A 56,512-nucleotide genomic window follows, 5' to 3' on the forward strand; every position below is an offset into this window, starting at 1 on the left:
GAACGAAATGGACAAGATCGCCGAGTTCGTGACCCCGCAACTGCTGGAGTTCCTCAAGCGCGAGCGAGCCGAGCTGGGCGATGGCTTCCAGTCCACCTACATCGATAACCTGCAGGTGCAACTGGATGGTGTCGACGATCGCGCCGACAAGACCATCGCCACCCTGACCTTCATCGGTGTGTCGAAGGATTCCCGCTTCGACAAGGGCGAAGCGTTCAGCGAAAGCTGGAACATGGAACGCGCCCAGGGCGATGACCAGCCTTGGCTGGTGGCAGGTATCCGCCAGAACGGTTGAACCTTTGCCCGTTTTGCATGTTGAAATAAAAGAACCCCGGCCCAGGCCGGGGTTTTCTATTTCGCGGTTGCATCTATAGCGAGCTACTGTATAAACCGCTTCATATGAAACCGCGCCATCGAGAAAGAGGATCCCCGGACGTGGAAGAAATCATCGAACAATTGCGTGAAGCCAACGAGCCCGTACCGGTCCCGCTGGAATTGCCCGACGAAGACTTGCTGGTAGAGATCGAAGAGCAGCTGTTCATCGATATCCCATTCGTCTTCAGGGAGTTTTTGCTGACCGTCAGCGATGTCGTCTACGGCAGCCTGGAGCCGGTGACCGTCACCGATCCACAATCCCACACCTATCTGCCGGACGTGGCCGCCAACGCCTGGGATGCCGGTGTCGACCGCAGCCTGATCCCGATCTGCCAGGACGGCGACGATTATTACTGCGTCGAAGAGGACGGCACGGTGGTGCTGTGGCAGGCCGAAGAAGAACTGATCGCCGAAGAAACCTGGGAATCGGTCTGGCATTGGGCCCGGGACGTCTGGCTGGAAAGCTGAGCCCCGCCGCCGGTCAATGCCCGGACGACTCCTTGTGGTTGTCCAGGGTTTCAAGCAGGGCCACCTGCATCCGCGTATGCAGGCGGATGAACCAGCGCCAAAGCAGTGCCGCCACGGCAGTCGCCACCACGGCGATCAGTACGAGCAACTTGTTGGTCGGCAGGATGCTGGCCGACAAGGCCGCCAATAGCAGGAAAATCACCAGCAGCGAGAGAATCGGGATCACTTCGGCGATCACCCGACGCACACGCTGGGTGTGGCGGCCAGCCATCTCCGGCTTCACGCCCATTTCCGCCAGCAGCATCGACAGCGCCTTGAGCTTGCGGTACGCGGCGATCAGGAACGGTAGCGACAGCAGCAACGCCCCGCCCCAGATCAATGCTTTCTGCCAGCTCGGGTCGCTGATCCATGCTTGCAGGTAAGCCGACATCCGCTCGGCGAAAAAACCACCCGAAACAAAAATCGCAATCACCAGCGCCAGATTGACGCCGACCTGCAGCAAAATCCGCCGGATCATCGACGCCACCATCGCCCCTTCTCCGTGGGGTTGGATGCTACGCAGCCATTCGCCATACATCCCCAGCACTCGCGTCAGCCGTTTCGGCATGACCGTCGCCAACTTGACGGACAGCGGGTCGGCAGCCCGGATCAAGTACGGTGTCAGCAGCGTGGTCAACACCGAGACGGCGACCGCGACCGGATAGAGGAAATCGCTGGTAACCTGCAGGGTCATCCCCAGCGACGCGATGATGAAGGAAAACTCGCCGATCTGCGAAAGACCCATCCCTACGCGCAGCGAGGTGCGTCCATCGTTGCCGGCAATAAAGGCACCGAGGCCGCAGGACAACATCTTGCCGAGCACCACTGCGCCCGTGATCACGGCAATCGGCCAGGCGTACTGCAGCAGTATCGCCGGATCGAGCATCAACCCGATGGCGACGAAGAAGATCGCGCTGAACAGATCACGCACCGGCTCCACCAGGCGCTCGATCTTCAGCAGTTGCCGGGACTCGGCCATGATCGCACCGATCAGGAACGCCCCGAGCACCATGCTGTATTCCAGTTTCACCACCAGCAGGCAGAAGCCGAAACACAAGCCCAGTACGGTAATCAGCAGCATTTCGTTGCTGTCGAACTTCGCCACGTAGGCCAGCACCCTCGGCACCAGCAGAATACCGATGACCAACGCGACGATCATGAACAGCGACAACTTGCCGACGGTGGAAAACACCTCGCCGGAGCTCACGGTGCCGCTGACGGCAATGCTCGACAGCAAGGCGATAATGCCAATGCCCAGGATGTCCTCGACGATCAACACCCCGAAAATCAACTGGGCGAAGCGCTCGTTTTTCATCTTCAGGTCGTTGAGCGCCTTGACGATGATCGTGGTGGAGGAAATGGCCAGGATGGCACCGAGGAACAGCGAGTCCATGGTGCTCCAGTCGAACCAGCGGCCGATTTCGTAGCCGATCCAGATCATCAGCACAATTTCGAGGAACGCCGCGATGAAGGCCGTGGCGCCGACCTTGAACAGTTTGCGCAGGCTGAATTCCAGGCCGAGGCAAAACATCAGGAAGATCACCCCGAGCTCGGCCAGGGTCTTGATCGTGTCTTCGTCATGGATAAAACCGAACGGTGGCGTATGCGGGCCAATGATGAAGCCGGCCACGATGTAGCCCAAGACCACCGGTTGTTTGAAACGATGAAAGAGTACGGTCACCAACCCCGCCGCCATCATGATGATCGCCAAATCCTGGATGAAACTGATGGCATGCATGTCGGGGCTCCCTGTTCAAAATGACTCACTGCAGAGCTGGAGAAATCCGTTTCCTCTGTAGGAATTGCCCTCGCAACGGGCTTTTGAAGGGTAACACCGCGACTTCCGACAAAAAGACGGTGCAATATATGGAAACAGATCCATCGGCGCGTGACGGCAACCACAGGCGCAGCGTCCCGATATCGGTGGTTTTTAAAACCTGGTGACCTGTTCGCAGGCCACTCCCCAGCGCCCGCAGAGGTGCACTCCCGAATGACTGCCTTGAACCGTGAGTACGTTATGGAACCTGGAAACGCCCAGCTGTCGATGACGGTGTTGATGACCCCCGATATGGCCAACTTCTCTGGCAATGTCCATGGCGGCACCTTGCTCAAATACCTCGACGAAGTCGCCTATGCCTGCGCCAGCCGCTACGCCGGACGCTACGTGGTGACCCTGTCGGTCGACCAGGTCATCTTTCGTGAGCCGATTCATGTCGGCGAACTGGTGACCTTCCTGGCCTCGGTGAACTACACCGGCAACACGTCGATGGAAGTGGGCATCAAAGTCGTGACCGAAAATATTCGCGAACGCTCGGTGCGCCACACCAACAGTTGCTTCTTCACCATGGTTGCGGTGGATGACCAACGCAAACCCGCGACCGTGCCGCCCTTGCAGCCGCAAAACAGCGAAGAAAAACGCCGCTACGAACAAGCCCAGCAACGCCGACAGATCCGCCAGGAACTGGAGAGGCGCTACCAGGAGATCAAGGCGGACGGGCCTTAGGCGGGCGCCGAAAAGCAACGGTGGGAGCGCTTGCTCGCGATGGCGGTGTCACAGCCAGCATCGATGTTGAATGTGATGGCCTCATCGCGAGCAAGCTCGCTCACACAGGGATTTGCAGCATTTTTCACGGAGGCGATCAGAGGCTGATTGGCACAGCCTCGAACCGCACCCGTGGATGGGCGATCCGGTCCTGGGCGCGGACCAGTTCCAGCTCATAGCTGGTGCAGGCCTGGGTCTCCAGCAGCACTTCGTGCACCGCCGCGGCGGTGAATTCGAATGCCGCGACCAAACTGTCCCCCAGCAGAATCCTCGCCAGGAACAAGCCCGACGTCAGGTCGCCCACGCCCACCGGCTGGCGCGGGAAAGCCAACAGGGGACGACGCAGGTGCCAGCTATCATTGGCGGTCACCAGCAGCATTTCGAAACTGTCATCGGGTTTGCCGGGGTAGGCCAGATGTTTGACCAGCACCGCCTTCGGGCCACGGGCCAGCAACGCGCGGGCCATGGCCAGGCAGTCCAGCAACGACTGCGCCTTGCGCCCCGAAAAACTGTCCAGCTCCAGTTGGTTCGGGCACATGAGGTCCGCCACGGCAGCGGCTTCTTCCAGGAGAAATTCGCTCACCTCGGGCGCCACGATGCAGCCCTTCTCAGGGTGCCCCATGACCGGGTCGCACAGGTACAGCGCCTTGGGATTGGCAGCCTTGATCCGCGCCACGCCCGTCAGGATCGCTCGCCCCTGAGCCGCGCTGCCCAAGTAACCGGACAACACCGCATCGCAATGCCCCAGCTCACCGATAGCGGCAATGCCTTCTACCAATGCCGGTATCTGCTCTGGCGCCAGCACCTCACCGGTCCATTGGCCGTACTGGGTGTGATTGGAAAACTGCACGGTATTGAGCGGCCAGACGTTCACGCCGACCCGCTGCATCGGAAACACTGCGGCGCTATTGCCAGCGTGACCGAACACCACGTGGGACTGAATGGCAAGCAGATGAGGCGTACGTTTCATGCGGGAAGTTTCCGTAAAACGATTGAAATTCAAGCCGCGCAGTATGCGACTAAACGCAGCCTGTACGACAGACCGGCGAGACAGTTAAGCTGACAGCAACTTGTTGGAGCACTTCGTTCATGCTGACCCTTGGAAACATCTTCGTGCTGATGCTGCTGGCTACCGGCGGCGCCTGGCTGTGGCACAACCATGGCTTGCGCGAACGGGCGTTGGCGAGGGTCATGCAGCATTGCGCCAACCTCAAGATCGAGCTGCTGGACGGCAACGTGGCGCTGAAAAAAATCGGCTTCGTGAGGGACGCCAATGGTCGACGACGCCTGGCTCGCGTCTACAATTTCGAGTTCACCGTCACCGGCGAAAGCCGCCATTCGGGCACCATCACCCAATTTGGTGCCCACAGCGCGCACATCGAGCTGGCGCCCTACCCGATGCCCTTCGAAGAAACACCGCCAGCGCCCATCGAACCGGTCCAGAGCAGGCCCAGGGCTGAAGTCATCGAATTGAGCCAGTGGCGCCAGGAACATAACAAGTGGAAGCCTTGAGACAAGGCTGATTCAGGAACATCGACAACTCTCCAGACCGGTCTTCAGGCGATCGACGTCTTGCGGTTGATCGAAAATCAGCTCGACCCGAGAATCCTGGCGCCACTCGCTGGCTTGCCAGCCCAGCGGCGCCCCCTCCAACGCATTGGCTGAAACCCACCCGTCGCGGCTGTGGATAACCATCTTCGCCCGTTTCCAGCCCTGGTCTTGTAGCCATCGCGTCAGCGCCGGCGCGTCGAATCGTTGGCTTGGGTGCCAGCGCCAGCCGATACTCCAGCCTCCGTCCTGCTGCTGATACAGGCAGATGGGTTGCGTCGGGTCGGTCCAGATCGCCGGGATCTGCCCCAGACTCTTGGGCAGGTTCACGTTATGCACGGCCCCGCTGCCCTGGGCCGCAAGGCCTGGTAATCGATCAATCGGTAATGCCGCGTGTTGCGTCCAGTACAACGCAGACCCTGGCAGTTGCGCCGTCAGCCGTTCGCGATCAGCTTGCGTGAGGCTCTCGGATTTGTTCAGCACCAGCAGTCCGGCTTCCGCCAGGGTTTGTCGCTGCGCTTCGGGCAAGGGTTTGCCGTCCGCCATCGCCCGGGCATCCAGCACCAGCACACAGGGTTGTACCGCGAGCACGCCGAGCCAGGGCGCTTCACTCAGTTGCCGCATCAACTGTGCCGGGTGCCCCAGGCCCGAGGGTTCGATGAACAGCCGATCCGGCCGGGCCTTGCGCAGCAAACGCCCAAGACCGATCTGAAACGGCGCGCCATTGACGCAGCACAAGCAGCCGCCGGCCACTTCGCCCAGTGCGATACCATCGCCAGCCTGGGTCAGCAGCGCGGCATCCAGGCCGATCTGGCCGAACTCGTTGATCAGCACCGCCCAGCGCTCATTGGCCGGGCGCTGGGCCAGCAGATGCCTGATCAGGCTGGTCTTGCCGGCACCCAAAGGGCCGGCGATGACATGGGTAGGAATGTGCTGCAACATAATCGACGGCTTTCGATGGAGGTGAACATGCGATTGATCGGCTGGTTGTTACTGGCATTGACGTCAGACCAGGCGCTGGCGCAGGCCTGCGTGGTCCACAGCCAGGCGGAGCGACTCGATGTGAAAGTCTGCCAACAGAACCGCAGCATTCCGCAGAAACTGTTTGCCGATGGCTTCTGCCAGCCAAACCTTGCCGGCCAGAAGGTCGAGGTGCAATACGTCGATCAATGCCCCGGCGGCGCGTTCGGCGTTTGCAGCAACGCCCAGGTCGCCAATATGCCTTACCGCCAGGATATTCACTATTACGGCGTGGCGACCGATGCCGCGTACCTGCAGCCATTTTGCGAAGGACAGAGCCAAGGCACTTGGCTCAAGCCTTAAGCCAGCCAATCCAGTGTGAGCATCAGGCGACGCTTTCCCGGCGCAGGCGCAGGCGAGCGATGGATCAGGCCGAACCCCTCATTACCGTGCCATTTCTCGCCTTTAAGCAAGCCGACATCACCGCAACCAAACTGCTGGATCACGCGCGGATCAACCGGCTCTGCCTCAGGCTGTGCCAGATGCCGGCGGTCCATGGCCTCTTCCTTGAGCCACTGGCTGCCGACGCCCGCATAGGTGGTCAGCAGCCGTACCGGTACGTGGTCAACGTGGAAGCGTGGGCACATGGCCTTGTCCAGCGTGCGCAGACGCAGACCGACACGTTGCGCGCCCAACAGGCAGGCAAACGCACAGACCAGCCAGGAAACATCGGCGATAAAGCCTTCATAGCCCTGCAGGTCGCTGAAACCCGCGGCCAGACCGTGCAGCGCTGGCTGGGTGTCTTCCTCTGGCAAGTCGAGCACCCGTGATTCAGCCAGGGGCTGATCCATCGCCAGCACCATAGCCGCAAAATCGCTGATGTGTGCGGGAAGCTGACGCTGCCAGACCGCCAGGTTGGTGCCGTCGTCCAGGATCTGCGTGAATACCCCTGGCGTATCACCCTGGACCTGTCGTATCTGCGTCGCTCGTTTCAGACTGGGCGCCAGCATCACGCTGCAACCTCTTCATGCCACGGTCCGAACGGATCCGGCAACCAGCGCCAATTTTCGACCCCGAGGGCCATTTCCGCATCGGTGAGCAGGCAGGCGTCCAGTTCAGCGGCGAGTTGGCCGAAATCAATGTCCTGACCAATGAAGACCAGCTCCTGACGGCAATCGCCTGTGGCAGCCAACCAGTTCTTCATGATCGCCGCGGTGCTTTCTTCATCCTGCGGCCATTGGTTTTTCGGCACGAACCGCCACCAGCGCCCGGCGAAACCATGTCGCATCAAGCCGCCAGCCTGAGACCAGCTACCCGCCTCCTCAGGCTTGCTGGCCAGCCAGAAGAACCCTTTGGAGCGCAGGAGTTTGCCATTGGGCCACGGCCGGTCGATGAAGTTGAAGAACCGCTGGGGATGAAACGGCCGGCGAGCCCGATAAGCGGTCGAGGCGATGCCATATTCCTCGGTTTCTGGCACATGCTCACCCCGCAGTTCCTGTAGCCAGCCAGGTGCCTGGGCGGCGCGTTCGAAGTCGAAAAGACCTGTGTCGAGGATTCTGCCCAGTGGCACCTGCCCCATGACCATAGGGATGATCTGCGCCTGGGCGTTGAGACGCCGCAGAATCGCGGTCAACTCTTCCCGCTCATGCTGGCTGATCAGGTCGATCTTGCTGATCAGAATCACGTCGGCAAACTCGACTTGTTCGACCAGCAGATCGGTGATCGAGCGCTCATCCTCCTCACCCAGGGTTTCGCCTCGTGACGCCAGGCTTTCGGCGGCCTGGTAATCCAGCAGGAAATTCACCCCATCGACCACCGTGACCAGGGTGTCGAGTCGCGCCACATCGGCCAGGCTTCGGCCCTCTTCATCACGAAATGTAAAGGTTTCCGCCACTGGCAGCGGTTCGGAGATACCGGTGGACTCGATGAGCAAGTAGTCGAAACGCCCTTCCCTGGCGAGTTGCCCGACTTCTTCGAGCAAGTCCTCACGCAACGTGCAGCAGATACATCCGTTGCTCATTTCCACCAGTTTCTCTTCGGAACGATTCAGGGTGACATCTCGCTGGACTTCGCTGCCATCGATGTTGATCTCGCTCATATCGTTGACGATCACAGCAACCCGCAGGTTGTCGCGATTACGCAGGACGTGATTGAGCAGCGTGCTTTTACCGGCACCGAGGAATCCGGAAAGTACGGTGACGGGAAGACGATTGGGCATCAGGTATATCCTCATCGGGCGGCCGCTTCGATGACGGCTCGTTTTCAGGGTTTGGTTGTTTTTATGTTATAGTATAACAACACAGTTCAACCAGCCCCGCCGCTCCTCATTCGTCTGAGATCCATCCATGCGTACTCCTCTGAAATTTGTTCTTGCGGGCCCGCTGTTGCTGTGGGCGTTAGGCGCTGCTGGGCAGAGTCCACTCTTGGCAAACTGCACCCGTAGCGCGAATTTGCTGGCGTGCATGGATATGCAAGGTAATGCCTATAGCGTTGCGACGGCTGGAAACACTCTTTATTTGCGCGGTTTTGAAGCCGCCAGTCGCCGCTATTGGGCGCAAACGAACAGCCGTTACGGTCAGCTCACGTTCTTTACCGGACTGGCGTCGGACGGAGAAAGTTGGGTTGGATACAGCCGGCGTGTGGGCTGGACAACCCTCAATCGTTTTTCCAGCTCGGGCGGTAGCACCGGTGCATTTACATGCGGCCGCATGAACGGGTGCCAGGATTCATCGCGTTAATGTTTCACGTGGAACGTGAACATTCAGGGAGATGAAACTCCTTTCATGGAAAAGGCTTCTTAAAATTAACTGTTATACTATAACATCTAATTTTAATCTTCGATGGGCCTTGCCATGAATGCGTTAACGTTGCCCGACGTGGCTGCGCAGGTTTCACGTCACACCCTGCCCCTTGATTGGGTGGGCATGTGTGGCATCGCAACGCCGGTGTTGATTGAGGGCCAGCGCCTCAGCGCAACGGTCGACGCCGGGGTGAGCCTCGATGACGGTGAGGCGCGCGGCATTCACATGTCGCGCTTATACCTGGCGCTGGGGTTGCTGGAAGAGACGCCCCTTTCGCCCGCGCTATTGCGCCGAATCCTGGAACAATTTCTCGATAGCCATGAAGGCTTATCCCGTGCGGCTTCGCTCACTGTGCATACCGATCTGCTGCTCAAACGTCCGGCGCTAACCAGCCCGTTGGCAGGCTGGAAAGGTTATCCGGTGAGCATCGAAGCTCAGTTGAAAAACACAATGTTCCACGTGGAACTGAAAATTCAGATCCCCTATTCCTCGACTTGCCCTTGTTCGGCAGCCCTTGCCCGGCAGTTGATCCAACAGCAATTTGTCGACGACTTCGCTAACAAGAGACTTGAGCACGCCGAAATTCTCACGTGGTTGGGCTCATCGAACGGCATTGTCGCCACCCCCCATAGCCAGCGCAGCACGGCGACCTTGACGCTACGTCTGGACGCCGCTGTCGACGAATTGCCGCTGCAGTCGTTCATCAACCAAGCCGAAGCAGCCCTCGGCACCGCCGTGCAGACCGCCGTGAAACGCGCCGATGAACAAGCCTTCGCCCTGGCCAACGGCCAAAACCTGATGTTCTGCGAAGACGCCGCGCGGCGATTGAGCACGGCCCTGGCTCGCTCATCGGAGATCACCGCCCTGGATGTGCGCGTCGTCCATGCCGAAAGCCTTCATGCCCATGACGCCGTGGCGCGAAGCCGCTGGACCCGGGAGCCCTCATGATCGACTGCCAAGCACTGCGCTGGGGTGCACCCGGACAGCCCCTCACGCCGCCCCTCACCATGGCGCGACCGGCAGGCAGCCTCACCGCCATCATCGGTGCCAACGGCTCGGGCAAGAGCAGCCTGTTGAAAGTGCTCGCGGGGCTGCAGAAGCCGCTAGCCGGCAAAGTCACCTTGAAGGTTCCACGGCGTGGTGGCGTCTCATTCATGCCCCAGCAGCAACATCTGGATCGACAATTTCCCATCAACTTGCAAGACCTGGTGGCCGCCGGCGCTTGGGGCAATCGCCACACGCCAGCCATGCGTAGACAGTTGCTGCAGACCGTACTGGACGATTGGGCATTGACCGGCCTTGAGCAACGTCCGCTAATGGCGCTGTCGGGAGGCGAGCTGCAACGCGCCCTGCTCGCTCGCCTGAGCCTGGCCGAAGCGCCGTTGCTGTTGCTCGACGAACCCCACGCCGCCCTCGACGAACAAGGCCAGGCGCTACTGTGGAAACACATTCATCGCTGGCACGCGGCGGGCAGGACCCTCGTGGTGGTGTGTCATGATCTGGCAGCGGTACGCCAACACGTCCCCTATACGCTGCTGATCAAGAACACCGGCTGCGTGCTAGGTCGCAGTGTCGATTTGATCGCCCAACAACCCCATGCGTGGGTGGCCTGATGCTCGCGGCCACACATTTCTGGCAACCCTTCCAAGAGTTTGTCTTCATGCGTCGGGCCCTGCTGGGTGGCCTGGTGTTGGCGTGCAGCACGGCGCCGCTGGGTGTGTTCCTGATCCTTCGGCGCATGAGCCTGATCGGTGACGCCGTGGCACACGGCATCCTGCCTGGCGCCGCCCTGGGCTTCTGGTTCGCCGGGCTGAGCCTGCCGGCCTTGACCCTGGGCGGCCTGGGGGCGGGCTTGAGCATGGCCGGGCTCGCCGCCTGGGTTACCCGGCGCACGGGCCTACGAGAGGACGCCAGCCTCGCGGCGATTTATCCCATTTCCCTGGCGGCCGGGGTGTTGATCCTCGGCATGGCCGGCAAACGCTTGGACTTGTTGCACCTGCTGTTTGGCTCGGCCTTGGCGGTGGACGGCCCCACACTCAACGGCATGCTGTGGGTTTGCGGCGTTAGCCTGGTGGCGATGGCGTTGATTTATCGACCGCTGCTGCTCGATACCCTCGACCCACTGTTCCTGCAAACCGTCAGTCGTCTCGGCCCGTTGGCCCACGGCGTGTTCCTGACCCTGGTGGTGCTGAACCTGGTGATCGGTTTCCAGGCCATCGGCGCGTTGATGGTCGTCGGCCTGATGATGCTGCCGGCCGCCGCGTCGCGATTCTGGAGCCGGCGCCTGCCGCTGCTGATGCTGATCGCCGCGCTGCTCGGTTGCCTCTCGGTCTGGTTTGGCCTGCTGTTGTCGTTCTATTACTCACTGCCCAGCGGACCGTCCATCGTTCTGGTGGCGGGCGTTTCGTATCTGCTGTCGGTGGTATTCGGGCCGGTGCACGGTTTGCTGCGCCGCCCGCCCTTGCTCACGTCCCAATGAGGTGTTTCCCGATGCGCGTACTGCTCGTGCTAATCAGTCTGATGCTGTCCATGTCCCTGTCCGCGGCCGAAAAACTTCAGGTAGTGACCAGCTTCAGCATCCTCGCCGACATGACCCGACAGGTCGGTGGTGAGCATATTCAAGTCACCAACATGGTCGGGCCGGACGCCGATGCTCACACCTACGAACCCACCCCAGACGACGCCCAGGCGTTGCTCAGGGCAAAACTGATCATCAAGAATGGCTTGGGCTTCGAGCCGTGGCTGGACCGCCTGGTGACCAGCACCGGAACCAGCGTCCCGGTGATCAGCGCCAGCCATGGCGTCATCCCGCGGTCACTGGATGAGGACGGCGAGACCATCCCCGACCCGCACGCATGGCACAACCTGGCGAATGCCGAGCTGTATGTCCGCAACATCACCAAGGCACTGGAAGCTGCCGACCCGGCCAACAAGGCCGACTACGAACGCAACAGCCAGGCGTACCTGAAGAAAATCTACGCCCTACTCGCTGAAGCCAAGGCCAAGCTCGGCGCATTGCCTGCCGGTAATCGCAAGATCGTGACGTCCCATGATGCATTCGGTTACCTAGGCCAGGCCTATGGCATCGAGTTCATGGCGCCCCAGGGGTTATCCACCGAACGTGAACCGTCGGCGGCAGAAGTCGCGGCGCTGATTACCCAGATCCGTCAGGCGAAAGTCAAAGCGGTGTTCATGGAAAACATCAAGGACGCACGCCTGCTCAAGCAAATCGCCGACGAGAGCGGCGCTCACATCGGCGGCACGCTGTACTCCGACGCACTCGCCGCCAGCGGACCGGCCAGCACGTTCACTGGCCTGTTCGAATACAACCTCAATACGTTGTACGAGGCACTGAGTCGGCCTTAGAGCCTGTGTGGGAGCAAGGTTTGCCCGCGATGAACGGTGACACCCTTGGGCGTCTCACTGAATTGTCTGCATCGCGAACAAGCTCGGCTCCCACAGGCTCACCAAGCGATTACTTCAAATGAGCTTCAAGCCCTCGGCTTGACCGTCCCGCAATCCTGCCCCAGCCATACCGCGCGAGTGTCAAGGCTACCGTTCTGCTGGATGCCGGTGGCATTGAATGTGCCGTTGACCTTGGTGGTGAATTCACGATCGCTCTGGAATGTCGCGACCCCGGCACCCTGGGCTTTCGGGCAACTGAAGCGAAACTTCCACTGATTACCGGTGCGTTCGGTGATTTGCTGCTTGCAACCCGACTGCGGGTCTTGCAGCGGAATATCATTGGTTTGCACCTGCGCCGGGGTCAGGCACACGCGAATGCCTTTGCCACCCATGGTAATCCCCTGCTTTTCCAGCATCGCCCGTTGCTCCGGGGTCATTTGGGTTTGCAGCTGGCCGAGGATCAGTTGCAGGTCCGGCAGGTTCTGGTTATCGACCTTCATATTGCTGGTGGTCAATTCCCACAAACCCGGCTGGAGCATCTGCGCCTGAGCCGCCATCGGAACCGACAAACCCATCGCCAAGGCCACACCCAGCAGACGAACATTCATTACACGAACTCCAGAGGACAAGTGGCCGTTAGACGCCGTCCACGGGCTTCGGTTCAGGGCCTGAACCTGTGAATTAAATAGCGACATTCGCCACGGAACATGGTCTGTTAAGCATTGAAACTTCAGGAGCAAGGCTGCCCCATGGATTATTTCGGCCCGCATGTTTTCGGTTACCTGATCGCGCTGCTCCACACCCTGGGTTCCATTGCCGCCGTCCACGCCGTGCTGACGGTGCGCACCGCCCAGGGCTCGATTGCCTGGGCCCTGTCGCTGACCTTCATTCCCTACCTGACGTTGATTCCTTATCTGGTGTTCGGCCGCAGTACGTTCGATGGTTACATCAAGGCGCGCCGGCAAGCCAACGAAGAAATGCGCAAGGCAATCTCTGAATTGAACTGGCGCCCCTGGGTAGAAGAAGCCCTGACCGCTCGGGCCTCCCAAGCCTACGCCTCGCTACGGGCCATGCCGAAACTGGGACGCACACCGTGCCTGGCCAATAATCAGGTGCGTTTGTTGGTCAACGGCCACGCCACGTTCGAGGCGATTTTCCAGGCCATCGAACAGGCACGCGAGGCCGTGCTGATCCAGTTCTTCATCGTCCATGACGACCGCCTCGGTCAACGCCTGCACACGCTGCTCTTGAAGAAAGCCGCCGAAGGCGTGGCCGTGTACCTGCTCTATGACCGCATTGGCAGCCACTCCCTGCCCCACCGCTACGTGCAAGCCTTGCGCGACGGTGGCGTCCACGTAAAAGCGTTCGCCACCCGTAGCGGCTGGCTCAACCGATTCCAGGTCAACTTTCGCAACCATCGCAAGATCGTGGTGGTGGACGGTGTGCAAGGGTTCGTCGGTGGGCACAACGTCGGTGACGAATACATGGGCGATAAACCACCCTTGGCGCCGTGGCGCGACACCCATGTGCAAGTGCGCGGGCCGGTGGTGGCGAGCATGCAAGAGTCGTTCGCCGAAGACTGGTTCTGGGCGGCCCGTTCCCTTCCCCCGCTGATCCTGCCGGACAGCTACCCGGACGATGGTGTGCTTTGCCAGTTGCTGGCCAGCGGCCCGGCCGACGCCTATGAAACCTGCTCGCTGTTTTTCGTCGAGGCCATTCACGCCGCCAGCGAACGCGTCTGGATCACCACGCCCTACTTCATCCCCGACGAAGCGGTATTCGCAGCCTTGCGCCTGGCGGTACTGCGTGGCGTGGATGTGCGCATCCTGCTGCCCTCGCGGCCCGATCACAAGATCGTCTACGCAGCGTCCAGCCTGTACGCGTTTGAAGCGGTACGCGCCGGTGTGCGGATGTTCCGTTACGGGCCGGGCTTCCTGCATCAGAAAGTGGTGTTGATCGACCGGGAAATCAGCGCCATAGGCAGTGCGAACCTGGACAACCGTTCGTTCCGCTTGAACTTCGAAGTCATGCTGCTCACCGTGGATATCCCGTTCGCCACCGAGGTCGAGCGAATGCTCGAAGAGGACTTCGCCCAGGCCCAGGAAATCGACAAACAGGAAAGCCGGGAGACCCACCGCCTGCAGAAGGTCGGCATGCGGATCGCCCGGCTTATTTCCCCGATTCTCTAAGGGGTGTAGATGTCGTCGCGGGTCCATGGCAGCTCATGGCTACCGTCGGCATGGGCCTTCACCGCCAGGATCTGGTGCAGGTTGATCCAGCCCTTGGCGAACGCGTAGGCGCAGCCGGCCAGGTACAGACGCCAGATCCGCAGTGCCTGCTCCGACACTTCCTTCGACGCTGCCTCGAGATTGTCCTCCAGGCGTTCGCTCCAGTGATCGAGCGTGCGTGCATAGTGCATGCGCAAGCTTTCCACATCGACGATCTCCAGGCCCGCTTCACTGATCTGCGCGGAAATCATCGACAGGTGCGGCAGCTCGCCATTGGGAAAGACGTACTTCTCAATGAACTCGCCCGCGCCGCGACCGACCGGACGCCCGTCGGTATGCTTGGCAGTGATGCCATGGTTCATCACCAGCCCACCCTCGCGCACGGCACCGAACAGCGTCTTGCAGTACTGCGCAAGGTTGGCGTGGCCGACATGCTCGAACATACCCACGCTGACCACTTTGTCGAAGCGTCCGTCCTGGGGCAGGTCGCGGTAATCCAGCAGTTGCAACTCGACCTGATCCTCCAGGCCTTCGGCCTTGACCCGTTCCCGGGCCAGCGCCAGCTGCGCCTTGCTCAGGGTAATGCCGAAGACCTTGGCACCAAACTCCCGCGCGGCATAACGCGCCAGGCCGCCCCATCCGCAACCGACATCCAGCAGGTAGTCACCCGGTTGCAATCGCAGCTTGCGACACAGGTGGCGGAACTTGGCTTGCTGGGCCTGCTCGAGGGTTTCGCTGCCTGTCTCGAAATAGGCACAGGAATAGGCCATGTCGCTGTCGAGCCATAGCTGATAAAACGCGTTGGAAAGATCGTAGTGGTAGGAGATCGCCTTGGCGTCGGTTTCCTTGTCGTGGACCGAGCGCACCGGCTGGTTGTCGGGATCGTCCTCGACCAAGGCCTGGCTCAATTCATCGCAGACCCGAATGACTTCGTGGATCGGGCCTTCAAGTTCCAGTTTGCCTTCGACAAACGCCGACCCCAATGCGTCCAGGCTGGGGTGGGTGAATTGCGCGACCATTTGTGGGTCCTTGACCACAATCGTGACGCTGGGGTCGGCCCCCAGTGAAAATTCATGGCCGTCCCAGAGCCGCAGCCGAAGCGGTAAATGCAGATTCTGTAAGGCCGGTGGAAGTTGCGCGAGCATGGAAAATCCCCCTTTGTTTCAGACGTCTGAAATGAGGGTAGACCATGCTAGAAAAATAGCAGGCTATCGAATTTATAGCCTTTTTCTATCGCTGTCCCAAATCACTCCTGTGGTGGGTAACTCCTGCGCTGGCACGCCCTCTCCAATAGCAGACTGCAAGTACAGCGCGCAGTTCGCTGACCCTATCCAACGGTGCCCTTGGCTTGGATCTTGAGCAGTGGCTCCTGGAACCGCAGCAAGCGCCCGGCATTACCTAACACTAGCAGGGTACTGAGATTGTGCAGCAGCGCCGCGATCATCGCCCCCGCTGCGCCCAGCCAGCCGAAGGCGGCAAAGGCAACGATGGCCAGTGTCCAGCCCAGGCCGATGATCACATTGACCTGCAACGTGCGCCGACACTGGCGACTCAGTCGCACGCAAGTGCCGAGGCGCCGCAGATCGCTGCCGATCAGCACGATGTCCGCCGACGCCAGGGCGATGTCCGCACCGCCGGCTCCCATGGCGACGCCCACCACACCGGCCTTGAGCGCCAGGGAATCGTTGATGCCATCGCCCACCACCATCGGGCGGAACCCATGATCGATTTCAGCCATGACCCGCTTGAGTTTGTCTTCCGGCAAGGCCTGGGCCTGCACATCGCCGATACCGACATCCCGTGCCAGGACCGTAGCCACGCTTTGGCGGTCGCCGGTCAACAGCAACTGACGGCCCAGACCCAACTCGCGCAGCTCGGCCATGGCCACCTGTGCCTCCGGCTTGACGCTGTCGGCCAACAGCAGCCAGGCGAGGAACTGCCCATCTAGCGCCAGACCGGCAATCGGGCCGTCGTGCTCAGGAACCGCCAGGGTGTGAATGCCCAACTGGGCAAACAACTCCGGCCGACCGAGTGCCGCTTCGCCCTGAGCCGTCATCGCGACCACACCCAGCCCCTGGCGCTCACGAATGTCCGTCAGGGGCAGGCAATTGTCCTGTTCCACCAGCCCCGCCAAGGCACGACTGACCGGATGACTGCTGGCCGAACCGAGGCTGGCAGCCAGCGGCAGCAACAACGACGGTTGAGCATCCTGGGCAGGTTCGATGGATTGCAAGCGCAACACGCCATAGGTCAAGGTGCCCGTCTTGTCGACGACCAACGAAGTCAGGTCCGCCAGTTCTTCCAAAAAGGCCGAGCTGCGAATCAGAATCCCGTGGCGCGCCGCCACCGCGATCCCGGCAATGGCGGTGGCCGGCGCCGACAGCACCAACGCGCAGGGACACGCCGCCACCAATACCGCCAACATCGCCTGGGCATCGTTGGTTACGAACCAGGTCACTGCCGCCAGCAACAACACCAATACCAGGTAACTGCCGGCGTAGCGTTCCAGCAAACGGGTGATGGGTGGCTTGGAGCGTTCAGCGTTTTGCATCAGGGCGATGACCTTGCCCAAGGTGGACGCTTCGCCGGTACGGGTCACCTCCAGGCGCAGCAGGCCATCGAGGTTGATCGCGCCACCGAAGACTTCCGTGCCAACCACCGCCTCCAGCGGCACCGATTCACCGGTGATGGGCGCAGTGTCGAGGCTGGCCTGGCCGGACAACACCCGACCATCGGCCGGCACTCGGTCACCGGCACGCACCTCCACGACATCGCCGGCCTGGAGCGTCGCGTTGTCGACGTCGATGATCGAGCCGTCGGCCTGTACCTTGCGACCCTGGCTGCGGGTCAGTTGGCCAAGGGCATGAATCGCCTCTTGGGAACCGATGACGCTACGCTCTTCCAGCACATGGCCGAAGATCATGATGATCGGCAGTAATGCCGCGGTCAGCAGATCGCCGGTGGCCCAGGCGCCGAGCATCGCCAGGGCGATCAGTTGGTCAGTGATTCCGTGCAGGCTCGGGTACCGCAAGCTGTACCAGGCCGAACGCATCACCGGCACCGCCACCAACAGCGAGGCGAACCCCAACAGCAGTTGGCTGACGCCGCTCTGCTCCGGCGACCAGCCGCGCCATGCCAGGCCCAATGCGAGCAAGCCGAGAGCGAGCATCGCCAAGGTCAGTTGCCGGGCGGCGATGCGTTGCTCTGCCGAGGACAACATCGGTACAGCAGGCGTTCGAGCGGTCATTGGCCGGCTCCCTGGATGATCAGGCGAGAATCGTCTTTCGGGTCGACCGTGGTCACTGAACCGGCCTGGCGAAGGATGGCAGGCATGCGTTCGCGATACAGGCGCAGCAGCATTTGCGGATCGCTGCCCTGGGTCTTCGCCAGCCCGAGCACCGTGGCCGTGTCGGCCGAAGCCTTGGCAAGCCGCTCGCTGGCCTGGGCATGGGCGACTTGCACGGTACGGTCGGCGTCCTGGCGGGCGACCTGGGTGAGTTTTTCCGCTTCAGTCCGGGCGTTGGCCACGGCTTTGTCGGCCTGCTGGCTGGCGGTCAGTACTGCGTTGAAAGCACTCACCGCCGGCCCGGGCAGACTCGATTGCACATCGACCCGCACCACTTCGATGCCCAGCCCCTGCCCCGTCGCCGCCAGGTCAGCCAGGCGTCGGTTAAGCCCCTGAACCAGATCGCCTCGCAAGCGTTCGCGGCGCTCGGCCGCCTGGTTGTCACTGCCCATCAGTTCGGGGCGCGCCACCAGAATGGTGTCCAGGTCCCGGGCCGCGGTCAGGGCCACGGCACTGCGGGTCGCCAGTCGGTCCAGTGCCGGCAGGACATGTTCACCTTGCAAGACGAAAGCGTAAGGATCAGTGACCTTATAGAACACCCGCACATCCAGTTGCACCACGCCGGCATCACCGGTCAATAAATAACCAGAGCCGGCCAATGCATCGCTGACCGGCGTGGCGAAACTGGCCACACGATCAGCCTGCAAGGCCGCGTCCGAGCGCAGCAGATTTTCCACCCGCCGCTCGAGCACTCGATCCGCTGCTGGCAGCAGGATCACTTGTTCCACGGGACGCGGCCAGGCCAGCAAGAGGCCGGCATTCTGGATACGATCCAAGGCGCCGAAGTGCAGCACCACCGCACGATTCTGCGGGTCGATCTGGCGCACGTTGGAAAAGATCCAGGCCAACGCCGCCAAGACCGTGACGGCGTAAAGCGCTAGAAACGCCAAACGCCCGGCCTGGATCCACGGACTGGATAACGCATTTGTTCCACGTGGAACCAAACTCATGGTTGTGTTCCACCTTTGCCATCCATGGAAGCAGGGCCGTCCACCAGGACACGGAATGGAGCGGCATCGGTGCGCAAAATCAGCTTGGTGCCTGGGCTGACGATGGTGCCCAAGGTGTCCAGCGAACGAAGCAGGTTGTAGAGCTGGGGAGAGCCGGCGTAGGCCCGGCCATATATTTCGGCCGCGTCTACCCGGGATTGCGCCTCGATATCAGCGGCCTTTACCGTGGCATCGGCTTGCACGACGCGGGCATCACGTTCTGCGGCGGAACGAATCTGCGCCGCTTCGCGCTTGCCGATGGCGGTGCGTTCGGTGGCGATGGTTTCGCGCTCGGCCCGCATGCGGTCTACCGTTGCGGTCAATGTGACCGATGGCAACGTCAGGCGTTCGATACCGACTTGCAACACTCGTACACCGTAAGTGGTGAGCAACTGTTGATCGATCTGCTGACGCAACTGCGCTTCGAAATCGGCGATGCGCACTTGGCTGGCATCGGTGTTGACCAGGTTCGCCAGGTCAAAACTGGCGGCCGTGGTTTCCAGCGCGGAGCCGACAAATGTGCGGATCTGCCGCGCAGCTTCGTCCGGTTGGTTCTGCACCGCGCGCATGAAACGCTGCACGTTGTCCGGGTCACCCTGGACCTGCCAGGCCACGTAGGCCTGGACAATGATCCGTAGCCCATCGCGGGTCCCGACATCCTGCAGGCCGCTGGACGTGGTGCGCAATCGCAGGTCCACCGGGATCGCCGCCTCGAACGGTGCCGGCCAGCGCCACCCCAGGCCAGGTTGCAGCAGCACCCGGGCCGGATTGCCGAAACGGGTAATGACCGTGGCCTCCCCCGATCGCACTTGCACCAGGCTCGCGGCCGCGACGGCAAATGCCACCAACAACACCGCCCAGCCCACCCGCCGCCAAGGAAACGGACCGGCTTGCTGCGGGTCGCCATGATGGTGGTGATGACCATGGTGATGACCGGCATGGCCGTGATCGTGACCGGCGTGGTCGTGGTGACCGTGTGAAGAGGACTGGCTCAATGTTCAGCTCCTGGCGGGACAGGGTTACGCGGCGACGCGGGGTCGGCCGGCAGCGTGAAGGTTCGCAAGTCGATGGTCGGCGCGTTGCTGCTACCGCCCAGGCGATGATCGAGAATCAGCAACTGGGCATTGCCGAGGCCCTGGCTCAGTTGGCTCAAATAATGTTCCAGCACAAAAGCGTGCCCCGCCGTGGCGTAGGCTTTGCGGTCGGCATTGAAACGCAGATCGGCAGCCTGGGCAGTCGCGTTGATTTCCCGCGCAGTGGCACTGGCCCGGTCATGGGCGATGCTGGCTTGCAATTGCGCCTGGTTGGTCTGTTCCGCCGCCGCGCCACGCTCCCGGGCGATCAATGCCTGGGCGCCGATCTGCGCGGCCTGCACGCCGTGGTAGGCATTGGCCGCACCGGCCGGCGGATGAATCGCCTCCACCACCGTCGCCAGGATTTCCACACCGCTGTCGAGGGATTGCAGGTCAGCCTGGACAGCGCGACCGATTTCGTCGGCCAGGCTCACGCGGTCGGCGCCCAACAAACCATCCAACGTACGCGAAGCAAACTCATGCACCAGGATGCGGCTGGCGGTGCTGCGGATCAGCGTCGGCACATCGGCGCTGTTGTAAGTCGCCGCCAGCGCCGCGGCATCCGTCAGGCCGATGCGATAGACAAAACGCACATCCATGTTGACGATCTGGAAGCTCTGCTGGTCGGCACGACGGCTGGCAATGACCTGGGATTTGTCGTTCACATGACTGGCGTCCCACAACCGATTGGCAATGGCCGGTGCCGGTCCCTCCGCCGGTTCCGCCTCGACCTCTGCACGACTCTGCACGACGCTGGTCGCCAGTTCATGCACAACGCCATTCTCGACGTTGAGCACCCTGCCCCACGGCCAAGGCAACGCGACATGCAAGCCGGGACCGAACACCTCTACCGGTTTACCGAAGCGTTCATAGATGCCCCGCCCCTGCAGCGGCACTTCGTGCACGCCTGTCAACAACCAGCCCACCAGCGCCACTGACGCCAACACCGGCAAAAAAGCCCGACGCATGTAGCTGAAGGCCCAGATCTGGCGCAGGTCGATGCCGAAACGGTTATGCAGTTCATGCTGCAAGGCCAGCAACGGTTGCGGCGGCCAGCGCAGCAGATCGGCGATGACACTGCGGCCCAGCAGCGTCGGCTCCAGGGGATCCCGGCGCGGGATGAACAACGATAGCACCGCGCGCAACAACAACTCTGCCGCCACCAGTCCCGGCAACAGCCCCATCAGCACCGCCAGGCGCACCGGCCAGATGGACGTTTCTGCAGCGAACAGCAAGCACAAGGCGCCAAGCACCAGCACGATGATCGCCACCCGCGTCAGTTGCGCCAGCGCTGGCGCTTCCGGCCACTCCACAGGGGGCTGCTGGGCCAATTGCCGCTCGAACACCAATAACCCGAACGCCAACAACAACGACAACACCGCCCCCACACTGGCCGAAACACCGAGGGCGGCAGCCGGCAATTGCAAGTCCCAGGCGTGCTCCACGCCCAGCAATACCAGCATGGCCCAACCGGCCAGCCACAACGCAGGCGCACCGATTTGCTTGAGCAGGCCGACCGAGCGGGCACCGATGCGCTCCAGCAACCGTTCATACCAACCCAAGTTATCAACAGGCTCGTCTTCCGCTGGCAGGTTATCCACAGCCGGCAACAACGCCCTGCTGCGCCATTGCGTCACCCACCAGGCGGATTGCAAGCCCGCCACCAGCACCAACAGTCCCGCGCCTTGGCTGACCAACAAGGCTGGCCACAGCGATTGCGGCGAAAACACCCCGATAAAAAACGCCAGGACCAGACCCAATCCCGCCACGCTTCCCAAGGCGCAGGCGATCAGCTTCAAGCGGCGCCCTTGAAACGACGCGCGCTGGAAACGCGGCCATTCGGCCACTTGTGCCCTCTCGATATCCAGATCGACTTGCATACCACCCCAGCTTTCGTGGCGATCAAAATCCGGGCCTGTGGGCAGACGCCACCGCCGCTTCGTTATAGGCCGTTACCTTATAACGATTACTGTGAAATTTCCGTTTTGAATTCTTCATGACAAGGCCCACGCCGACCTCTTGACTTAAGCCTTGACCGGAATCTCTGGAAACGCTCATATTACGCCCATAATTTTTTATCAGGCCAAGCGGGAGAACAGCGATGAGCAACTACGACGTGGTCATTCTAGGCGGTGGACCCGGCGGGTATAACGCGGCGATTCGGGCCGGGCAGTTAGGGTTGAAGGCCGCCTGTGTCGAAGGTCGAGCCACCTTGGGCGGCACCTGCCTGAACGTCGGCTGCATGCCCTCCAAGGCCTTGCTGCACGCTTCGGAACTGTACGAAGCGGCCACGGGAACGGAGTTCGCCAACTTGGGCATTGAGGTCAGCCCTACCCTCAATCTTGCGCAAATGATGAAACAGAAAGACGAAAGCGTGACGGGCCTGACCAAGGGCATCGAGTTTCTGTTTCGCAAGAACAAGGTCGACTGGATCAAAGGCTGGGGCCACATCGACGGGCCGGGCAAGGTGACCGTCAGCGGTGACGATGGCAGCAAGACCGAACTCACCGCCAAGGACATCGTCATCGCCACCGGCTCGGAACCCATGCCGCTGCCAGGCGTGACCATCGACAACCAGCGCATCCTCGACTCCACCGGTGCCTTGTCCCTGGGTGAGGTGCCCCGGCACCTGGTGGTGATCGGCGCTGGCGTCATCGGCCTCGAGCTGGGCTCGGTCTGGCGGCGCCTGGGCGCCCAGGTGACCGTGGTGGAATACCTCGATCGCATCTGCCCGGGCGTGGACGGCGAGGCCGGCAAGACCTTGCAACGGGCCCTGGCTAAACAAGGTATCCAGTTCAAGTTGAGTTCGAAGGTCACCGGCGCCACGACCTCGACCAGCGGTGTGCAATTGCAGGTCGAACCGGCGGCGGGCGGCGAAGCACAGACCCTGGACGCCGATTACGTGCTGGTCGCCATCGGTCGGCGGCCCTACACTCAAGGACTGGGGTTGGAGAACGTCGGGTTGAGCACCGATAAACGCGGCATGCTCGCCAACCGGCATCACCGCACCGAAACACCCGGCGTCTGGGTGATCGGCGACGTGACGGCCGGACCGATGCTGGCCCACAAGGCCGAAGACGAGGCCATGGCCTGCATCGAACAGATCGCCGGCAAAGCCGCCGAGGTCAACTATGCGCTGATCCCCAGCGTCATCTACACCCGGCCGGAACTGGCCAGCGTCGGCCAGACCGAGGAACAGCTCAAGGCCGAAGGCCGCGCCTACAAGGTCGGCAAGTTTCCGTTCACGGCCAACAGCCGGGCCAAGATCAACCACGAGACCGAAGGGTTCGCCAAGGTCCTGGCCGATGAGCGCACCGATGAAATCCTTGGCGTGCACCTGGTGGGCCCGAGTGTCAGTGAGATGATCGGGGAGTACTGCGTGGCCATGGAGTTCAGCGCTTCGGCCGAGGACATCGCCCTGACCTGCCACCCGCACCCTACCCGTTCGGAGGCGTTGCGCCAGGCGGCCATGAATGTGGAGGGAATGGCGACGCAGATGTAGGAACAACGCAAAGCTAAAGTGAACACTTTTTATGGCGAGGGAGCTTGCTCCCGCTGGGCTCTGTAGGAGCTGGCGAAGCCTGCGATCTTTTGATCTTTTGATCTTTTGATCTTTCGCTTGAGGCTCAAGTGTCTGGGGAAAGATCGCAGCCTCGTTGCACTCGACAGCTCCTACACAGCTCCTACACCGCTCCTACAGAGCCAAGCGGGAGCAAGCTCGCGCCCACAATGGGTGCTTCACCTCAGGAGGCTGACATCCGGGCCTTGCGCCGCCGGCGACTGATCACCCCCAACACCACTGCAACCACCAGCACGAGCCCGCCCACTTCCAGCCAAACCTTGTAAGGTCGCAGCGCCGAGCGGATCGGGTCCAGGGCCTGGGTCACGTAGCGTTTGTTCGCCTTGCCGAAGTCCGGTTCCTGGCACTGATGACCAAAATCCCCAGCCCAATCCACGTACGGGCCTTCCTTCACATAGCGCTGGTACAACGCGCTTTGCTCTTCAAGGCTGGAGTTGTACCCCACCGCCTTGCACAGCACCGCCGCAAACGCCTGGCTGGTGTGGGGCAGGTAATCCGCCGCCTGGCTCGCCAGCGCCGTGGCGACAAACCGATAGTGATAACGCACGTCCGGCTGCGCGACGCTGGCCTGCTGGCGTTGCACTTCACCTTCGGCCAACAGTGGGCCGACGTTCAGCTCGACCGGTTCCAGGCTGTAATTGCCGCCCAGGCTGGCGTAATCCGGCGCCATCTCATAGCCGAGCAGTTCCATACCCCATTTGCGCGCCATCCACGACGCTTGGAAATACGCCTCGGCCCGCCGGGTTGGCCACCATTTGGACTCGGCGTCCTGGCGCAATTGCCCATAGGCACGGGCCTTGTTCTGCAGGTCCGGGTTATCGAAATAAGCCGGCGCCTCATCGAAGCGCCCTTCCCTCAGCAAACGCCTGCCCAGCAGATTGCGCAAGCTCGCGGCCACCGGCAGCGGCACGTAGTTGTCCCGGTCCTCTTGGCTCAACGCCGGTGGCGCCGGGACTTGAGCGTCGACGTACTGCTTGAGCTCATCCACTGTGAGCACCCGTTCGGCGACGGCGGCAGCGTCGTACCAATAGTTGCTCTGGCCGCGATAGAGCTGATCGAAGGCTTGCAGGTAATCACCGCGCTGCAAGGCCAGGATCGCGCTTTCCCCTTCGACCCGGCACTTGGGTTGCACCGATTCGTAATTCCAATCCGGTGTGCGCCGGCTGCCCCAGGATTCATCGTTCGGAAACGCCTGGGCAGCCTTGGCATAGGCCGCCGCCGCGGCTACCTTGTCGCCGTCGCGCAAGGCCAGCTTGGCGCGCACCCACCAGGCCAGGCCTGTGTCCGGAGCCTTTTGCACAAACGCCTGGGCGTTGGCGTAATCGCCGTGCTGGTAACTCACCGCCGCCAAACGGTCAGCATCGTCCAGGTTGTCCCGGGCGTTGGTCTGCAACAGTTTGACCAGTCTTTTCTCACCCGAAGGTTCTTCACCGTCCCACCAGCCAACGCGGCTGAGCAGGTAGGCGGTGACCAGTCGCTGCACCGCTTTGGTCTTGAGCAGCTCGCCCAAGCGTTCATCCGACTCGACGCTCAGGCCTTGTGCCAATTGCAGCAACGAGCTGTAACCGACCGGGGACCCTTGCAGGTTCTGGATCGCGTACAAGCCGATGGCACTCCCCCAGTCGTCGGCGGTGTAGGCCACTCGGGCTTCTTCGCCGAGACTGGCGATGCCCAGTTCCAGCGGATCGCTGAAGCCGGCGATGCTCATTTCCCGGGCCTGGCGAAACGCCGCTCGCGCCTGATCCTGCAAGGCCACAGGGTCGCCGCTGCCCGCCTCGGTGCTCACGGCAAACAATGCCCGCCCAAGGGAATACGCGGCCCAGGTGCTGCGCAACCGTCGCTGGTCAGCCGGTAACGCCAGCAATTGCTGGAACGCTTCCACGGCGCGCTGATGCTCACCGACGTTAAAAGCCGTCGCGCCGAGCGCATACAGGCGCAGCTCATCGGGCAGGTTGGCCGCCTCGGTCGCCACCTGGTCGATATCGGTCAGCGCCCGCAGGCGCTCCACCACCGCTTGTTGCGGCGGGGTCAGGCCAATCTGCTCGGCCTGGTTGCGTTGTTCAACGTAGGAAGGCAGGTCGTCATAGCTGTAGTCCGGGTTGCGCGTCGCCTCGGTGGCCGGCTTGAGGCCGGCAATCGCCTGGCCGAGACGGCTGACCTCGAAGCGAAAGCTGCCTTCGGGCAACTCCGCCAGGGTCTGGGCGCGGTTATCCAGCAGGCGCATCGGGAAATCCGGCCCGCAGGCCAACGCCGGGCCCAGCGGCAGGCACAGGCTCAGGCACAGCAGGTGACGAGGCCACTTACGGGTAAACATTGAAACCTCCTTGGTCGATTTTCGTACAGCGCGCCCAGCCGATTGCTCGTTGGCTACCAGCCGCCAAGCGGCCCTCCTGAATGCGAGTGAAGGTAAGCAGTCCGGGGGTTTGTTGCAACGTATAACCGGCCAAGGCATCGACACCGTCACACGCCCCGACCGCCAACGTCAGGCGCTGGGGCCAGGGGCGGTCGAGATTGCCCTGGTTGACCAGCCGGATATCGTACAAACCGCCCCGCTCCTCCCACTGCAATGCCAGGCGACTGTCCAGGTGATCGCCCCGGGCGACGGCGCCGAGCGTGGTCAGGCTCCACGCTCGCCGGTCGCCGGCCAGGGGCAGGCGAAACCAGATCAGCCCCGCGAGATGTTCCGGCGGATCAGCCCGCAAATCCGCCGCAAGCCCGGCCACTTGTTGCGGATCGGCCAGCAACTCCCGACGCTCGCCGCCGCGATCGATCGGCACTTCGCTCTCCACCACCGGCACGCCGCTCTCCTGGGTCAACAGCGCCACGCCGTAGGCTGGCAGGGCCAGATAAAACGGCCGCGTGGTGACCTCGCTCCAGCGTTGTGCCCAGTGCCGGGCCTGTTTCGGATCGAACAGCCCCTGCCGTGGATCGCTCACCGCGTGGACCTGCAGCACGCTGCTGTCCACTGCGTCCAACAATCCCGGCAATGCGGGGCTGTCGAGCCAGGCCGGTAGCGCCGTGATGCTGAGCCGCAGGTTGGCCGGCAGGCTGTGCCGCAGTTGGCCGAGGAAGTTTCCATAGGCCGGCAGCCGTGCATTGCCGGCATCGTGGTCGACCTCCACGCCCACCGGGGTCAGGCCTTGGGCTTGCCAATCGCCTAGCACTTGCTGGATTTGCGCAATGATCTCGCCCTGGTCCAAGGCCTTGAGCTGGCCATCCAGGCGAATCACGGCGATCAGCGGACGGCCGTCCGCCTTGAGCAGGTCCGGGTCGATCCGCGCACGGCGCCAGCCCGCCCCGGGAAAAGCCTGCAACGCCAGCACCCGCAGCGTGGAAAAATCGCCCCGGCTCTGGCGCAGCGCCGGCTCATGAGCCTTTGTCCATTGGCGCTGCCAGATATACAACTGTTGATCCAGGGCTGGGGGTGGCGGTTGTTCGCAGCCCGCCAAAAGCAACACGGCGAGGGCCAGGGAGAGCCGGAAAAAAACAGTCATGAAGCCTTACCGCGCGCAAAAGATGTGCAGATTAACGCCGAGCGCGTCATTGTGGGAGCGAGCAAGCTCGCTCCCACAGGGTTTGAGGCCTACCAACGTCATCAAGGCTTACGCGCAATAATCACCTGACTCTTGGCCACCACCGCGTCCAGCGCTTGCTTGATCTGCGCCCCGCGCGGTGAGTTCAGTACCGCTTGCCAGGTGTCGGCCCAGTGATTGAGCAACGGGTGGTCGGCGTTGCTGAAGTCGACCTTGGCCTCCCAGAACAACAGCATCCACATCGACCAATAGAACCCGTATTGGCTGTGGCTCAACACCTCCAGCCCGGCCTCGCTGACCATGGCCTTGAACTGCTCTTCACTGATGATGCGAATGTGGTTGGGCTTGCGGAAATACTCCGGCGCGGCGATGTCTTTTTGCAGGTCTTCGGAGCTGGGGTGCGGCACGCTCAGCAGGTACAGCGCGCCGGGCTGGCCGACCCGTACCAGTTCAGCGAGGAACTGCGCCGGGTCGTCGACGTGCTCGATGACTTCGGTGGACACTACCCGGGTGGCCGTGGCATCGGCAATGGGCAGCGGGTTGCAGTCGGTCACATGGCACTCGACGCCGCGCGCAGGGGTGTCGCTCAAGCGCTGGCGCGTGGCTTCGACCTTGGCCGCGTCGATGTCGGCGATGATGATCTTCGCCCCACGCATTCCGCAAAAATGCACGTTGCCGCCGTCGCCGCACCCCACGTCCAGCAACGTGTCCTCAGGCGTCACAGGGAAACCCGTGAACAGTTCGCCGGTTTGCTGGTTGAACCAGCCGCTGAGCATCGCATCGTGCAGCCCGAGCATGTACGGGTCGACTTTCTCGGCCACCGGTTCGGCGGGCGCGGGCGTGCCCGTGGTGAGTTTCTTCAAAAGGCTCAGCATGACGGGGCTCCAGAAACAGGAAGGACGGTTCGGGCGGCGGACAGGCGTTCGACCAACCGGGCGCCACGATTGCGCATGGGCATTTCGACCCAACGGTAGTTGAGTTCGCTCAACAGCCCGATCAGCAACAACGCACACGCCAGGGCCGGCCAGGGATGGCTTGCCGGGTCCGGCGAGCCCAAGGGGACGAAACGAAACCACAACTCGCGCAACAGGAAAAACACCGGGATGTGGATCAGGTAGATCCCGTAGGAACGACTGCCCACCCAGGTCAGCGCCGTTTTCAGCCGACCGCGGGGCAACAGGTAATCCCGATCGTAAGAGGCCACCCAGACCAGCACGGCGCTGAACACCGCAATGACCCCGAGACGGTAGAACGACAAATTGAAGTGCTCGGTCGCGATCCAGGCCATCACGCCACCAAGGCCCAGCACCAGCAGCACACCCAGGGGCGGGCGGCGCAGCCACGTGGGCTCGAAGCGCCAGTAGCTGGGCCGCAGGCTCCAGATCGACAACAACACACCCAGCGCCAAGGCATCGGTACGGATCACCGACAGCCACAGCCCCCGCCAGGTGAAAAACTGCACGAGCACCACCGCCAGCAGCACCCACACCAAATAGCGACGCGAGACGAATACCAGCAGCGGCAGGATCAAATAGAACTGCTCTTCCAACGACAGCGTCCAGTACACGAAGCTCGCGCCGTATTCATACTGCATGAACGCATCGGCAAAACGCAGGTTGGCGAATTGCAGGAAACCGGCCAGGGTCGCCTGCAGGTTGGCCTGCACGCTGCCGAACGCGCCGGAACGGTTCAGGAAGAACACCGCGAACAACACCAGCAGCAGCCAGAGCCAGGCCGACGGCAACAGGCGAAAGGCCCGGCGAATCCAGAACTCCCGGGTGACAGCCCAGAATTGCCGGGGGCTGTCGCAGCGACGCAATTGCGGGATCAGGCTGCGCCCGATGACGAACCCGGAGATCGCGAAAAACAGGTCCACGCCCCACCACAGCTGGAAACTGTCGGCCAGGGCCGCCAGGCGCGGCCATCCGCCAGGAAACGGCATGCCTTGCAGGTGATGGAACAGCACGCCAATCACCGCAACGGCGCGCAGCAATTCGATGTCCAGGATCCGCTTGCCGCTCATGAAGTACTCCCGGAAGAAGGATCGGGTTTACGCGCGATGATGACCTGGCTCTTGGGCATGAACCGGTCCAGCACCTGCTTGATCACCAGGCCGTCGGGTTGCGTCAGCATGTCCTGCCAGAGGCTCGCCCAACGCTCCATCAACGGTGGATACGGTGCCTGGATACGGTCGCGCACGGCACCCTCGAGGTCCCGGCCAGCCGCTCGTTCGCTGGCCCAGAAGAAAATCATGCCCATGACCCAGAAAAACCCGCTGGCCTGGCGATGCTCGATCACCAGCCCAGCGTTCTCCACCAGCGCGGCGAATCGTTCGGCACTGAAGATCTGCACATGGTTGGGCGCTTGAAAATAGCCCGGCGGCGCGATGCCTTGCTGCAAATGCTCGCCCACCGAGGCCGGCACGCTGAGCAGATACTGCGCCCCGGGGCGGCCCATGCGCACCAGCTCGGCCATGAACGGCTCGGGCTCATGGATATGCTCGAGCACCTCCATGCAGACGATCCTGTTCGCACAGCCATCGGCCAGGGGCAGCGGCAGGCTGTTGCTGACCAACCCCAGGAACGGCGCGGCGGCCTGGGCCTCTACTTGGCGAGCCAGGTCGCGCACCTTGTCCTGTTCGCTGTCGGTAAAGATCACGGACGCGCCCTGGCGCATGGCAAACAGCGTCGCCACACCTTCGCCGCAGCCCACATCCAGCAAGGTATCGCCGGCCGTGATGGCAAAGCCCTTGAGCAATTCGCCGGTTTCACTGCGAAACCAGCCGTCGAGCATCGCGTCGTACAGGCCGGCATCCCGGGGCGAAACGGCTACTGGTGGCGGAGGCGCCACTGGCCTGCGCCCGGCCAGCCATCGCCGGATCATGGCTGCGCCGCGTTCCGGCGCCGCTCGGACAGTTGTTCGAAAAACGCCCGCAAACGCTGCTCGGCGTTGGCCTGGCTGCAGAATTTCTCCAGGCTGCGCACGGCATGGGCCGACATGCGGCGATAACGCTCGGGATCATTTTTAGCCACGTCGTAGCTGGCGAGATAGGCCGAGCACAGCGAGTCCCAATCGGTGACATAACGCAGGGTCCGGTAAGCCGCACGCGGGTCGTGGGGCCAGGCGGTCAGTTCCTCGGTCGAATCCACCACGAAGGCATTGTCGTGATCGATGTAGTCGGCCATCGCCGTGTTCAACGGCGCAATCGCCGGACGGCCGCAGGACATGAACTCCATCAACGGCAGGCACTGCCCTTCGCCATAGGAACTGTTGACCACGTACCGGGTGGCTTCCACCAGCCGTTCGTAGTCCGCGTCCGCCAGGTAACCGTGAATCAGCACGATGCGGCAGCGGTACGACTGGTTCTTGTAGACATGATGGAGCATGTCGGTGAGCGCGGCGCCGACATCGTGGTGAGTCAGCTTGAGCACCAGGGTGGCGTCAGGAACATCGCGAAACGTCGCGCAAAATGCGCTGATCATGTCCTTCCAGTTCTTGCGCCCGTCGTAGGGATTGAACACCGAGGTATAGATCACACCGTCCAGCAGTAACTCGCAATCCCCGGCCGGGCCGTCCAGCACCAGCGGCGTGCCGGCCTGATGCACCGGTGGGCCATAAGGCCGCAGGTCGGTGGTGCGACTGTCGATCAGCAGGCCACGCAATTGCAGGCGCATGTGATCCACGGTCGGCCGCTGGGCCAGCACCGCGCCACGGGCGGCAAAGCGGTCCCATACCGGCGCGGCGACAGCGGCGATGGGAAAGTCCGCGCCCATTACCTCACGAACGGTGTTGACGGTGAAGCTGGAATGGGTGATTGCCATGCCGGTCTCGCCCAAGACCACTCGCCAGTCGTGCCGGGCCTCGCCCTGCCAGCTTTCGGTAGGAATGGTGCTGAATTCCCAGGCGAACACCGGGATCGTCGGGCAGGCGTAGTGGGCAGCGGTGCGATGAGGCGGTGAAAACGACAGGAATACGCACTCCTCGCCACGCCCCAGGCAATCGGCGTACAACTGATCGACCTCTTCGTCAGGCCGGGTCACTTCGACCACCCGCCCCAACCGCTCCAGCACCGGGCGAAACTCCTTGAGCACGAAGTAATAGCTGTACTCGGGCTTGCCGAGGTTTTCCAGAATGTTGCTCTGGTTGGTTTCCGAATAAATGATGATCAACATGAGGCGCTACCTGCCTGGACCGCCAGCGGCAGCCCTTCGTCACAGCCTGGCTCCGCCAGGAAATCCGCCAGGCGCCGCTGCACCGGGGCGAACGCGCAATAGCGGCGCATCCGCTCGTTCGCGGCAGCGGCCATGGCCTGGTAGGCCTGCGGCTGGTGCTTGGCCATGGCGTAGCTCTGCTGGTAGGCGAGTTTCAATGAGCCCCAGTCGGGTCGATGGCGCAGGGTGCGATACAAAATGCGCGAGTCTTCCGGCCAGATGGTCGGTTCGCGGCTGGACTTGACGATGAAGGCCACCTCGGCGTCGATGTAATCGCGCATTGCCGTGTGGTCCGGTGCGATGACGGGGCGTGCACAGGACATGAACTCCATCAACGGCAGGCACAGGCCCTCGCAGCGGGACGCATTGACGTAGAAACTCGCCGCGCCATACAGCCGGGCGAATTGTTCGTCCTCCAGGTAACCGTGCATCACCACCACCCGGCAACTGAACGGCGACAGCTGGGACAGCAGCGTCAACAGCTCGACGTAGTAGGTCGACAGGTCGTTCTGGGTCATCTTCAGCACCAGCGTGGCGTCCTCGACGTCACGCAGGGCCCAACAGAATGCGGTGACCAACTGATGCCAGTTCTTGCGCCCGTCATCGGGGTTGAACACGCTGACGTACACCACGCCGCTGACTTCGGTTTCCACCACTTGGTGGGTGTCCGGCAGCACGGCCTGGGGATGTGCCGGTGCCGCCGGTTCGGGGCTAGGCTCTGGAACGGGCTCGACGGCCACCGGCAGCGCTGCCGGCCCCCTCAGGATCCTGCTGGTGGCAACGCGCACCGGCACGGGCACCAGGTCGCGGACCGCCTCGCGATACCAGCACAGCAGGTTGTGCTTGCACAGCCACACGGGCCCCTGCTCGCGCTTGCCGGTGAAGGCGCGGATGACTTCGCGCAGGTAATGGCGGGAAATGAATGCGCGCCGCCGCCAAGTCAGAGGGGGTGGCTCCACGATCGGTTCCGGCTCTGGTTCCGGCACTTCTTCGAGGATGGGCGCGATCAAGCCATCGGCCGACAGCCCGAGGGGCCGGCTGTCGATGATGCAGCCCTTGATCTGCAAGGTCGCTCCCGGGTTGACCGGCAGGCTCGGGTGTCGCTCACGAACCGCCGCGAAACGCTCCCACAGCGGCGTGGGCAATACCAATACCGGGAAATCCTCGCCCAAGGTCCGGCGGATCGCCTCGGCCGTATGGCTGGACAAGGTAATCACCCGGCCATGACGGGCCAGCGTGCGACTCCAGTCATGCCGCAGGTCGTCGTCCCAGTGCTCGGCCGGGATCGAATCGAACTCCCAGGCCACCACGCAGACCATCGGGCAAAGCAGGTCCTGCGGCGTCTTGTGCGGGGGTGAAAACGAAAGGAACAAGCAGTCCTGCCCGGCCTGCTGCAATGTTCGATACAGCGGATCGACCTCGGCGACCGACGACACCACATGCACCGGCCCCAGGCTTTCCAGCACGGGACGATAGGCCTTGAGCACGAAGTAATAGCTGTACTCAGGGCGGCCGAGGCTCTGGCTGATGGAGTGATCGTTTACGTCCGAGTAAAGAATGAAATTCATGGCATCCCATCATGGCGCCGCCGTCCCGGCGGCCCCACTTCATGACGGTCGAGTCACGCATCGAGCCGGCCCGGAGGCCGCCACGCGTCGCTCATCTCGCTACCCGTCTCGTTCTTGTTTTTTTGGTCCCGCCCCTGGGGTTCATCTCGAAGATCGAAACCAGGGACAGCGTGACGAGGGGCATTCTAAACACATCCGCCGAGGGTTCGTGAACCGCCCGGCAAGAATAAACCAGCTATAAATATGAGAACTGACCAGTCACGGTTTGCGCTGTTGAAATTGCTGCGGAATTGGCACAGATTGGCAACCAAACAACTACAACAAACGCTTCTCTAGGCTGATCGTAGAGTGACTTTTCCCCGATCTTACGGAAATTTCTCACTCATTTCGCAATAGACGAAGCAACCGTCAAGGGGGCTGGAGCTTGAAAAAACGTCTGTTCGTTACGGGCCTCGGCGGTTTCGTTGGACGTCACCTCAAATCTCGACTGAATGGTCATGATTCGGCGTGGCAGGTGATGCCTGTCGCCGCGCGCTACGACCTGATGGATGCCAAGACTCTGGAGGGCCTCTGGCCCGAGCTTCCCGACGCCGTGATCCACCTGGCCGGGCAAACCTTTGTGCCCGAAGCCTTTCGCGATCCGGCGCGTACCCTGCACATCAACCTGATGGGCACCTTGAACCTGCTCCAGGCCCTCAAGGCCCGGGGTTTCACCGGGACGTTCCTGTATGTCAGCTCCGGTGATGTCTATGGCCAGGTCAGCGAAGACCGACTGCCGATTACCGAACTGCAACCACCCGCCCCGCGCAACCCGTATGCCGTGAGCAAGCTGTCGGCCGAACTGCTGAGCCTGCAGTGGGGCATGAGCGAAGGCTGGCCGGTGCTGGTGGCCCGCCCGTTCAATCACATCGGTGCCGGCCAGAAGGACAGCTTCGTCATTGCCAGCGCCGCCCGGCAGATCAGCCGGATCAAGCTGGGCCTGCAACCGGCCCGGCTGCAAGTGGGCGATATCGACGTGACCCGCGACTTCCTCGATGTCGGCGATGTGATTTCGGCCTACCTGGCCCTGCTGGACAAAGGCGCCCCGGGGCAGGTCTACAACATCTGCTCGGGGCGCGAGCAAAGCATTCGCAGCCTGATCGAACAACTGGGCGATCTCGCCCAGGTCGATGTGAAACTTATCCAGGACCCTGCGCGTCTTCGCCGCGCAGAACAGCGTCGCGTCTGTGGTAGCCCAGCCAAGCTACGACAGGCCACCGGATGGACGCCCGAAACAACAACACAACAATCCTTGCGGACGATCCTGTCCGACTGGGAGATACGGGTACAACAAGAATGAAAAGTGCATTGATCACAGGGATCACCGGCCAGGACGGCGCGTATCTGGCCAAGTTGCTGCTCGACAAGGGTTACAAAGTCCACGGCCTGGTGGCGCGACGCAGCAGCGACTCGCGCTGGCGGCTGCGAGAGATGGGCATCGAACAGGACATCGTTTACCTGGACGGTGACATGGCCGATGCCTGCTCGGTGCAGCGGGCGGTGATCAAGTCGGCGCCGGACGAGGTGTATAACCTGGCCGCGCAAAGTTTCGTCGCAGCCTCCTGGGACCAGCCGGTGACCACCGGCATCGTCGACGGGCTGGGGGTTACCCACCTGCTCGAAGCCATTCGCCAGTTCAGTGTGCAGACCCGCTTCTACCAGGCCTCCACCAGCGAAATGTTCGGCCTGATCCAGGCCGAGCAACAGGACGAGCACACCCCGTTCTATCCGCGCAGCCCCTATGGCGTGGCGAAACTGTACGGCCACTGGATCACCGTCAACTACCGGGAAAGCTTCGGCCTGCATGCCAGCAGCGGCATCCTGTTCAACCACGAATCACCGCTGCGCGGCATCGAGTTCGTGACTCGCAAGGTCACCGATGCCGCTGCGCGCATCAAGCAGGGCAAGCAGCAGGAATTGCGCCTGGGCAATATCGACGCCAAGCGCGACTGGGGCTTTGCCGGCGACTACGTCGAGGCCATGTGGCTGATGTTGCAACAGGACAGCCCCGACGATTACGTGGTGGCCACCGGCGTCACCACCACCGTGCGCGAGATGTGCAGGATTGCCTTCGAACACGTGGGCCTGGACTACCGTGACTTCGTCAAGATCGACCCGGCGTTTTTCCGCCCGGCCGAAGTCGAGGTGTTGCTCGGCAACCCGGCCAAGGCACAACGCGTCCTGGGCTGGAAGCCTCGGACCGACCTCGACACCCTGATCCGCATGATGATGGATGCGGACATGAAACGCGTCGCCAAGGAGTAGGCCATGCTCATTCCCGTGATTCTCTCCGGCGGTGCCGGGACGAGGTTGTGGCCGGTGTCCCGCGAGGGCCATCCCAAGCCTTTCATGCTCTTGCCCGATGGCCAGTCGCTGCTGGGCAAGACCTATCGGCGTGCGGCAGGGTTGTTCGACGGCCGGGGCGACATTGTTACCGTCACCAATCGCGAGTACTACTTCCAGAGCCGCGATCATTATCAAAGCGCCCACCTGGAGCGCTATCGCGGTCACTTCGTACTTGAACCCACGGGCCGCAACACCGCGCCGGCCATTGCCACGGCCACCCTCGCGGTACAGGCCCTGCACGGCGACGAGGCGATCCTGGTGGTCATGCCTGCCGATCACTTGATCAAGGACGAAGCGGCTTTCAAGGCCTCCGTTGAGCACGCCGTGGAGCTGGCCAAAAACGGCCATCTGGTGACCTTCGGCGTGCTGCCCTCGGCGCCGGAAACCGGCTTCGGCTACATCGAACGGGGCCAGCCCCTGGATACCAAGGGCGCGGCCAAGGTCGTGCGCTTTGTCGAAAAGCCCGACTTGCAGACCGCCACCCAGTACCTGGAAAGTGGCCGTTTCCTGTGGAATTCGGGGATGTTCTGCTTCTCGGTCAAGACCCTGTTGGCGGAGCTGCACGCCCACGCCCCCGAGCTGCTGGAACAGGCGCGCGCCTGTGTCACGGCCAGCACGGCAGTGGAAACCTCAGGTTGTGTACAGCAGGAATTGTCCCCGGTGCATTTCGCCGAAATGCCGGACATCTCCATCGACTACGCCCTGATGGAGCGCTCAGCCAATGTCGTGGTGATCCCTGCCGCCTTCGACTGGAGCGATATCGGTTCCTGGAGCGCCATCGCCAGCCTGGTACCCGCCGACGGGCAAAACAACCGCACCACCGGTGAAGCCCTGTTTATCGACAGCCAGAACACCTTCGTCCAGAGCGACAGCCGCCTGGTGGCCGCCCTGGGCGTGGAAAACCTGATCATCATCGACACCGCCGACGCCGTGCTGGTGGCCCATGCCGACCGCGCCCAGGATGTTCGTCGCGTCGCCCGGCAACTCAAGGACAAGGACCACGAAGCCTATCGCCTGCATCGCACGGTCAGCCGTCCATGGGGCAGTTATACGGTTCTCGAAGAAGGTCCACGTTTCAAGATCAAGCGCATCGTGGTCAAGCCTGGCGCATCGCTGTCGCTGCAAATGCACCACCACCGCAACGAACACTGGGTGGTGGTCGAAGGCATGGCCAAGGTCACCAATAACGGCTCGGGCTCGCACCTGGTCGCCAAGAACGAATCGACATTCATTCCCGCCGGCCACAAGCATCGCCTGGAAAACCCCGGTGTCATCGACCTGGTCATCATCGAGGTCCAGAGCGGCGAATACCTCGGGGAAGACGACATCGTCCGCTTCGAAGACCACTACGGCAGGGCCGTCTGATGCTGTTGGCCTTGCAACGCTCACTGTGGAGCTACCGCGGCTTCGTCCTGGGCAGCGTCAAGCGCGAGTTTCAGGCTCGCTATCGCAACTCGTTGTTCGGCGCGTTGTGGACGGTGCTCAACCCGTTGTCGATGATCCTCGTCTACACGGTGATTTTTTCCCACATCATGCGTGCCCGCCTGCCCGGGGTCGAAGATGGCATGGCCTACAGCGTCTACCTCTGTGCCGGGCTGCTGACCTGGGGGTTGTTCGCGGAAATCACCACCCGCAGCCAGGGCATGTTCCTGGAAAACGCCAACCTGCTGAAAAAGATCAGCTTCCCGCGGATCTGCCTGCCGGTGATCGTGCTGTTCAACGCGGGGATCAACTTCGCGATCATCCTCGGGCTCTTTCTCGGTTTCCTGCTGATCACCGGACGCTGGCCAGGCATGACCTTGCTGGCCCTGGTGCCGCTGCTGGCCCTGCAAGTGATGTTCGCCGCCGGGCTGGGCATGCTGCTGGGGATCCTCAATGTGTTTTTCCGCGATGTTGGGCAGTTGTTCGGCATTTGCCTGCAATTCTGGTTCTGGCTCACGCCGATCGTTTACCCGATGACGATCCTGCCGCCATCGATCCAGCGACTGCTCGCCTTCAACCCCATGACCGCCCTGATGCAGAGCTACCAGAACCTGTTTCTCTATAATCAGTGGCCGGTCTGGAGTTCGCTGGTGCCGTTGCTGGTGGTGGCCCTGTTGTTGTGTGCCTTGGGCCTGCGCATGTTTCGCCGACGCGGCGGTGAAATGGTGGATGAACTCTGATGGGACATTTGCGCGTCACCGGCCTGGGCAAGGCCTACAAGCAGTATCCGAACCGCTGGAGCCGGCTGTTCGAGTGGTTGGTCCCCTTTTCTCGCCAGCGCCATCAACTGCACTGGATCCTGCAGGGTGTGGACTTCGAGATCCAGCCCGGGGAAGCCGTCGGCATCGTCGGGGTCAACGGTGCCGGCAAAAGCACGTTGCTCAAGATGATCACCGGCACCACCCAACCCACCTGCGGCCACATCCAATTGCAAGGCCGCGTCGCCGCGTTGCTGGAATTGGGCATGGGCTTTCATCCAGACTTCACCGGTCGCCAGAATGCGTTCATGGCTGGTCAGTTGCTGGGCATGCACGTGGAGGAAATCGAAGCGTTGATGCCCGAGATCGAGGGGTTCGCCGAAATCGGCGAGGCCATCGACCAGCCGGTGCGCACCTACTCCAGCGGTATGCAGATGCGCCTGGCGTTCAGCGTTGCCACCGCCCGACGCCCGGACATCCTGATCGTCGACGAAGCGCTGTCGGTGGGCGATGCCTACTTCCAACACAAGAGCTTCGAGCGCATCCGCAGTTTCCGCAAAGCCGGTACCACGCTGCTGATCGTGTCCCACGATCGCTCGGCGATCCAGTCGATCTGCGACACCGCCATCCTGCTCGAACACGGGCGCATGGCCATGCGCGGCAAGCCGGAAGAGGTGATGGATTATTACAACGCGATGCTGGCCCAGCGCGAGGGCCAGGTGGTTCGCCAGGAGATGCTCGCCAACGGCCAGATACGCACGATCTCCGGCACCGGCGAGGCCGGCATCGTCGATGTGCAATTGCTCAACAGCCAGGGGCAGTCGGTGGAAGTCGCCGAGATCGGCCAGCCGATGGTGTTGCAAGTACGGGTTGAAATCCGCCAGGACATCGAGCGGCTGGTGTTGGGTTTTTTGATCAAGGACCGCCTTGGCCAGCCCATGTATGGCATCAACACCCATCGCCAGGACAAAGCCGTGACCGACCTCAAGGCCGGCGAACAGATCACCTTCCGTTTCAGTTTCGACATGCGCCTGGGCAAGGGCAATTACTCCGTCGCGCTCAGCCTGTCGCGACTGGACTCGCACCTGGACCGTAATTTCGAATGGCGCGACTACGGGCTGGTGTTTCACGTCATCAATAATCGCCAGGAGGATTTCGTCGGCTGCTCCTGGCTCCAGGCCCGGACCAGTATCCAGCGTTCGAGCCAGATTGCCGTCGAGGCGTTGCCGCAAAAGGAGTTGCCATGAGCCGTTTGCTGGTGGATTGCACCTACGTATACGACCACCCGAATGACAACTCCGGCATTCAGCGAGTGGTGCGCAATGTCATTCGCGAATTGCCTGCCAAGGACCAGGACCGCGAATGCATTCCCGTGGTGATGCTGCAGGGCAAGCTGTATGAAGTGATAAGCCTGGCCCCCCTGCCCACGAATGGATGGGATCTGGCCGGCCTGCGAGCACGCTTGATCCAGTTCGCCAATCTGTTCTGGCTCAGGCAACGGACCCTCGAACGACAACGCCCCTTCAGCCATTCGGTCTGGGCACGTCGCGTCTTGTACGTTGCTTGCCGACTGTTCGCCCTGGGGTGCCTGAGCCTCCCCATTCGAATCCTCGATCGCCTGCTCAAACGCAAGCCTGCCCCGGCGCGCAGCGTACCGCTGGCACATCGAGCCGGCGATCAACTGGTGTTGCTGGACTCTTCCTGGCACTCAGGTTTCTTTCCCCTGGCCGAACAGCTCAAGCGTGATGGCGTCGGAATCATCTCGGTGATCTATGACCTGATTCCCCTGACCCATCCACAATTCTGCGACGCCGGGCTGGTCAAGGTGTTCAACCATTGGTTCGACTGGATCGCCCGCACCGCCGACGGCTACATCGCCATCTCCACCACCATCCGCGACCAGCTTCGCCAGGAAATGGTCCGGCGTATTGGCGAGCAGCAGGTGCGCGAGCGCTGGTTCGACTATTTCCACTTGGGCAGCGAACTGGACCTGATCGACGACGCTCACGCCGTCGACCCGAACTTGCTGCGGCTGTTCAATCGACCCGAGCCGGTATTCCTGATGGTCAGCACCATCGAACCGCGCAAAAACCACGCCTACCTGATCGATGCGTTCGAGCGGGCCTGGGCCGCCGGTTCACAAGCACGGTTATGCATCGTCGGGAAAATCGGCTGGAAATGCGAAGCGCTGATCGAACGTATCCAGCGTCATCCACAGCTCGGCAGCCGCCTGTTCATGTTCAACCACCTGGCGGACCAAAGCCTGGAACACGCCTATCGACACTCCACCGCGCTGGTGTTCCCGTCCTACGTGGAGGGCTTCGGCCTGCCGTTGGTGGAGGCCATGCAACGCGGCTTGCCGGCGATGGGCAGCGATATCCCCGTGTTTCGGGAAATCGGCGGTGACTTCATGGTCTACTTCGATCTCGACGATCCCCAAAGTCTGGCGAACCTGGTCATCGACATGGAACACACCGGGGTATTCCCGGCCAGGCGCAACCTGGATCAATGGCAATGGCTGAGCTGGCGCCAAGCCAGTGCGCAACTGGTAGAAAGGATCGAGGGCCACGTTAACGAAGTCATCATCGACCGGGAAACAGCATGCGGATAGCCCTCAACGCGCGCATTCTCCAGGCGCCACGCACCGGCATCGGCCACTACGTGGCGGAACTGGCGACGGCCTTGACCCAGGAGCCGGATGTACAGTTGTCACTGTTCCACGGTTGGGGCTGGAGCCCGCAATTGCCGCCAACGGCCAAGCCTGGCTATTCAAGGCTGAGCCCCTTGCTGCGACGGGTTCCGGGCGCCTACCAGGCGCGGCGCTGGCTGGAGCAGAAACGCTTCGATCAAGGCCGTTCGAAGGCTATCGACCTGTATCACGAGCCCAGCCTTTGGCCGCTGGCCTTCGAAGGGCCGACGGTGATCACCCTCCATGACCTGACGCACCTGCGCTACCCCGAGACGCAACCACCGGCACGCCTGAAGGAAATCGAGCGACGACTCAGCCGCGCGGTGGAACAGGCGCAGCTGATCCTGACCGACTCGCAGTTCATCGCCGATGAAGCCCAGCAGTATTTCGGCCTGCCCGCCGAGCGCCTGAGGGTCGCGCCACTGGGGATCGCGGCACGTTTCCACCCGCGCGAACCGGAAGCGATCGACGCCGTGCTCAAGGCCCATGGCCTGGAGCATGGCCGATACTTTCTCTGCGTCGGCACCCTGGAACCACGCAAGAACCTGTCGTTGGCCCTGCGCGCCCACGCCGGGCTCCCTGAATCCCTACGTCAGGCTTTTCCTTTGTTCATTGTAGGAATGAGCGGATGGCAACAAGCGCAGCTCAATGATGAGTTGAAACGCGCCCTGGCTGGCGGTCATGTTTGTCTGGCGGGTTACCTGCCTGACGAACAGGTCGCCCAATTGTTGGCGGGGGCACGGGCACTGGTGTTCCCGTCGTACTACGAAGGCTTTGGTCTGCCGGTGCTTGAAGCCATGGCCAGTGGCACACCGGTGATCACCACCCGCTGCTCGGCGATGCCGGAAGTGGCCGGGCCAGCCGGTATCTATTGCGAACCCGACGATCCGCACGGCATGCGCGACGCCATGGAGCGGTTGATTGAGGATCGCCTGCACTGGCAGGCGTGCCGGGAGGCGGGATTGCAACAGGCGGCGCTGTTTTCCTGGGAACGTTGTGCAAAGGTCACTGCCCACGCGTATCGCCAGGCCTTGGGAGGTTGAATGCGAGTCCTGCACTTCTACAAAACCTATTTGCCTGATTCCATGGGTGGCATCGAACAGGTGATTTTTCAACTCTGCGACAGCACTGATCGGCTGAGCATCGATAACACCGTGTTGGCCCTGAGCGGGCAGCCATCACCAGAACCGATCCTGCTTCGACAGCATGTCGTCCACCAGGCCCGGATGGACTTCCAACTGGCGTCCACCGGTTTCTCCTACAGCGTGTTCAAGAAATTCCGTGAGCTGGCCGCCGAAGCGGACGTGATCAACTACCACTTCCCCTGGCCGTTCATGGACCTGGTGCACTTTTGCAGTGCCGTGAAAAAACCCTATGTCGTGACCTACCATTCGGACATCGTTCGCCAACGGCACCTGCTCAAGCTCTACCGGCCGCTGATGCGACGCTTCCTGGGCGGCGCTGACCGTATCGTCGCGGCCTCGCCGAACTATGTTCACACCAGCGATGTGCTCAAGGAATACAGCGACAAGACGCGAATCATCACCTACGGCCTGAACAAGAGCAGTTATCCACAGCCTGACGCCGAGCGCATGGCGCAGTGGAAGGCAAAACTGGGCGAGCGTTTCTTTTTGTTCGTGGGGGTGATGCGTTATTACAAAGGCCTGCACATTCTGCTCGACGCCCTCAAAGGCGTGGATTACCCCGTCGTCATCCTGGGCGCCGGCCCACTGGAAAAACAACTGCATGCCCAGGCCACGAAACTGGGCCTGCGTAACGTGCATTTCCTCGGGCGCCTGGGGGACGAAGACAAGGTCGCATTGCTGGAACTGAGTTATGCCATCGTGTTCCCTTCGCACCTGCGCTCCGAAGCCTTTGGCATCTCCCTGCTCGAAGGCGCGATGTTCGGCAAGCCGATGATCTCCAGCGAAATCGGCACCGGCACCAGCTACATCAACATCCACGGCGAAACCGGCCTGGTGGTGCCACCCAGTAACCCCGAGGCTTTCCGCGAGGCGATGCGCACCCTGTGGGAAAACCCGGCTCAGGCCCAGGCAATGGGCGTCAAGGCCGAAGCCCGTTACCGCCAGTTGTTCACCTCCGAAGAGATGGGCCAAAAGTGGGTGCAGTTGTACGAGGAACTGCTGGAGGAAAAGGCGCTTTCCTACGCCTAGGGCCCGTAGGAGCTGTCGAGTGCAACGAGGCTGCGATCTTGTCCCAGACAATTGAGTCGCGAGCGAAAGATCAAAATCAAAAGATCGCAGCCTTCGGCAGCTCCTACAGCGCAACCCAGCGGGAGCAAGCGCCCCCGTCAAACAGCGCCCCATTCAAATGCTCAGGCGTGCTTTTGCAACCCGGCAACCGTACGCGGCATGCCCACGAACCCGGGCAAGGCTTCGATCCGCGCCAGCCAGGCCCGCACATGGGCATAGTCCTCCAACGACACATTGCCTTCCGGTGCGTGGGCGATGTAGCTGTAGCCGGCGATGTCCGCGACAGTCGCCGTATCACCCGCCAGAAAATCACGACGGCTCAATTCCTGATCAATGACTTTCAGCACAGCGTGGGAACGGGCAATCACGTCCTCGGCGTTGTAGGCCGCGCCAAACACCGTGATCAGTCGTGCCGTGGCCGGCCCCGCATGGATCGGCCCGGCCGCCGCCGACAACCAGCGCTGCACCTGCGCGACGCCGACTGGATCGGTGGGCAGCCAGCGGCCCTTGCCATATTTGTGCGCCAGGTACACCAGGATCGCGTTGGAGTCCGCCAGCACCACGCCGTCATCGTCAATGACCGGTACCTGGCCAAACGCATTGAGCGCGAGGAAGTCCGCCTGTTTGTGCGCGCCCTTGGCCAAGTCGACGAAGACCTCTTCGACCGGTAGCCCGAGCAACGAAAGCATCAATTGAACACGATGGGAATGGCCGGACAGCGGGAAGTGATAGTGCTTGATAGGGTTCATGGTCGACTCCGCAGGAAGTGACGCCATCAGCACAACGGCGTCGATGGGGTCATCTTCCGCTCCGGGCCAAAACAAGAGAATCACCCAGAAACGCAATCCATTATTTCAGCAAGAGAAACAATACATCAGTCGCTCAAGGCCGGATGTTCGCGCAATGCGCTGACGACAAAATCGACAAAACTGCGGACCCGCGCCGGCGCATTGCGTCCGCCCTGGTACACCACATGGATCGGCAGAGGCGGCAATTCGAAATCGGCCAGGACGATTTCCAGTTCGCCGGCGGCCACGTTGCCCGCCACTTGGTAAGACAGGACTCGCGTCATCCCCAACCCCTGGCAAGCGGCGGTGATCGCCGCCTGGTTAGCCGTCACCACCAGCCTGGGCACGGGCCGGACGGCCAACGCTTGGCCTGAGTCGATGAAGGTCCAGCTTTTGACCTGGCCAATGGCCGACGACGCGACCACGGGCATTCGCTCCAGGTCATCCGGATGCCGGGGCCGCCCGTGGCGTGCGAAGAAGTCCGGGGAACCGCACACCACTCGCCGTACTTCGCCGACCCGCACCGCGTGCAGGTTGCTGTCCGGCAGTTCGCCAATGCGCAGGGCAACGTCGATGCCCTCCTCCACCAGGCTGACCGTGCGGTCCAACAACAAAGCGTTGATGCTGACCTCGGGGAACCGATGCAGATAATCCACCAGCAGCGGCGTGACGAACGACTGGCCGAACAGCACCGGCGCGGTGATCGTCAATTGCCCACGGGGCTGGACGTGGCTACCGGCCGCCGAATCCTCGGCTTCCTGCAAATCGCTCAGGATCCGCCGGCAGTCCTCGAGAAAGCGCTGACCGGCTTCACTCAGGTACACATTGCGGGTGGTGCGCACCAGCAATGGCGTGCCGATGCGTTGTTCCAACCCTGCCACCGCCCGCGTGACACTGGCCGCCGACAGGCCCAGGCGTCGCGCCGCCGCCGAAAACCCCGACTCCTGGGCCACGGCGAGAAAAACCTGCATTTCCTGGAACCTGTCCATCCATCCCCCGATGAGAAATCCTGATACAAGTTTTCCGCGCGCCTCAAAAGCAGCGCTGCGCCGCCATTGTAGAGGCCTGCGCCAGTGAACCACAGCCTAGCGCAGCCGGACACCGGGACATTGGCCGGACCAGCGGCGATGGCCCTTGGTACCATCCCGCCTCATGACAGTTTCATGACCGAAGGAAGCACCTCCTGTGGGAGCGAGCTTGCTCGCGATGGCGTCAGTCAGTCATACGCCATATGGACTGACGCACCGCTATCGCGAGCAAGCTCGCTCCCACAGGGTGGGTATGTCGTTCAATGGATTGGCTTCAACTGAAAGGCCCGTTTCTCGTGAATATCATTTATCGCGCTTCAACCCACCCCCGCGCCGCCCTCATCACCCTGATCGGCTGCGTATTACTCGTTCCCATGGGCCTGCGTCTCGCCCTGGGCTGGTCCGACCCGCTGGGCTATCTGTCGGATCTGGGCGTCGGTGGGTTACTGATCGCGTTGCTTTACCGTCGTCCCTGGTGGCTGGTACTGCCGGTATTGCTGGCCTGGAGCGCATTGACGCTGGCCAGCATCGAATTGGTCAGTGCGGTGGGGCGGATGCCCAATCCTTCGGACATTCATTACCTGACCGACCCGCAGTTCGTTGAAAACTCCACCAGCGGCGGCTTCGCCCATCCGTGGCTGGCCGCGATCCAGTTGGCCGCGCTGGCGTTCTGGCTGATGACCCAATGGACCCGCCGCCCACACCGGGCGCCACGCTTGCCTCGCCACGCCTGGGCCGTGCCGGTGTTGCTCCTGCTGAGCCATGGCGCGCTGCAAGCCTGGCGTCCCAGTGAAGCGGACCAATGGAACGTGTTCAACCTGCCTCACCAACTCGTCACCGCAGGTATCGCCGCCGGGCAGGACCAAGCCCGGCAATGGCTCGACGGCGACGCCGTGGACCCCGCCCCGCCCATGGCGGGGCTGACCCGCCTGGACCTCGATGGCAACAGGCTGCTGGCCGAACCGGGGCGTGCGCGCAACGTTCTGGTCATCGCCCTGGAGGGCATTCCCGGCGCCTACGTGAGTGCCAACCGCCAGGCCCTGAACAGCCGCTATCAGGAAAACCTGATGCCCAATCTCAGCGCCTGGGCCGAGCGTGGCATGAACACTCCCGATTACGTCCTGCACAGCCACCAGACCATTCGTGGCTTGTACGCGATGCTGTGTGGCGACTACGACAAGCTCGACGACGGCACGCCCAAAGGCGTCGAAATGCTCAACCAGACCCAGCGCAACCAGGCCTGCCTGCCGGCCCAGTTGCGCCAGAACGGCTTTTCCACGCATTTCCTCCAGGGCGCGGGCCTGCGGTTCATGGCCAAGGACCGGATCATGCCGCACATCGGCTTTGACACGACCCTGGGCATGGAGTGGTTTACCCGGCCTGCCTATCTGGAGTTTCCCTGGGGCAAGGACGACAAGACGTTCTTCGAAGGCGCACTGGATTACGTCGGACAACTCCAGCAGGCGGACAAACCGTGGATGCTGACCCTGCTGACCGTGGGCACCCACCAGCCGTACTCGGCACCGGATGACTACCTGCAACGCTACGACACCGCCAAGCAGGCAGCGGTGGGTTACCTGGACGATGCGCTGGACAACTTCCTGTCAGGCCTCGAGCGCCAGGGCATCCTCGACAACACCCTGGTGGTCATCACCTCGGACGAATCCCATGGCATCGACGATGTGCGGCTGGCCTCGTCCTGGGGGTTCAACCTGACGCTGGCGCCGGAACCGTTGCCCCGGATCAAGTCAGGCACCTACGGCCATGTGGACCTCACCGCCTCGATCCTCGATTACTTCGGCTTCACGGTGCCCACGTCGTTGTCCGGTCGCTCGATGTTCAGGGACTACCCGACGGGCCGGGAAATCATGTCGTTCACCAACGGCAAGCTGCGCTACCACGACGGCAAGGGCACATTCACCGAATGCGATTTCCTCCAGCATTGCCGTTACTACAGCAGCGAAGGTTTCATCGCCGACCGCGCCACCTACGGCGGACAATACAGCGGCCAGCGCGCCCGATTGATCAGCGCCCGGGCCACGGCCCTGGACCAGACCCTGATGCGCACGCCCCTGAACCAGCACTACCAGTTCGGCAGCGCCGATAAAATCCCGCTGCCGGCCCAGGTCACCAACGACTGGACCGATAACCTGATCGGTGCCCAATACCTGGAAATGCCGAAGGGTTCACAGACCCGCGTCAGCCTGACCATCCGCGCGGTGGAGGCAGACCATGCCGCCTACATTTCCCTCAAGGCCAAGGAGTTCGAGCAGGATGTGTCGATGGACCTGCCGACCGAGGTGGCGGTGACACCCGACCAGCCTCTGGTGATGAACATCAGTTTCGACAACCCACAGCAGCGCAAGGCGTTTTCCTTCCATCTGCTCGGCCATGGCGTCGGCGCCATCGAGATCAGCGACTTCAGCGTCGTGACCGAACTGCCGGACCAGATGGACCAGCCGCAATACCTGGACGATATGCAGGAAGACAGCGAGGCCCAATCCAGTTGAACAAAAAACGCGGCTAATCCAGCAGCCGATGCAGCTTGGCGTACTGCAACAACATGATGGTCTTGCCGTCGCAGATCTCTCCGCTCTCGATCATGCCCAAGGCCTGGTCGAGGGACAGCTCCAGCACTTCGATCTCTTCGCCCTCGGCTTCAAGGCCACCGCCTTCGTGCTGCTTGTCTTCGTCGAAATATTCGCCGACGAAAAAATGCACCCGCTCAGTCACCGAGCCCGGGCTCATGAAGGCGTCGAACACCTTGCGCACGTCCTGGATGATGTAGCCGGTTTCCTCCTGGGTTTCCTTGCGGATACAGGTGTGCGGGTCGTCGTTGTCCAACAGGCCGGCGCAGGTTTCTATCAACAGGTCATCGTGCCCGTTGACGAAGGCCGGGAAGCGAAACTGCCGGGTCAACACCACCGTTTGCTTGGCCTTGCTGTACAGCAGGATGGTGGCGCCGTTGCCCCGGTCATAGGTCTCGCGCGTCAGTTCGCGCCATTGGCCGTTGCGGCCGAGGTAGTCGTAGGTGGTCTTGCGCAGCACGTACCAATCGTCCGAGAGGACTTCGACGTGCTTGATGCGTACGCGATCCTTGATGCTGATTGCCTGTGTCATTTACCCACTCCGTTCAAGGCCAAAGGTCCCATTAGAACTCTATTACAACGATGCAGGCACGCGTGGCAACGCGCGTTTGTGGGCTGTCTTGAGGTAGGCGCGTTCAATGATCTGCCGCGCCTGGGGCGACACCTCTTGGCCCATCAGGTACGCATCGATTTCCTCGTAGCTGCAGCCATACGCCACTTCATCCAACTTGCCGGGCGCCAGGTCTTCCAGGTCCGCGGTCGGCGCCTTGCGCACCAGGTGCGCGGGGGCGCCCATCGCGTCGGCCAACAACCTCACCTGGGTCTTCGTCAGCCCGGACAACGGTGCCAGGTCGCACGCGCCGTCGCCGAACTTGGTGAAAAACCCCATCACCGCCTCTGCCCCATGATCGGTGCCCACCACCAACCCGTCGCTCAGATTGGCAATGGCGTATTGCGCCAGCATCCGTGCCCGGGCCTTGGCGTTGCCTTTGGCAAAGTCGGTGAGTTCGGCCGAAGGCTGCAAGCCATCGATGGCGAGGCTGCCCATCAGCCCGTCGACACACGCGGCGATGTTGCTGGTGGTGATCACGTCCGGCCGGATGAAATCCAGGGAAGCCTGGGCGTCCTGCTCATCGGCCTGGGCCTTGTATGGCAGCCGGACGGCGATAAACCGCGCCGCGTAGTCCTCACCCCGCAGTTGCTCCACCGACAACTGGCAGAGGCGGCCGGCGGTGAGGGAGTCGACGCCGCCACTGATCCCCAGGACCAGGGACTGGCAACCCGACTCGCGCACGATCTGCTTTATGAACTCGACGCGGCGGGCAATCTCGGTTGCTTCGCCGCCCCGTGTGAGTTGGCGGTCGATGCCCAGTTCCCGGGCAATGCTCTCTTGCTGAAACGAAGTCATATCAAGCTCCCAACTGTGGATTGATCAGGGCGACGTTGAACACTTGGGCGGCGTACCGCAGAAACGAGGCATCCTCGCAGACGTTCTTGATCGGGTCGTCAGAGAACTTCACCACCGGTTCGCCGTGGACCCGCACCAGTTTCATGACGATGCTCAGCGGTTCGACACCGTCGACATCGCAAGCCAGGCTGGTGCCCATGCCAAAACCGAATTTGGCCTTGCCACGAACATGCCGCAGGATCGGCAGGCACTTTTCGAAGTTGAGGCCATCGGAGAACATCAGGTCCTTGGTGCGTGGATCGATGCCCAGTTCCTGGTAGCGCCCCAACACCTTGTCGGCCCAGACGATCGGGTCACCGGAATCCTGGCGCAGGCCGTCATAGAGCTTGGCAAAGTACAGGTCGAAATCCTTGAGGAAAAAGTCGGTGCTGATGCAGTCCGTCAGGGCGATACCGAGGCGGCCGCGATATTCGCGCACCCAATTTTCCAACGCCGCGTTCTGGCTCTCGCGCAAGCGCCCGAGTTGCTGGTGCACCATCAGCCATTGGTGAGCCATGGTGCCGATCAGGGGCAGATCGAACTCGTACGCCAGGTGAGCGTTACTGGTGCCGACAAAGACCCCAGGGAAATCGCTGCGCATCACATTCACCACTTCACGCTGGGCCCTGAACGACAGCCGCCGCCGGGTGGAGAAGTCTGAAACGCGAAACTCGGCAAGTTCTTCACGACTGGCATTTTTCTCCAGCCATTCGAACTTCTGGTACAGCTTGCGGGTGACGTCGGCCAACTCGACCTCGGGGTATTTCTCGCGGTTGCGCAGTTCGCTGACCATCGCCAATACCGGTTGCTCGAACATGATGCAATGCAGCATCGGCCCACGGACGCGGATGTGCAGTTGGCCATCGACTTCCGAAACGTGGATGTAGCGCAAATTGAAGCGAAACAGGCCGAGAAACTGTTCGAAGTCCGGGGTCAGGTACTCACGGAAACGCTTGTTGAACAGAAACCGCTGCTCCCCCTCGCGCAACTGCAACCCGGCGAGCTTCTCCAGTTCGACACGAATGTCCGGGATCAGGTGACCGAGCCGCTCCTTGGAACGCACGATGAACTGGTATTCCACCTCGACATTCGGGTGCTGGTGCAAGACCGCCTGCATCATGGTGAAGGTGTAGTAGTCGGTATCCAGAAGACTCTGGATGGTGCCGCTGCTTGAATCGAATGCACTGTCCATGTCTTTTCCTTATGCGTTTGCCAGGCGAATGGTTTCTTCGCGGGTCGCGGCAACCGAGATCCCCGCTTGCTGCATGTCTTGGATGGCCTGAAGGGCGCCCTCCTCACTGATGGCCCGGCAAGCCGGGAGGTGAATGATCACCTTGAAGCCGGCGGCGGCCAGTTGCAGAGCGGTGGTCTTGACGCAGAAATCCAGCGCCAGCCCGCCGACAATGACCTGCTCGACACCCAGGCCCCTCAGGTATTCGATCACCCCGGTGGACAGCTTGCCGTGCAGGTCGTGGTAGCAGGCGCCGTACGGGTGCAAATCCGGCTCGACACCCTTCCAGATGAAATAGTCGTAGTCGTAGGGGGTCGGCAGTTGATCCAGCAGGGCGAAACCTTCGGTACCAGGGACGCAGTGGCTGACCCAGGTGATGTCGGCGTGCTCGAGCCCGGTGGGCACGAACATCTGTGCGTGATCGGCGACCACCCACGGGGCCAGGGGCGAATGGGCGTCCTTGCTGCCGATACGGAGGCTGGCCAGGGACGCGATGAAATTCAGCTCACCGGCAATCTGGTCACCGCCCGGCACCGGAAGCTCATCGGGACATAGCGGCGTGAAGCTCTTTTGCGCATCGACATCGAAGGAAGCGGTTTTCCGGGTCAGGCTGTTCATGCTGGGTTTCTCCTCTTCATGGCCACGAGAGTACACAAGGTGTACTTTCATAACAAGCATTCGTAGAAAATATTTTTGATGCGTTCTTTCTATCCAATCCAAATGGCGCGACAGAAGCAGGTTCCCAAAGAAAAGATTTTACTGATAGAGTACATGTCATGTACCAAAAGAGGATGAGCCATGTTCGAGATAGCCCTTTATGGCGGCGCCTTCAATCCCCCTCACGCCGGTCATGCCCAGGTGATGATCGAGGCCTCATGCCAAGCCAGGCGCGTGCTGGTGGTCCCAAGCCTGCGGCATCCCTACGGCAAGCAGATGGTCGACTACGAGGTGCGCCTGAACTGGCTGGAATCGATCGTCGAGAACGTTCAGCCGCTGTGCCGCGCCGAAGTGCGTGCAAGCCGGGTGGAACAGGTCGTGGCCCGCGGCGTTGAAGGCGCGATCTACAGCTACACCCTCCTCACCCATCTCGCCGACAGCCTGGCTCTGGACGGCAAGCGGATCGCGCTGGTGGTGGGCCAGGATGTCGCGGATCAGCTGCCGACCTTCTATCGAGGGCAGGAACTGCTGGAGCGTTTTTCCATCCTTCGCGTGGAGGAAAAGATCCACGTGCGCAGCACCTTGGTTCGCGAACGACTGGCCTTGGGCGAGCCGCTTCCCACCCACTGGATGGCCCCCGGCATGAACCCGTTAAACTATGACCTTTACGCTACCCACGGAAATCGACATGCCCACTAGCACAGCCCCCGCCCGCGGTTACCTGCACACCATCGACCTCTGTGTGCTGCGCTTCTGCCGGGAGACCCAGGCGCTGGAAATCCTCCTGAACCGACGGGAAGCCGAGCCATTCGCCGGCCATTGGGCGCTACCCGGGATCGTGGTCAATGGTGGCGTCGAAGATCTCACGCTGAACGACGCCGTGGAGCGCCTGCGTAGCTCGAGCAAAGTGGGCATGCCGCTGGCCTGGATCGAACAGGTGGGCACCGTCGGCGACGCCTTCCGCGACCCACGCTGCTGGTCATCCTCGACGTTCTACCTGGCGATTGTCAGCGAGGCGGTCCAGCTCGCCGAACACCAGGGGTTTTTTCCCCTCAAGGATGTCGCCGACGCCTCGATCAAACTCCCTTTCGACCACAACAGCCTGGTGGCCGCCGTCCAGGAGCGATTGCTGTCCAAGGCTCTCTACAGCAGCCTGCCGCTGATGTTCCTGGGCCCGGAATTCAGCGCGCCGGAAGCGGTGAGCATTTTCTCCGTGGTACTCGACCGCCCGGTGCTCAAGACCAGCATGCGCCAGCGTTTGCTGAAGATGACCGAGGCGGGTTATTTGCAGGAAACCGGCCGCAAGAAAAGCGGCGACGGCGGCCGCCCGCAACGCACGGTGGAAAACCTCAAGCCGGGAAGCGTTTATCTTTTTGATCGTTGTTTTCTGGAGTAGGGCTTAGCGGGCCAGCGCAAATGCTGGTGATTATTCGCAGGTGTTAAGTGGACCACAACGTATAAGCACTGCCCTATCCACTCGGAGCCTTGTATGTCATTCATCCTTCGCGTCTGCGCCCTTCTCTTGCTGTCGGAAATCGCCCTCGCTGGCCCTTTGATGGACGCCATCAAAGAGCGCCGCGCCGAACGCCAGCAAGACAGCGCCCCACTGAAACTCCCCGCCGGCGCTACGCTACTAAAAGATCTCCCCTACGGCCCCAACACCCGAGAACGCCTGGATGTCTACCTGCCCCGCAAGCCCAGCAATGCTCCGATCATTTTTATGGTGCATGGCGGCGCCTGGCGAACCGGCGACAAAACCGCCCAGCAAGTGGTGGCCAATAAGGTCAGCCGCTGGGTGGCAAAGGGGTTTATCTTCGTCTGCGCCAACTACCCGCTGCTGCCGGACACCAAGCCCCTGCAACAAGCCCAGGAAGTGGCAAAGGCGCTAGCAATGACGCAAGCCAACGCCGCAAGTTGGGGCGGTTCGGCTAACCATGTGATCGTCATGGGCCATTCGGCTGGAGCGCATCTGGTCGCGCTCCTGGCGGCCTCCCCCTCGTTGGCAGCCGCCCAAGGCGTCAAACCGTGGCTCGGCACCGTCGCATTGGACAGCGCCGCACTGGACGTGGAAAAGATCATGCAAGCGCGGCATATGCGCTTCTACGACGAAGCCTTCGGCAGCGACCCCACCTACTGGCAACAAACCTCGCCATCCTACGTACTGGCGAATGGCGCGACGCCAATGCTCGCTGTGTGCTCCACCCGACGCGACGTAGCCTGCGAGCAGGCGCACCTGTTTGCCACCCATGCCACCGCGCTAACCGTCAGCGTCAGCGTGCTGGAGCAAGGCATGACCCATAAGGAAATCAACCAACTGCTCGGCACCCCCGGCGCCTACACCGAGGAGGTTGAACGCTTTATGGCGAGACTGGATACCGACGTGGCTAAGCGCTTGGGCCGCTAGCGACACGTGCACTGGCGCCGCGTTGCGTGTAGCGCCTATCAATGAGGTGCAACGATGGCCAGCGGTTTCCTGCAATCCCAGTTTGCCAAAGCCGCCGTGCGTTTTTGCGTTAAGCACAGGCAACGAAAATAAACGCAGGGGATTTGATCAGTTCGGCGTTTAAGCCTCGATCCTTCCCAGCACCTCGAGGTTTTCCATGCGCCGTCCATTGTTCACCACCGTACCCGCTCTACTGTGTCTTATCTTGCTGTACACCGCCGCCAGCGAAGCCGCTGAACGCCAGCGCAGCGGTGGTTTTTCCACCAGCCGTGGCCACAGCGGTACTTATCAAACCACTGTCAGCGGTCAGCGTGGTGCCGGGTTAAATCGCCAGCAAACGGTTACCGGCGCCGATGGCAAAACCGTTACCCGCTCCAGCATCCGTCAATACGACCCGGTCAGCGGCCAGTTCAACCGTTCCACCACCGCTGCCAACGGTGATACGCGCACCGTGCAAGGCACTCGAACCGATGGCCAGAATAGCGGCACCTATACCGGCGCCAACGGCAATACGGGAACCTTCAATCAGCAGACCAGTCGCACCGATGGCACGGCGAACCGGCAAACTGAGGTGACCACAGCCGCAGGTAAAAACCTCAGTCGTGACGCCAGTTACAGCTACGATCAAGTCAGTAACACGCTTAACCGCAGTGTAACCGGTAGCCAAGGCAATACCCGCTCGGGCAGCATCACCGTCACCCCCACACCTTAAGGCGCTGCCCACGCCATGACGCCCACCGACGAGCAGCTAATGATCGCCATTGCCAGAGGCGACCAGCATGCATTTGCCACGTTGGTGACGCGTCACCTGCCGCGCGCCTACGCCATTGCCCGGCGTTTTTTTGCCCAGCAGACCGACGCCGAAGACATTGCCCAGGAGGCGTTCACGCGGGTATGGACCCATGCCGCCATTTGGCAACCCGGCCGGGCGCAGTTCTCTACATGGTTGCAGCGTATTGTGGTCAACCTTTGCCTGGACAATCTGCGTCGACATAAACATCGCGCTGAGCAGGATATCGACAGCCTGCTGCACGAGTTGCTCGACCCCAAGACCGACACCGCCGCTACTGTCGAGCGCGCCCGTGAAGCCGCGAAGATTCAACAAGTCGTGCAACGCCTGCCGGAAAAACAACGCATGGCGGTACTGCTCTGCTACTTCGACGAACACAGCAACACACAAGCCGCTGCATTAATGGGCCTGCACCCTAAAGCGCTGGAGGGCCTGCTCGGGCGTGCCCGCCAACAACTGCGGCGCTGGCTGCCCAAAGGCTTGAGCCCGTGCCACGAGGATAAACAGCGATGAACGACGCCGACGACGAGCTGCGCCAGCAACTGGCCAATCAACCCCTCCCACGCCCGCCCCATGGTTTAGCCGCGCGCATCGTGCAAGCCGCCACAGCTCAGCCGCAACGCCAGCCGTGGTATCGCGCCGTGCACCGATGGCGCTATGGGTGGCCAGTGAAAGTCGCCGGCCTGGCCTTGTGCGCAGCGCTGGGCGTGTTGGCTGGCCACTGGGCGACGCCTGCGACCGACGACGATATGCAAATCGCTGCCCACGTCATGGGCGGCCTGTTATGGACAGACGAGCGATGAACAAAACCTGGCTACTGAGCGGCGCCCTGCTGCTTTCCCTCGGCGTTAACGCCTTTCTCGGCGGCTGGCTGCTAAGCCGCCCTAACGCAGTGCCCTTCCTCGAACTGGGGCAGAACCAGCCGGTGAGGGAACTGATTGGCAAGGTGCTGCGTTTACCCGACGAGCAACGTCAGGACGTTCGCGCCGTTATCAGCCAACACGCGCCCGGCTTGCGCAAGCTGGCGGCGCAAGCACGCAGCAATCGACAAGTCATACTTGACCAACTGAGCGCCGACACCATTGATAGGCAACAGGTACAAACCAGCTTCGCCAAACAACGCGAAGCCACCGTGCAACTGCAAACGGCAGCCCAGGTGATGTTGTTGGACATAGCGGAAACATTGCCGCCCGAACAGAGACGGCAATTTATGCGTGAAGGACCGTAGGAATGTGCTGCGGTCATCGAGAAACTGACTCACAAGATTGCACAGCTCAAACGATTGAAGTTTGCCAAGCGCAGCGAGCAGATGAATCCAGGTGCGCCACGCTACCAACCGCTCGAGCGTACTGGACGGCGACCTCGATGAGTGGATTACTTTATAAACGTGTTCTGATTGGATACAGGTGAACAGATCCTGCCCTCAGGGGATGCCGTGTCCTGAAGGGCTTGACGTCCAGCCCTGGACGTCAGACCACGGACAAACTTTATTCCAAATCGACACCCAGAGTGTGCAGGATAAATAAACATTGTCACAGCACCAGAAGAGGCCCGGGTTGCGCGTACCGCCGTGGAATCGATCATCCAGGTTTCCAGATCAATTTCGTACAGAACCTAGCGCCTTTTTCAGCCAGCAAGCGCAAATGCTGGCGCCATCCGCTGCTGCTCATTGCTTGGGATGCCCAGATAGCGCGCGACCCTGGGCCATTTGCTGACGACGCCCTGGAACCTCTCGATGGTTTGTCTGGCATCGTCAGCGGAGACGCGGAAATAACCGGCCACGCTCATTGCCAGATCAAGGTCTATGGCGTTATCGGCCTCTGAAACGTTGAGCCTCAAGCCAGTGTCACCAGGGACAGGGTTCATGTCATACGCAGGCGAAAGACGCCAGCCGCGCCCAGGCTCCAGTAGGAAGCCATGGTTTCGTAGATGATCGTCAGTGTTCGAAACCAGCATGTTAAAGACAATTCTTCGCCAAAGCTCGGGAAGATCCACGTCGGCAGCGGCCCCCTCCCTGACCAATACCTCTGCAATCTCCAGGTAACTGGCCCCTGTCTCATGCCCATCACCATCCTGATGGTCCGTCAGGGTCATCGCTGAAGCAAAGTGCAGCCGACCACCCTTTGCTGTTCTGTCAAAGCGCTTAACCATGAAACAGTGGTACTCACTCGCGTACCGTTGCGCTTTTCCTTCAGCCACATAGAGCCCACAGCCTTGGGCCAATGTGTTGACGACCATCTCCCAGCCGCCCACGTCGTGGGTGTCTCTATTACTGGGAAATTTTCCTATCCAGAGCGCGTGATCGTCATCTACCACACTTGCCTTGGGCCTCGCTCCACCCAGCGAGCCACCTGGAGCAATGAGCATTCGAATCCAGTCCTGACCCTGAGCCCCCCGATCCTCTCCAGCTTCAAATCGACGCGAAGCCTCTTCAAGCTCACGCATGCGGGCCATCGGGGGAGCGGCATGCTCCACATGGTCGTCAAGGAACGCTCCTTCTTCCTCGATTTTGAAACGCAGTCCCCCTACCCGGTAGGCGTCGTGAACCCCGATGAGATAGTCCGAGTCAAACAGCCGTGCGTCCTGCGGTACGACTCCTGCTCTTTTATCCCGCTCCAAGCGACGATCCATCAGCAGTCGCCCCCATCGATCAGGCGAGGAGTCCGATACGCACCCAAAGCAATTTCTCGTTGGATATTGCCGCCCTTCATAAGGCTGAATCCGAGGGTCGATCGCAATCTGAGTGTGAAGGGTTTGAAGAACAGCCCGCGCGTACTCGAACTCCATACGCTCGGAGCCTGCCAATCTGCGGGAATGAAGGGTTCCAAGCAGTACGGGTGCTGTTTCAGCCCAGTCTGCGTAGACGAAAATCCTTTCAGGCATCGTCGTCCCCTAAAAGCTTCTTAGCCAGTTCAGAGCTTGTCTGGCTTCGAGTGTCAGCGGCTGGTGAGGTAGAACTGTTTTCTTTTGCCGAGACGCTGACCAGATTGTCCCAATGAAACTGGGGCAGCCGTACTTTTGGCTTGATGTGCTCGACTGCAGAACGCCCTTTCAATTCAGCATCTTGCAGATCACGGCCTAGTTCATCCGTACGAGCGAGCAATTCAAGGTCCTTCTCCAACCCCAAGGCTACCAATACCGAAACGTAGGCCCCGATGGTCACAGCAGGACTGCCACTTTCCAGCGCCCTCAACGTGGGAGCGCTCATGCCCGCCCGCGCAGCCATTTGCGCCGCAGTGATCTTGCGGCGCTTACGAGCCAGCTCGATCCGTTCGCCAAGCTGGCGCAGGAGCCGCTCAGCGGATGGCATAAGAGGTGCTGTTTTTTTCGGCATGGCAGTATTTTTTCAATTTCTTTGAGGATTTGAAAAAATACTAGCACATAGAGGGTTGGTATCTGCCCCTAAC

54 protein-coding genes (1 of these 54 running past the window's edge) are annotated in these 56,512 nt (G+C 61.7%); 28 read left to right on the plus strand and 26 right to left on the minus strand.

Annotated elements, in window-relative coordinates:
- Both BLU85_RS14385 and BLU85_RS14390 read left to right on the plus strand, forming a co-directional pair.
- On the plus strand, window positions 1–295 hold the 3' end of the coding sequence (locus BLU85_RS14385; RefSeq protein ID WP_092200349.1) for a Tim44 domain-containing protein. Its footprint begins 587 nt before the window's first position; the window shows 295 of its 882 coding nt (coding positions 588–882); its start codon lies off the left edge, out of view; the stop codon is at window positions 293–295.
- A 140-nt stretch (window positions 296–435) separates the two neighbouring features.
- Window positions 436–843 carry an SMI1/KNR4 family protein gene (locus BLU85_RS14390; RefSeq protein ID WP_003187120.1) on the plus strand — a complete coding sequence of 136 codons (408 nt, stop codon included), beginning with the start codon at window positions 436–438 and terminating at the stop codon, window positions 841–843.
- A gap of 13 nt (window positions 844–856) precedes the next feature.
- On the opposite strand, the gene BLU85_RS14395 is transcribed toward BLU85_RS14390, so the two are convergent.
- A complete protein-coding gene (locus BLU85_RS14395) occupies window positions 857–2,620 on the minus strand; it encodes a cation:proton antiporter (RefSeq protein ID WP_092200346.1) in 1,764 nt (587 codons plus the stop codon).
- 279 nt (window positions 2,621–2,899) lie between these two features.
- Between BLU85_RS14395 and BLU85_RS14400 the strand changes: the two genes are divergently transcribed.
- Window positions 2,900–3,385, plus strand: a complete 486-nt coding sequence (locus BLU85_RS14400; RefSeq protein WP_060739964.1) for an acyl-CoA thioesterase — start codon at window positions 2,900–2,902, stop codon at window positions 3,383–3,385.
- Between the two features lie 136 nt (window positions 3,386–3,521).
- On the opposite strand, the gene pdxY is transcribed toward BLU85_RS14400, so the two are convergent.
- Window positions 3,522–4,394 carry a pyridoxal kinase PdxY gene (gene pdxY, locus BLU85_RS14405; RefSeq protein ID WP_092200343.1) on the minus strand — a complete coding sequence of 291 codons (873 nt, stop codon included), beginning with the start codon at window positions 4,392–4,394 and terminating at the stop codon, window positions 3,522–3,524.
- A gap of 119 nt (window positions 4,395–4,513) precedes the next feature.
- Between pdxY and BLU85_RS14410 the strand changes: the two genes are divergently transcribed.
- Window positions 4,514–4,936, plus strand: coding sequence for a DUF3301 domain-containing protein (locus tag BLU85_RS14410; protein ID WP_092200340.1), 423 nt, complete (start codon window positions 4,514–4,516; stop codon window positions 4,934–4,936).
- A 12-nt stretch (window positions 4,937–4,948) separates the two neighbouring features.
- Here the strand turns inward: BLU85_RS14410 and BLU85_RS14415 are convergent, their stop codons facing one another.
- Window positions 4,949–5,914, minus strand: a complete 966-nt coding sequence (locus tag BLU85_RS14415) for a CobW family GTP-binding protein (RefSeq protein ID WP_092200337.1) — start codon at window positions 5,912–5,914, stop codon at window positions 4,949–4,951.
- Between the two features lie 27 nt (window positions 5,915–5,941).
- Here BLU85_RS14415 and BLU85_RS14420 point away from each other — a divergent pair, with 27 nt between their 5' ends.
- Window positions 5,942–6,295: a hypothetical protein gene (locus BLU85_RS14420; RefSeq protein ID WP_060739960.1), complete on the plus strand. Its 354-nt coding sequence runs from the start codon at window positions 5,942–5,944 to the stop codon at window positions 6,293–6,295.
- Here BLU85_RS14420 and BLU85_RS14425 read toward each other — a convergent pair.
- On the minus strand, window positions 6,292–6,942 hold the full coding sequence (locus tag BLU85_RS14425) for a DUF1826 domain-containing protein (protein WP_092200334.1): 651 nt from the start codon (window positions 6,940–6,942) through the stop codon (window positions 6,292–6,294). The two genes, BLU85_RS14420 and BLU85_RS14425, sit on opposite strands and share 4 nt — an antisense overlap.
- Window positions 6,942–8,150, minus strand: coding sequence for a zinc metallochaperone GTPase ZigA (zigA, locus tag BLU85_RS14430; protein WP_092200331.1), 1,209 nt, complete (start codon window positions 8,148–8,150; stop codon window positions 6,942–6,944). Before zigA ends, BLU85_RS14425 begins: the two co-directional genes overlap by 1 nt.
- A gap of 127 nt (window positions 8,151–8,277) precedes the next feature.
- Between zigA and BLU85_RS14435 the strand changes: the two genes are divergently transcribed.
- From BLU85_RS14435 to BLU85_RS14455, 5 genes are all read left to right on the plus strand, one after another.
- Window positions 8,278–8,670: a glutamine synthetase gene (locus BLU85_RS14435; protein WP_092200328.1), complete on the plus strand. Its 393-nt coding sequence runs from the start codon at window positions 8,278–8,280 to the stop codon at window positions 8,668–8,670.
- A 114-nt stretch (window positions 8,671–8,784) separates the two neighbouring features.
- Window positions 8,785–9,681 carry a GTP cyclohydrolase FolE2 gene (folE2, locus tag BLU85_RS14440; RefSeq protein ID WP_092200325.1) on the plus strand — a complete coding sequence of 299 codons (897 nt, stop codon included), beginning with the start codon at window positions 8,785–8,787 and terminating at the stop codon, window positions 9,679–9,681.
- Window positions 9,678–10,346 carry a metal ABC transporter ATP-binding protein gene (locus BLU85_RS14445; RefSeq protein ID WP_092200322.1) on the plus strand — a complete coding sequence of 223 codons (669 nt, stop codon included), beginning with the start codon at window positions 9,678–9,680 and terminating at the stop codon, window positions 10,344–10,346. Before folE2 ends, BLU85_RS14445 begins: the two co-directional genes overlap by 4 nt.
- Window positions 10,346–11,212: a metal ABC transporter permease gene (locus BLU85_RS14450; RefSeq protein WP_092200320.1), complete on the plus strand. Its 867-nt coding sequence runs from the start codon at window positions 10,346–10,348 to the stop codon at window positions 11,210–11,212. Before BLU85_RS14445 ends, BLU85_RS14450 begins: the two co-directional genes overlap by 1 nt.
- A gap of 11 nt (window positions 11,213–11,223) precedes the next feature.
- On the plus strand, window positions 11,224–12,099 hold the full coding sequence (locus tag BLU85_RS14455; RefSeq protein WP_092200317.1) for a metal ABC transporter substrate-binding protein: 876 nt from the start codon (window positions 11,224–11,226) through the stop codon (window positions 12,097–12,099).
- Between the two features lie 125 nt (window positions 12,100–12,224).
- On the opposite strand, the gene BLU85_RS14460 is transcribed toward BLU85_RS14455, so the two are convergent.
- Complete coding sequence (locus BLU85_RS14460; RefSeq protein WP_092200314.1) at window positions 12,225–12,746, minus strand: DUF3617 domain-containing protein; 522 nt, start codon at window positions 12,744–12,746, stop codon at window positions 12,225–12,227.
- Between the two features lie 141 nt (window positions 12,747–12,887).
- Here BLU85_RS14460 and cls point away from each other — a divergent pair, with 141 nt between their 5' ends.
- Entirely contained in the window at window positions 12,888–14,327 is a 1,440-nt protein-coding gene (gene cls, locus BLU85_RS14465; RefSeq protein WP_092200311.1) for a cardiolipin synthase, read from the plus strand.
- Here cls and cfaB read toward each other — a convergent pair.
- The 5 genes from cfaB to BLU85_RS14490 all read right to left on the minus strand — a co-directional run bounded on the left by cfaB (window position 14,324) and on the right by BLU85_RS14490 (window position 21,654).
- Entirely contained in the window at window positions 14,324–15,511 is a 1,188-nt protein-coding gene (gene cfaB, locus BLU85_RS14470) for a C17 cyclopropane fatty acid synthase CfaB (protein ID WP_092200308.1), read from the minus strand. The genes cls and cfaB overlap by 4 nt on opposite strands.
- A 182-nt stretch (window positions 15,512–15,693) precedes the next feature.
- Entirely contained in the window at window positions 15,694–17,613 is a 1,920-nt protein-coding gene (locus tag BLU85_RS14475; protein WP_092200305.1) for a heavy metal translocating P-type ATPase, read from the minus strand.
- A complete protein-coding gene (gene hflK / locus BLU85_RS14480) occupies window positions 17,610–18,662 on the minus strand; it encodes a protease modulator HflK (RefSeq protein WP_092200302.1) in 1,053 nt (350 codons plus the stop codon). The genes BLU85_RS14475 and hflK overlap by 4 nt, the downstream gene beginning before the upstream one ends.
- Window positions 18,659–19,696, minus strand: a complete 1,038-nt coding sequence (hflC, locus tag BLU85_RS14485) for a protease modulator HflC (RefSeq protein WP_092200299.1) — start codon at window positions 19,694–19,696, stop codon at window positions 18,659–18,661. The genes hflK and hflC overlap by 4 nt, the downstream gene beginning before the upstream one ends.
- Window positions 19,693–21,654 (minus strand): protease modulator HflK, encoded by a 1,962-nt coding sequence (locus BLU85_RS14490; protein ID WP_092200296.1) that lies wholly within the window; start codon window positions 21,652–21,654, stop codon window positions 19,693–19,695. The genes hflC and BLU85_RS14490 overlap by 4 nt, the downstream gene beginning before the upstream one ends.
- 221 nt (window positions 21,655–21,875) lie before the next feature.
- On the opposite strand from BLU85_RS14490, the gene lpdA reads away from it, so the two are divergent.
- The gene (gene lpdA, locus BLU85_RS14495) at window positions 21,876–23,276 is read left to right on the plus strand and encodes a dihydrolipoyl dehydrogenase (RefSeq protein ID WP_092200292.1); all 1,401 of its coding nucleotides are present in this window, start codon (window positions 21,876–21,878) and stop codon (window positions 23,274–23,276) included.
- Between the two features lie 241 nt (window positions 23,277–23,517).
- Here lpdA and BLU85_RS14500 read toward each other — a convergent pair whose 3' ends face one another.
- The 7 genes from BLU85_RS14500 to BLU85_RS14530 form a co-directional block, all read right to left on the minus strand.
- Window positions 23,518–25,668, minus strand: coding sequence for a hypothetical protein (locus BLU85_RS14500; protein ID WP_092200289.1), 2,151 nt, complete (start codon window positions 25,666–25,668; stop codon window positions 23,518–23,520).
- On the minus strand, window positions 25,655–26,848 hold the full coding sequence (locus tag BLU85_RS14505) for a DUF3142 domain-containing protein (RefSeq protein WP_092200285.1): 1,194 nt from the start codon (window positions 26,846–26,848) through the stop codon (window positions 25,655–25,657). Before BLU85_RS14505 ends, BLU85_RS14500 begins: the two co-directional genes overlap by 14 nt.
- 101 nt (window positions 26,849–26,949) lie before the next feature.
- Window positions 26,950–27,762, minus strand: a complete 813-nt coding sequence (locus BLU85_RS14510; RefSeq protein ID WP_072407604.1) for a class I SAM-dependent methyltransferase — start codon at window positions 27,760–27,762, stop codon at window positions 26,950–26,952.
- Window positions 27,756–28,910, minus strand: a complete 1,155-nt coding sequence (locus BLU85_RS14515; protein ID WP_092200282.1) for an acyltransferase family protein — start codon at window positions 28,908–28,910, stop codon at window positions 27,756–27,758. Before BLU85_RS14515 ends, BLU85_RS14510 begins: the two co-directional genes overlap by 7 nt.
- Window positions 28,907–29,770, minus strand: coding sequence for a class I SAM-dependent methyltransferase (locus BLU85_RS14520; protein WP_092200279.1), 864 nt, complete (start codon window positions 29,768–29,770; stop codon window positions 28,907–28,909). Before BLU85_RS14520 ends, BLU85_RS14515 begins: the two co-directional genes overlap by 4 nt.
- Entirely contained in the window at window positions 29,767–31,059 is a 1,293-nt protein-coding gene (locus tag BLU85_RS14525; protein ID WP_092200276.1) for a glycosyltransferase, read from the minus strand. The genes BLU85_RS14520 and BLU85_RS14525 overlap by 4 nt, the downstream gene beginning before the upstream one ends.
- Entirely contained in the window at window positions 31,053–32,666 is a 1,614-nt protein-coding gene (locus BLU85_RS14530; protein WP_092200273.1) for a glycosyltransferase, read from the minus strand. Before BLU85_RS14530 ends, BLU85_RS14525 begins: the two co-directional genes overlap by 7 nt.
- A gap of 424 nt (window positions 32,667–33,090) precedes the next feature.
- On the opposite strand from BLU85_RS14530, the gene BLU85_RS14540 reads away from it, so the two are divergent.
- The 8 genes from BLU85_RS14540 to BLU85_RS14575 are packed head-to-tail and all read left to right on the plus strand — an operon-like array spanning window position 33,091 to window position 42,094.
- Entirely contained in the window at window positions 33,091–34,005 is a 915-nt protein-coding gene (locus BLU85_RS14540) for a GDP-mannose 4,6-dehydratase (protein ID WP_092200267.1), read from the plus strand.
- Window positions 34,002–34,970: a GDP-mannose 4,6-dehydratase gene (gmd, locus tag BLU85_RS14545; protein ID WP_060739937.1), complete on the plus strand. Its 969-nt coding sequence runs from the start codon at window positions 34,002–34,004 to the stop codon at window positions 34,968–34,970. Before BLU85_RS14540 ends, gmd begins: the two co-directional genes overlap by 4 nt.
- 3 nt (window positions 34,971–34,973) lie before the next feature.
- Complete coding sequence (locus BLU85_RS14550; RefSeq protein WP_092200264.1) at window positions 34,974–36,416, plus strand: mannose-1-phosphate guanylyltransferase/mannose-6-phosphate isomerase; 1,443 nt, start codon at window positions 34,974–34,976, stop codon at window positions 36,414–36,416.
- Entirely contained in the window at window positions 36,416–37,213 is a 798-nt protein-coding gene (locus BLU85_RS14555) for an ABC transporter permease (RefSeq protein ID WP_092200260.1), read from the plus strand. Before BLU85_RS14550 ends, BLU85_RS14555 begins: the two co-directional genes overlap by 1 nt.
- The gene (locus tag BLU85_RS14560) at window positions 37,213–38,478 is read left to right on the plus strand and encodes an ABC transporter ATP-binding protein (protein ID WP_092200257.1); all 1,266 of its coding nucleotides are present in this window, start codon (window positions 37,213–37,215) and stop codon (window positions 38,476–38,478) included. The genes BLU85_RS14555 and BLU85_RS14560 overlap by 1 nt, the downstream gene beginning before the upstream one ends.
- Window positions 38,475–39,842 (plus strand): glycosyltransferase family 4 protein, encoded by a 1,368-nt coding sequence (locus BLU85_RS14565; protein ID WP_092200254.1) that lies wholly within the window; start codon window positions 38,475–38,477, stop codon window positions 39,840–39,842. The genes BLU85_RS14560 and BLU85_RS14565 overlap by 4 nt, the downstream gene beginning before the upstream one ends.
- Entirely contained in the window at window positions 39,833–40,963 is a 1,131-nt protein-coding gene (locus BLU85_RS14570; RefSeq protein ID WP_092200251.1) for a glycosyltransferase family 4 protein, read from the plus strand. Before BLU85_RS14565 ends, BLU85_RS14570 begins: the two co-directional genes overlap by 10 nt.
- Window positions 40,964–42,094 (plus strand): glycosyltransferase family 4 protein, encoded by a 1,131-nt coding sequence (locus BLU85_RS14575; protein WP_092200248.1) that lies wholly within the window; start codon window positions 40,964–40,966, stop codon window positions 42,092–42,094. It abuts the gene before it with no gap.
- A 161-nt stretch (window positions 42,095–42,255) separates the two neighbouring features.
- Here the strand turns inward: BLU85_RS14575 and BLU85_RS14580 are convergent, their stop codons facing one another.
- Together BLU85_RS14580 and BLU85_RS14585 are read right to left on the minus strand one after the other, a co-directional pair.
- Window positions 42,256–42,882 (minus strand): glutathione S-transferase family protein, encoded by a 627-nt coding sequence (locus tag BLU85_RS14580; RefSeq protein WP_092200245.1) that lies wholly within the window; start codon window positions 42,880–42,882, stop codon window positions 42,256–42,258.
- Window positions 42,883–43,007: 125 nt separating this feature from the next.
- Window positions 43,008–43,910: a LysR family transcriptional regulator gene (locus BLU85_RS14585; RefSeq protein ID WP_092200242.1), complete on the minus strand. Its 903-nt coding sequence runs from the start codon at window positions 43,908–43,910 to the stop codon at window positions 43,008–43,010.
- 335 nt (window positions 43,911–44,245) lie between these two features.
- Between BLU85_RS14585 and BLU85_RS14590 the strand changes: the two genes are divergently transcribed.
- Complete coding sequence (locus BLU85_RS14590; RefSeq protein WP_170847584.1) at window positions 44,246–46,459, plus strand: LTA synthase family protein; 2,214 nt, start codon at window positions 44,246–44,248, stop codon at window positions 46,457–46,459.
- Window positions 46,460–46,472: 13 nt separating this feature from the next.
- Here BLU85_RS14590 and nudK read toward each other — a convergent pair whose 3' ends face one another.
- From nudK to BLU85_RS14610, 4 genes are read right to left on the minus strand one after another with little or no spacing between them, the layout of a single operon-like run.
- Window positions 46,473–47,069, minus strand: coding sequence for a GDP-mannose pyrophosphatase NudK (nudK, locus tag BLU85_RS14595; protein ID WP_060739927.1), 597 nt, complete (start codon window positions 47,067–47,069; stop codon window positions 46,473–46,475).
- A gap of 42 nt (window positions 47,070–47,111) precedes the next feature.
- On the minus strand, window positions 47,112–47,945 hold the full coding sequence (gene nadE, locus BLU85_RS14600) for an ammonia-dependent NAD(+) synthetase (protein ID WP_092200236.1): 834 nt from the start codon (window positions 47,943–47,945) through the stop codon (window positions 47,112–47,114).
- A gap of 1 nt (window position 47,946) precedes the next feature.
- Entirely contained in the window at window positions 47,947–49,176 is a 1,230-nt protein-coding gene (gene pncB, locus BLU85_RS14605) for a nicotinate phosphoribosyltransferase (RefSeq protein ID WP_092200233.1), read from the minus strand.
- Between the two features lie 9 nt (window positions 49,177–49,185).
- On the minus strand, window positions 49,186–49,833 hold the full coding sequence (locus tag BLU85_RS14610; protein ID WP_092200230.1) for a nicotinamidase: 648 nt from the start codon (window positions 49,831–49,833) through the stop codon (window positions 49,186–49,188).
- 180 nt (window positions 49,834–50,013) lie between these two features.
- Here BLU85_RS14610 and BLU85_RS14615 point away from each other — a divergent pair, with 180 nt between their 5' ends.
- From BLU85_RS14615 to BLU85_RS14640, 7 genes are all read left to right on the plus strand, one after another.
- A complete protein-coding gene (locus tag BLU85_RS14615) occupies window positions 50,014–50,571 on the plus strand; it encodes an adenylyltransferase/cytidyltransferase family protein (RefSeq protein ID WP_092200227.1) in 558 nt (185 codons plus the stop codon).
- Complete coding sequence (locus BLU85_RS14620; protein ID WP_092200224.1) at window positions 50,561–51,268, plus strand: NUDIX hydrolase; 708 nt, start codon at window positions 50,561–50,563, stop codon at window positions 51,266–51,268. Before BLU85_RS14615 ends, BLU85_RS14620 begins: the two co-directional genes overlap by 11 nt.
- A gap of 93 nt (window positions 51,269–51,361) precedes the next feature.
- Entirely contained in the window at window positions 51,362–52,276 is a 915-nt protein-coding gene (locus tag BLU85_RS14625; RefSeq protein ID WP_170847583.1) for an alpha/beta hydrolase, read from the plus strand.
- 196 nt (window positions 52,277–52,472) lie between these two features.
- Complete coding sequence (locus BLU85_RS14630; protein ID WP_092200221.1) at window positions 52,473–53,027, plus strand: hypothetical protein; 555 nt, start codon at window positions 52,473–52,475, stop codon at window positions 53,025–53,027.
- A gap of 15 nt (window positions 53,028–53,042) precedes the next feature.
- Complete coding sequence (locus tag BLU85_RS14635; protein WP_092200218.1) at window positions 53,043–53,618, plus strand: sigma-70 family RNA polymerase sigma factor; 576 nt, start codon at window positions 53,043–53,045, stop codon at window positions 53,616–53,618.
- Complete coding sequence (locus tag BLU85_RS31160; protein WP_170847582.1) at window positions 53,615–53,908, plus strand: hypothetical protein; 294 nt, start codon at window positions 53,615–53,617, stop codon at window positions 53,906–53,908. Before BLU85_RS14635 ends, BLU85_RS31160 begins: the two co-directional genes overlap by 4 nt.
- Window positions 53,905–54,333 carry a periplasmic heavy metal sensor gene (locus tag BLU85_RS14640; RefSeq protein WP_170847581.1) on the plus strand — a complete coding sequence of 143 codons (429 nt, stop codon included), beginning with the start codon at window positions 53,905–53,907 and terminating at the stop codon, window positions 54,331–54,333. The genes BLU85_RS31160 and BLU85_RS14640 overlap by 4 nt, the downstream gene beginning before the upstream one ends.
- Before the next feature lie 398 nt (window positions 54,334–54,731).
- Here BLU85_RS14640 and BLU85_RS14645 read toward each other — a convergent pair whose 3' ends face one another.
- The gene (locus tag BLU85_RS14645) at window positions 54,732–55,988 is read right to left on the minus strand and encodes a type II toxin-antitoxin system HipA family toxin (protein ID WP_092200213.1); all 1,257 of its coding nucleotides are present in this window, start codon (window positions 55,986–55,988) and stop codon (window positions 54,732–54,734) included.
- Window positions 55,981–56,439, minus strand: a complete 459-nt coding sequence (locus tag BLU85_RS14650; protein WP_092200210.1) for a helix-turn-helix domain-containing protein — start codon at window positions 56,437–56,439, stop codon at window positions 55,981–55,983. The genes BLU85_RS14645 and BLU85_RS14650 overlap by 8 nt, the downstream gene beginning before the upstream one ends.
- Between the last annotated feature and the right edge of the window lie 73 nt (window positions 56,440–56,512).

This window comes from Pseudomonas sp. NFACC14 (assembly GCF_900106885.1).
Taxonomy (GTDB): Bacteria; Pseudomonadota; Gammaproteobacteria; order Pseudomonadales; family Pseudomonadaceae; genus Aquipseudomonas; species Aquipseudomonas fluorescens_AA.

Excerpts from the sequence above, each read along its gene's own strand:
- BLU85_RS14520 (WP_092200279.1), bottom strand. The coding sequence starts at position 29,770 with ATGATCCGGCGATGGCTGGCCGGGCGCAGGCCAGTGGCGCCTCCGCCA.
- BLU85_RS14645 (WP_092200213.1), bottom strand. The coding sequence starts at position 55,988 with ATGCCTGAAAGGATTTTCGTCTACGCAGACTGGGCTGAAACAGCACCC.
- BLU85_RS14570 (WP_092200251.1), top strand. The coding sequence starts at position 39,833 with ATGCGGATAGCCCTCAACGCGCGCATTCTCCAGGCGCCACGCACCGGC.
- BLU85_RS14445 (WP_092200322.1), top strand. The coding sequence starts at position 9,678 with ATGATCGACTGCCAAGCACTGCGCTGGGGTGCACCCGGACAGCCCCTC.
- BLU85_RS14505 (WP_092200285.1), bottom strand. The coding sequence starts at position 26,848 with ATGACTGTTTTTTTCCGGCTCTCCCTGGCCCTCGCCGTGTTGCTTTTG.
- BLU85_RS14610 (WP_092200230.1), bottom strand. The coding sequence starts at position 49,833 with ATGAACAGCCTGACCCGGAAAACCGCTTCCTTCGATGTCGATGCGCAA.
- hflK (WP_092200302.1), bottom strand. The coding sequence starts at position 18,662 with ATGAGTTTGGTTCCACGTGGAACAAATGCGTTATCCAGTCCGTGGATC.
- BLU85_RS14550 (WP_092200264.1), top strand. The coding sequence starts at position 34,974 with ATGCTCATTCCCGTGATTCTCTCCGGCGGTGCCGGGACGAGGTTGTGG.
- BLU85_RS14500 (WP_092200289.1), bottom strand. The coding sequence starts at position 25,668 with ATGTTTACCCGTAAGTGGCCTCGTCACCTGCTGTGCCTGAGCCTGTGC.
- BLU85_RS14460 (WP_092200314.1), bottom strand. The coding sequence starts at position 12,746 with ATGAATGTTCGTCTGCTGGGTGTGGCCTTGGCGATGGGTTTGTCGGTT.
- BLU85_RS14635 (WP_092200218.1), top strand. The coding sequence starts at position 53,043 with ATGACGCCCACCGACGAGCAGCTAATGATCGCCATTGCCAGAGGCGAC.
- BLU85_RS14420 (WP_060739960.1), top strand. The coding sequence starts at position 5,942 with ATGCGATTGATCGGCTGGTTGTTACTGGCATTGACGTCAGACCAGGCG.
- BLU85_RS14585 (WP_092200242.1), bottom strand. The coding sequence starts at position 43,910 with ATGGACAGGTTCCAGGAAATGCAGGTTTTTCTCGCCGTGGCCCAGGAG.
- nadE (WP_092200236.1), bottom strand. The coding sequence starts at position 47,945 with ATGACTTCGTTTCAGCAAGAGAGCATTGCCCGGGAACTGGGCATCGAC.
- BLU85_RS14615 (WP_092200227.1), top strand. The coding sequence starts at position 50,014 with ATGTTCGAGATAGCCCTTTATGGCGGCGCCTTCAATCCCCCTCACGCC.
- BLU85_RS14525 (WP_092200276.1), bottom strand. The coding sequence starts at position 31,059 with ATGTTGATCATCATTTATTCGGAAACCAACCAGAGCAACATTCTGGAA.
- BLU85_RS14475 (WP_092200305.1), bottom strand. The coding sequence starts at position 17,613 with ATGACCGCTCGAACGCCTGCTGTACCGATGTTGTCCTCGGCAGAGCAA.
- BLU85_RS14510 (WP_072407604.1), bottom strand. The coding sequence starts at position 27,762 with ATGCTGAGCCTTTTGAAGAAACTCACCACGGGCACGCCCGCGCCCGCC.
- BLU85_RS14425 (WP_092200334.1), bottom strand. The coding sequence starts at position 6,942 with ATGCTGGCGCCCAGTCTGAAACGAGCGACGCAGATACGACAGGTCCAG.
- BLU85_RS14565 (WP_092200254.1), top strand. The coding sequence starts at position 38,475 with ATGAGCCGTTTGCTGGTGGATTGCACCTACGTATACGACCACCCGAAT.
- BLU85_RS14560 (WP_092200257.1), top strand. The coding sequence starts at position 37,213 with ATGGGACATTTGCGCGTCACCGGCCTGGGCAAGGCCTACAAGCAGTAT.
- BLU85_RS14530 (WP_092200273.1), bottom strand. The coding sequence starts at position 32,666 with ATGAATTTCATTCTTTACTCGGACGTAAACGATCACTCCATCAGCCAG.
- BLU85_RS14555 (WP_092200260.1), top strand. The coding sequence starts at position 36,416 with ATGCTGTTGGCCTTGCAACGCTCACTGTGGAGCTACCGCGGCTTCGTC.
- BLU85_RS31160 (WP_170847582.1), top strand. The coding sequence starts at position 53,615 with ATGAACGACGCCGACGACGAGCTGCGCCAGCAACTGGCCAATCAACCC.
- BLU85_RS14575 (WP_092200248.1), top strand. The coding sequence starts at position 40,964 with ATGCGAGTCCTGCACTTCTACAAAACCTATTTGCCTGATTCCATGGGT.
- BLU85_RS14625 (WP_170847583.1), top strand. The coding sequence starts at position 51,362 with ATGTCATTCATCCTTCGCGTCTGCGCCCTTCTCTTGCTGTCGGAAATC.
- lpdA (WP_092200292.1), top strand. The coding sequence starts at position 21,876 with ATGAGCAACTACGACGTGGTCATTCTAGGCGGTGGACCCGGCGGGTAT.
- gmd (WP_060739937.1), top strand. The coding sequence starts at position 34,002 with ATGAAAAGTGCATTGATCACAGGGATCACCGGCCAGGACGGCGCGTAT.
- cls (WP_092200311.1), top strand. The coding sequence starts at position 12,888 with ATGGATTATTTCGGCCCGCATGTTTTCGGTTACCTGATCGCGCTGCTC.
- BLU85_RS14490 (WP_092200296.1), bottom strand. The coding sequence starts at position 21,654 with ATGCAAGTCGATCTGGATATCGAGAGGGCACAAGTGGCCGAATGGCCG.
- pncB (WP_092200233.1), bottom strand. The coding sequence starts at position 49,176 with ATGGACAGTGCATTCGATTCAAGCAGCGGCACCATCCAGAGTCTTCTG.
- folE2 (WP_092200325.1), top strand. The coding sequence starts at position 8,785 with ATGAATGCGTTAACGTTGCCCGACGTGGCTGCGCAGGTTTCACGTCAC.
- BLU85_RS14515 (WP_092200282.1), bottom strand. The coding sequence starts at position 28,910 with ATGAGCGGCAAGCGGATCCTGGACATCGAATTGCTGCGCGCCGTTGCG.
- BLU85_RS14450 (WP_092200320.1), top strand. The coding sequence starts at position 10,346 with ATGCTCGCGGCCACACATTTCTGGCAACCCTTCCAAGAGTTTGTCTTC.
- pdxY (WP_092200343.1), bottom strand. The coding sequence starts at position 4,394 with ATGAAACGTACGCCTCATCTGCTTGCCATTCAGTCCCACGTGGTGTTC.
- BLU85_RS14620 (WP_092200224.1), top strand. The coding sequence starts at position 50,561 with ATGCCCACTAGCACAGCCCCCGCCCGCGGTTACCTGCACACCATCGAC.
- zigA (WP_092200331.1), bottom strand. The coding sequence starts at position 8,150 with ATGCCCAATCGTCTTCCCGTCACCGTACTTTCCGGATTCCTCGGTGCC.
- BLU85_RS14400 (WP_060739964.1), top strand. The coding sequence starts at position 2,900 with ATGGAACCTGGAAACGCCCAGCTGTCGATGACGGTGTTGATGACCCCC.
- BLU85_RS14410 (WP_092200340.1), top strand. The coding sequence starts at position 4,514 with ATGCTGACCCTTGGAAACATCTTCGTGCTGATGCTGCTGGCTACCGGC.
- BLU85_RS14650 (WP_092200210.1), bottom strand. The coding sequence starts at position 56,439 with ATGCCGAAAAAAACAGCACCTCTTATGCCATCCGCTGAGCGGCTCCTG.
- BLU85_RS14415 (WP_092200337.1), bottom strand. The coding sequence starts at position 5,914 with ATGTTGCAGCACATTCCTACCCATGTCATCGCCGGCCCTTTGGGTGCC.
- BLU85_RS14435 (WP_092200328.1), top strand. The coding sequence starts at position 8,278 with ATGCGTACTCCTCTGAAATTTGTTCTTGCGGGCCCGCTGTTGCTGTGG.
- BLU85_RS14630 (WP_092200221.1), top strand. The coding sequence starts at position 52,473 with ATGCGCCGTCCATTGTTCACCACCGTACCCGCTCTACTGTGTCTTATC.
- BLU85_RS14580 (WP_092200245.1), bottom strand. The coding sequence starts at position 42,882 with ATGAACCCTATCAAGCACTATCACTTCCCGCTGTCCGGCCATTCCCAT.
- cfaB (WP_092200308.1), bottom strand. The coding sequence starts at position 15,511 with ATGCTCGCGCAACTTCCACCGGCCTTACAGAATCTGCATTTACCGCTT.
- BLU85_RS14395 (WP_092200346.1), bottom strand. The coding sequence starts at position 2,620 with ATGCATGCCATCAGTTTCATCCAGGATTTGGCGATCATCATGATGGCG.
- BLU85_RS14455 (WP_092200317.1), top strand. The coding sequence starts at position 11,224 with ATGCGCGTACTGCTCGTGCTAATCAGTCTGATGCTGTCCATGTCCCTG.
- BLU85_RS14640 (WP_170847581.1), top strand. The coding sequence starts at position 53,905 with ATGAACAAAACCTGGCTACTGAGCGGCGCCCTGCTGCTTTCCCTCGGC.
- nudK (WP_060739927.1), bottom strand. The coding sequence starts at position 47,069 with ATGACACAGGCAATCAGCATCAAGGATCGCGTACGCATCAAGCACGTC.